Origin of the sequence: Cellulosimicrobium sp. TH-20 (assembly GCF_002105775.1) — a bacterium.
Classification (GTDB): Bacteria; Actinomycetota; Actinomycetes; order Actinomycetales; family Cellulomonadaceae; genus Cellulosimicrobium; species Cellulosimicrobium funkei.
In genome coordinates this window covers 3,665,730-3,723,400 of record NZ_CP020857.1, presented here as the reverse complement: position 1 = coordinate 3,723,400, position 57,671 = coordinate 3,665,730, and the positions used below count along the sequence as shown (strand labels likewise).

Below are 57,671 nucleotides of genomic sequence, written 5' to 3'. Positions count from 1 at the left end.
GAACCCGACGTCGACCGCGCCCCACGCGGTCACCTGCGAGCTGGACCCGGTGTAGGTGGCGGTGACGGGCACGATCCAGTACTCGACGCCGTCGGGCGGCGGGGCGTTGACGTCGTCGTGCGCGAGCACGTCCGCGGTCGCCTCGTACGGCTCCTCGAGGAGGACCTCCCACTCCTCGCCGCCGATCGTGTACCCGTCGAACAGCCACGGGTCGTCGCGGGTGCCCGTGCCCTCCCAGTCGCCCTCGGGCCAGTCCTCGTCCGACCAGCCGTCGCCCGGCCACTCGTCGCCGTACGCGTCGTCGGTCGGGGCCGTGACCCACGCGGCGATCCGGGCGCCGGCGTCGGTCGCGACGCCCGCGGCGTACCCCGTCCCGCCCCCGACCACGAGGCACACGACCCCGACGAGCAGCCCGACGGCCGTCCGAGACAGACCGCCACGCCCCGGTGCCGCGCGCGGCGGGGCCGGCTGCGGGACGTGGGGGTGCGGCGGTCCCGGGTGCGGTGCGAGGGGCTGCGGGGCGCCCGCGTACGGAGGGCCGGGGTGCGCTGCGGACGGCGGCGCCGCGTACGGGTTCGGGTGCGCGGCCGGGCCGGGGGAGGAGGGCGGCGGGCCGGGAGGGGGCGTCGGCGAGGACGGCGGCGTCACAGGGGTGCTCATGGTGCTCCGGTGTCGTGCGGGCGGGCGCCCGGACGACAGGTGCCACCGTGCGTGGCCGGATGCTCCCACACTGCGGTCTCCGCCGTCGAGGGCGATGGCACGCGCCCGTGAGCACGGCCTCGGTGCCGCCGCCGGGTGGGGCGACGGCACCGGGGCCGTGGAGGGCGGGAGACCGCGCTACGGCTGGTCCACCTCGGAACCCACGAGGAACTGCGAGTACGCCCCGATGGTGAGGAACGTCGGGAAGTCCTCGGCGAGCGCGACGGCGCGGAACACGTGCGCGGCGTCGTCGATCCGGTTCCCCGGGGTGCGCGGCAGGTCGTCGACGATCTCCGCGAGCAGCGCCTCGACGCGCTCGCGCGTGATCGGCACGCCGTTCTCGGTGCGCGTGCCGGACGCGATCCACTGCCACACCTGCGACCGCGAGATCTCGGCCGTCGCGGCGTCCTCCATGAGGTGGTCGATCGCGGCGGCCCCGACGCCGCGCAGCCACGACTCGAGGTACCGCACCCCGACGGAGACGTTCGAGCGCAGCCCCGCAGCGGTGACGGTGGCCCCGGCCCGGCGGGCCGACCCGATGTCGAGCAGCTCGTGCTGGCCCACCCGGACGTCGTCGCGCTGCCGCGAGACCTGGTTCGGCGCGTCCCCCAGCACCGCATCGAACTCGGTGCGCGCGACCTCGATGAGGTCGGGGTGCGCGACCCACGTGCCGTCGAACCCGTCCGTCGCCTCCCGGCGCTTGTCCGCGCGCACCTGCTCGAACGCGCGCTCGGTGACGTCCGGCCGACGGCGGTCCGGGATGAACGCGCTCATGCCGCCGATCGCGTGCGCGCCGCGCCGGTGGCACGTCTGCACGAGCAGCTCGGTGTACGCGCGCATGAAGGGCGCGGTCATGGTGACCTGCGCGCGGTCGGGCAGCACGTACGAGTCGCCGCGCGTGCGGAACGCCTTGATCACGGAGAACAGGTAGTCCCAGCGCCCGGCGTTCAGCCCGGCGCAGTGGTCGCGCAGCTCGTGGAGGATCTCCTCCATCTCGAACGCCGCGGGCAGCGTCTCGATGAGCACCGTGGCGCGGATCGTGCCCTGCGGCAGGCCGAGGTAGTCCTGGGCGAGCACGAACACGTCGTTCCACAGCCGGGCCTCGCGGTGCCCCTCGAGCTTGGGCAGGTAGAAGTACGGGCCTCGCCCGCGCGCCACGAGCTCGTGCGCGTTGTGGAACAGGTACAGCCCGAAGTCGACGAGCGACGCCGACGCCGAGACGCTCACGCCCGCCCGGTCGACGTACCGCATGTGCTTCTCGATGAGGTGCCACCCGCGCGGGCGGAACACGATCGTCGGGAGGTCGGTGAGCGTCGTCGAGCGCAGGCGGTACTCCTTGCGGTGCTCGCCCGAGCCGGTCGTGTGCGTCAGCGTCCCGCGGATCGCGTCGTGCAGCGCGAGCTGGCCCTCGATCACGTTGCGCCACGTGGGGCTCGACGCGTCCTCGGCGTCTGCGAGCCAGACCTTGGCGCCGGAGTTGAGGGCGTTGATCGTCATCTTGGGGTCGGTCGGGCCGGTGATCTCGACGCGGCGGTCCTCGAGTCCCGGCGCGCCGGCCGAGCCCGCGACGCGCCACGACGGGTCGTCGCGCACGGGCCGCGTCGAGGCGCGGAAGTCGGGGTCGATGCCGTCCGCGACGTCCTGGCGGCGCTGCTGGCGGTCCATGAGCAGCTCGTGGCGGCGCGCCACGAACCGGTCGTGCAGCAGCGTGAGGAAGTCGAGCGCCTCGGGCGTGAGGATCTCGCGGTAGCGCTCGCCCAGCGTGCCGGTGACGCGCAGGGTCCCGGTGACCCGCGGGCTGCTCGCGGGGGCAGGGGACGACGGGGGAGAGGTGGTCGTGGTCAGCGTGGTCATGGCGTGCTCCGAAGGTCGATGTCGCGAGGTAGAGCTCTGGCAGGCCGAGGTAGGGCTTGGGTCCCGCGAGGTAGAGGCGTGGTCATGACCAGGCCTCTACCTCGCGGGACCGCTCCTCTACCTCGCGAAGGGCTTAGTGGAACTGGGCGGTCTCGGTGGACCCGGCGAGCGCGAGGGTGGCGGCGTCGGGGTTGAGAGCCGTGGCGACCCGGTCGAAGTAGCCGGTGCCGACCTCCCGCTGGTGGCGGGTGGCGGTGTAGCCGTCGGCCTCGGAGGCGAACTCGGCCTCCTGCAGCTCGACGTAGGCGGACATCGCGCGCTCGTTGTAGCCGCGCGCGAGCTCGAACATGGAGTGCGAGACGGCGTGGAAGCCGGCCAGCGTGATGAACTGGAACGCGTAGCCCATCGCGGCGAGCTCCTTCTGGAAGCTCGCGATCTGGGCGTCGTCGAGGTGCTTCTTCCAGTTGAACGACGGCGAGCAGTTGTAGGCGAGCTTCTTGCCCGGGTGCTGCGCGTGGACCGCCTCGGCGAACGTCCGCGCGAGCTCGAGGTCGGGCTCGCCCGTCTCGACCCAGATGAGGTCGGAGTACGGCGCGTACGCGAGGCCGCGCGCGACGACCGCGTCGAAGCCGGGGCGCACCCGGTAGAAGCCCTCGGACGTGCGCTCGCCGGTGAGGAACGGCTGGTCGCGCTCGTCGACGTCGGACGTGAGGAGGTCCGCGGCGAGCGCGTCCGTGCGGGCGATGACGATCGACGGCACGCCCGCGACGTCGGCCGCGAGACGCGCGGCGTTGAGCGTGCGGATGTGCTGGCTCGTGGGCACGAGCACCTTGCCGCCGAGGTGGCCGCACTTCTTCTCGGACGCGAGCTGGTCCTCCCAGTGCACGCCCGCCGCGCCCGCGGCGATCATCGAGTGCATGAGCTCGTAGGCGTTGAGCGGGCCGCCGAACCCGGCCTCGGCGTCGGCGACGATCGGGGCGAGCCAGTCGCGGTCGGGCGCCTGCCCGTCCGACGCCGCGCGCTCCGCCGTCTCGATCTGGTCGGCGCGCAGGAGCGCGTTGTTGATGCGGCGCACGACGGCGGGCACGGAGTTGGCGGGGTAGAGCGACTGGTCGGGGTACGTCTGTCCGGACAGGTTGGCGTCGGCCGCGACCTGCCACCCGGACAGGTAGATCGCCTTGAGGCCCGCCCGCACCTGCTGCACGGCCTGGTTGCCGGTGAACGCGCCGAGCGCGGCGACCCACTCCTCGGTGTGGATGAGGTCCCACAGCGTCTCGGCGCCGCGGCGGGCGAGCGTGTGCTCCTCGCGCACGGAGCCACGCAGCGCGACCACGTCCTCGGCGGTGTAGTCGCGCTGCAGGCCGGCCCAGCGCGGGTCGGTCGCCCACTGCTCGGCGAGCTCGGCGGCGCTCTGCGTCTGGTCGCCCGGACGGGCGGACGGGCGCGAGGCGTCGCCCGGGGTCGGGGCGGAGCCGGGGCCGGTGACCGTCGCCGTCGTCGCGACGGCGCCGAGCGGGCGGGCGCCGCCCGCGTACTCGGACGGGGAGCGGCGGCTGACGATGGTGGGCCTGTTCACGGGTGCCTCCTGGTGGTGCGCCGGCCCGCGTGGTGCGGGCCGGCCGGGCCGGTCGGTGGACCTCGGCGAGGTCCGTGCTTCGACCTTCCTCCCGCCTGCAAGCCCTTCTCAAGCCAGATCGGACGAAAGAAACGCGGTTCTTCTCTTGTGCGCAAGGAGTGGCGCGTGTCACTCTCAGTCATGGCTATCCCGACGACGCGACCGGCCGGAATCGCGGAACATGCGGAAATCCCGCTCGAGAGCGAGCCCGACGCCCTGACGATCGGCCGCAGGATCCGGCACCTGCGCACCGCGCGCGGCATGACCCTCGACGAGCTCGGCGCCGCGATCGGCCGCGCGCCGTCGCAGGTGTCGCTCCTCGAGAACGGCAAGCGCGAGCCGAAGTTCGGCCAGCTCCAGGCGGTGGCGCGCGCGCTCGGCGCGAGCCTCGACGACCTGCTCTCGCCGGAGGCGCCCTCGCGCCGGGACGCGCTCGAGATCGAGCTGGAGCGCGCCCAGCGCGGCCCGCTCTTCGACGCGCTCGGGCTGCGGCCCGTGCGGGTGGGCAAGTCGCTGCCCACCGACGCGCTCGAGACCATCGTCGCCCTCGAGCGCGAGCTCCAGCGCCTGCACACCGAGCGCGCCGCCACGCCCGAGGAGGCGCGCCGCGCGAACGCGGAGCTGCGCGCGACCATGCGCGCGCAGGACAACTACTTCCCCGAGCTCGAGGACGCGGCGGCCGGGCTGCTCGACGGCGTCGGGCACGCGGGCGGGCCGATGCCCCAGCGCGTCGCGGCCGACCTCGCCGCCCACCTAGGCTTCACGCTGCACTACGTCGGCGACCTGCCGCACTCCACCCGGTCCGTGCTCGACCTGCGCCACCGCCGCGTGTACCTGCCGAGCAACGGGATGCGCGGGCGGTCCAACGCGACGTCGGCGCTGCTCCAGGCGCTCGCGCCGCACGTGCTCGGGCACGCGGAGCCGCGCGACTACCGCGAGTTCCTCCGCCAGCGCGTCGAGGCCAACTACCTCGCCGCGGCGCTCCTGCTCCCGGAGCGGCACGCGGTCAAGGCACTGCGCGCCGCGAAGGACGCGCGCGAGATCTCCATCGAGGACCTCCGGGACGCGTTCGCGGTGTCGTACGAGACCGCCGCGCACCGGTTCACCAATCTCGCGACGAAGCACCTCGGCATCCCGGTGCACTTCATGAAGGTGCACGAGTCCGGGGTGATCCACAAGGCCTACGAGAACGACGGCGTGCGCTTCCCTGCCGACCCGCTCGGCGCGGTCGAGGGGCAGTACGTGTGCCGGAGCTGGACCGCGCGCACCGTGTTCGCCGTCGAGGACCGGCTCAGCCCGTTCAGCCAGTACACGGACACCCCGAGCGGCACCTACTGGTGCACGTCGCGCGTGCAGGCGTCGGCCGACGGCGAGTTCTCCGTGAGCGTCGGCGTCCCGTTCGCGCACGTCAAGTGGTTCCTCGGGCGCGACACGACCGAGCGGCTCGTGTCCCGCTGCCCCGACGGCGCGTGCTGCCGCCGCCCGCCCGACGACCTCGCCGACCGCTGGGCCGGCCACGCCTGGCCGAGCGCCCGCCCGCACGCGTCGATGCTCGCGGCGATGCCGACCGGCGCGTTCCCCGGCGTCGACCAGACCGAGGTCTTCTCGTTCCTCGAGGCCCACGCGCCGGGTTAGCCGGCCCGTGCCTGCGCGCGCTCCGCCCGGTGCGCGCCGTCCGTGCGAGCCGGGTCGGCGGACGCCGGTCGGCCGTCAGCCGATCGAGCCGCCCTCGACGGGCGCGACCATCGCGTCCTTGAGGCGCGCGGTGTCGGCGTCGGTCCAGCCGTCGGGCGCGTGCAGCGCGGCGAAGCCGTCGGCGTACTCGAGCTGGTAGACGTGCCCGTGGCCGGGCGGGATGTCGGACGCGGCCGCGACGAAGAGGTCGCCCGTGAGCTGCCAGAACGTGACGAACGGGTACCAGCGCACGTCGCCGAGCACGTCGGGCCCGCGTGGCTCGCGGAGCCAGTCGGGCTCGGACCACAGGGTCTCCGGGCCCCACCAGGTGACGCCGTCGGACGCGTGCTGGAGGTACACGACGCGCGGCTCGTCCCAGCGCGGGCCGGGGCCCCAGAGGTCGGCGACGCCGGTCGCGACCGGGTCGCCCCAGCGGACCTGGCGGCCGTCGTCCACCACGGGTGCGTACTCGAGCGACCCGGGGTCCCGCGCGTCGGTGAGCTCGCGCCACATCGGCGTGAACCCGGGCGTCCCGGTGAACATCGCGCCGTCGGAGCGAGCCTCGACGTCCTGCACGCCGCTGAACGCGCCCTGCATCCCGAACGACCCGAGCGAGATGCCGAACGCGAGCAGGCGCGGGCGGTCGCCCTCGGGCAGGTCCGACCACCGCGCCCACACCGCCTCGAACAGCGCCTTGCCCGCGGCGGGCGGGGTCGAGCGGTCGCCGACGAAGCTGATCCAGCTCGGCAGGTAGGAGTACTGCATGCTGGCGATCGCGGTGTCGCCGCCGTGCATGAGCTCGAGCGCCTCGACCATGGCGGGGTCCACCCAGCCGGTCCCGGTCGTGGTCGCGACGACGAGGACGGACCGGTCCCACGCGTCCGTCCGGTCGAGCTCGTCGACGACGCGGGCCGCCGTGGCGTCGAGGTCGCCCTCGGGGTCGAGGCCCGCGTACGCGTGGATCGGCTCGCGCACGTCCGCGGGGTCGACGACGTCGCCCGCCGCGGCGAACGCGCGCAGCTCGTCGAGGGTCGGGCCGGAGACGACGAACTTGCGCCCCTCCGCGCCGAGCGAGTCCCAGGGCTCGAGGGAGTCGGGGGAGCCGGACCGTTCGGGGAGCGTCGGGGGCGTGAGCCGAGGGCTGATCTCGGCGTTCGCCGCCGCGTAGACCGAGTTCAGCGCGCTGAGCGTGCCTGACCAGATGACGCCGTTGAACAGCAGGACCACGACGACGGCGACCGCGACGCCGCTGACGAACCGCGCCACGGGGGCAGGCACGACCTTGCCGACGAGGACGCTCAGCCATCGGGCGACGCGGCGCAGGCCGCGGCCCGCCTGGAGCACGAGCAGCGCGACGGCGAGCGCCGCGAGCAGCGTGACGACCTCGCGTCCGGGGACATCCTCCGACATGCCGAACAGGTGCCGCAGCTCGATCTGGCGCCGCGCCCCGAGGATCAGCGCCAGCGGCACGAGCACGACGGTCGCCCCGGCGAGCACCCACCACGCGATCCGGCTCGCGCGCGCGGTCCACCGGATCCGCAGCCCGACCTTCACGGCGAACCACTCGACGAGCGCGCCGACGGCGTACCCGCCGACGGCGCTCACGCCCGAGATCACGGCCTGGTAGTACCAGGCGCGCGGGATGAGCGACGGCGTGAACGACAGGCAGAACCAGGCGAGCGCGACCACGAGCCCGGTGGCGGAGAACCGCCGGAGCCACCGCCCCCACGCGCCGTGCCGGGGGCGCTCCTCGTCGACGGGCTCGGGGGCGCGGGTCTCCGTCGTGGTGGGCTGCACCTCGCGATCGTAGGCGCGGCGCCCCGAGCCGTCCCCTCGAACGGCCGGGGCGCCGTCGGCCCACCGGACCCGGGCGAGCCCTACGCCTCGAGCAGCAGCGCCTCGCCCTGGCCCCCGCCGCCGCACAGCCCGACGGCGACGCGCCCGCCCCCGCGGCGCGCGAGCTCGTGCGCCGCGTGCACGGCGAGGCGGGCGCCGGACGCGCCGATGGGGTGCCCGAGCGAGATGCCGCCGCCGTGCACGTTGACGACGTCGGGCGAGACCCCGAGCACGCGCGTGGAGACCGCGACGACGGTCGCGAAGGCCTCGTTGATCTCGACGAGGTCGAGGTCGTCGACCGTCCACCCGGCCCGGTCGAGGGCCTGCCGGATCGCGCGCGCCGGCTGGGAGTGCAGCGACGTGTCGGGGCCGGCGACCTGCCCCCACGCCCGCACGGTCGCGAGCACCGGCGTGCCCGCGGACTCGGCCCGGGCGCGGGTCGTGAGCACGAGCGCGGCGGCGCCGTCGGAGATCTGCGACGCGTTGCCCGCGGTGATGGTGCCCTCGGGGTCGAACGCGGGCCGCAGGCGCGCGAGGCCTTCGACCGTCGTGTCGGGGCGCACGCCCTCGTCGTCGCGCACCTCGACCGGCTCGCCCCGGCGCTGCGGGACGCTCACGGGGGCGAGCTCGGCGTCGAACAGGCCGTCCTTCGCCGCGGCCGCGGCGCGCTGGTGCGAGGCCGCCGCGACGGCGTCCTGCTCCTCGCGGGGGACGAACACGTCGCCCACGTTGGTGCGCTCGGTCGAGACGCCCATGGAGGTGTGGTCGAACGCGTCGGTGAGCCCGTCGCGCGCGACGGCGTCGACGAGCGTCGCGTCCCCGAACGCGAACCCGGCGCGCGACCCGGGGAGCAGGTGCGGCGCGTTGGTCATGGACTCCTGGCCGCCGACGAGCACGACCTCCGCCTCGCCGGAGCGGATCATCCGGGTGCCGTCGATGACGGCGGTGAGCCCCGAGAGGCACACCTTGTTCACCGTCACGGCGGGCACGTCCCAGCCCACGCCCGCGGCGGCGGCCGTCTGGCGCGCGGGGTTCTGGCCCGCCCCGGCCTGGAGCACCTGGCCGAGCACGACGGCGTCGACGGCGTCCGCGCCGAGGCCCGAGCGCTCGATCGCGGCGCGCGCGGCGACCGCGCCGAGCTCGACCGCCGTCAGCGCGGCGAGGGAGCCCTTGAGGCGGCCCTGCGGCGTGCGGGCGGCGGCGACGACCACGACGTCGTCGGGGGAGTGCGGGGTGGTGGTGCTCACGGCTGGACCTCCAGGGGTGCGGACGGCGGTGTCTGCGCGGGCGCCGGGGGTGTGGCGCCCGCTCGTGCGGCGGCGGCGTCGACGTCGGCAACGGCAGTGTCGACCAGCCCGAGCAGGAGCCCGAGGAACACGTCCGGCTCCTCGAGGTGGGGGCTGTGCCCGATGCCGGGCCGCACCTCCTCACGGTACCGCCCGCCCGCGGCCGCGTAGGCGTCGAGGACGGCCCGGGTCTGCGCGACCATCGGCTGCGGCGGGTGCGTCTCGACCCCGGGCCAGCCAGGGACGGCGCCGAGCGCGCCGAGCTGCGCGAGGTCGAACAGCGACGTGTCCGAGACGATCGCGTCGGCGTCGCCGCGCACCCACAGCACGGGCGCGGTGGCGCTGGACGTCGCGAAGCCGGACAGGTCGCAGTACTTCGCGCTGATCGCGTTGTTCATGCCGCGCGTCCCGGGCGCCACGCCGGGCCACGTGCCCGACACCGTCCGGTCGCCCGGGTAGCTGTCGTCGCCCGTGCGCGTGGAGAGCACGGAGTCGAGCAGGAGCTCCTCGAGCGCGCCGAGCGGCTCGCCGAGCGCGGCCGGGTCGGCGACGTAGAAGCGGCGCAGCACGTCGCGGGGCGACCCGGCGTCCTCGCTGCGATCGCCGGCGGCGAGCGCCGCGACGAACGCCGGGTTCGCCGTGCCGCCGCCCGAGCCTGCGAAGTCGGGGGAGAGCGGCGTCCCGGCGACGTCGCGCGTGCCGCCGAACCCGTACGGCGACATGGGCGCCTCGAGGAGGATCGCGTCGAACAGGTCGGGCCGGTCGGTCGCGAGCTGCAGCACGACGCCCGCCCCCGCCGAGTGCGCGACGGCGACGAGCGGGCGCGCGAGGTCGAGCGCGTCGAGGACGGCCGCGACGTCGTCGGCGAAGTCCCGCACGCCCCGGGTCGCGTCGACGGGCCGGGGCTCGGCGTCGCCGTACCCGCGCAGGTCGACGGCGACGCCGCGCACGTCGGCGGGGAGCGCGCGCAGCAGCGGGTCGAAGAACGCCGACGACGAGCAGTTGCCGTGCACGAGCAGGACCGTCGCGCGGGCCGCACCCTCGGCGGCGACCTCGCGCACGTGCTCCCGACCGCGCGGGGTCGGGACGTCGCGGCGCAGCACGTCGCGCGTCACGACGGCGTCCCCGCGGCCTGCGTGGACGGTCCCGGGCCGGCGTCGGCGACGTCGAGCGGGGCGTCGTCGAGCGCGACGGCGAGGTCGGGCTCGGTCGCGGCGCGCACGTCGTCGACGTTCACGCCGGGCGCGGTCTCGCGCAGCACGAGCCCGTCGGGCGTCACGTCGATCACCGCGAGGTCGGTGATGACCCGGTGCACGACCCCGCGTCCCGTGAGGGGCAGCGAGCACGAGCGCAGGATCTTGGGCGACCCGTCGCGCGCCACGTGCTCCATGAGCACGATCACGCGGCCCGCCCCGTGCACGAGGTCCATCGCGCCGCCGGGGCCCTTGACCATCTTGCCGGGGATCATCCAGTTGGCGAGGTCGCCCGTCTCGGAGACCTGCATGCCGCCGAGGATCGCGGCGTCGATCTTGCCGCCGCGGATCATGCCGAAGCTCAGCGCGGAGTCGAAGAACGCGGCGCCCGGCAGGACGGTGACGGTCTCCTTGCCGGCGTTGATGAGGTCGGGGTCGACGGCGTCTTCGGTCGGGTACGGCCCGACGCCGAGGATCCCGTTCTCGGACTGGAGCACGAGGTGCTTGTCCGCGGGCACGTAGTTGGGCACGAGCGTCGGCAGGCCGATGCCGAGGTTGACGTACCAGCCGTCCTGGAGCTCGCGCGCGGCGCGCGCGGCCATCTCGTCGCGGGTGAGCGGCACGGCTCAGCCCTCCTTCACGGTGGTCGCGGTGCCCGACGGCGCGGGCGCGGGCTGGTCGGTCGGGGCGGCCGAGCGCACGGTGCGGCGCTCGATGCGCTTGGGCACGTCCGGGCCCACCTCGACGACGCGGTGCACGAACACGCCGGGCAGGTGCACGGCGTCGGGGTCGATCTCGCCGGGCTCGACGAGCTCCTCGACCTGCGCGACGCACACGCGGCCCGCCATCGCGGCCAGCGGGGAGAAGTTGCGGGCCGACCGGTGGAACACGAGGTTGCCGTGCCGGTCGCCGCGCAGCGCGTGCACGAGCGCGAAGTCCGTGGTGATCGCGTCCTCGAGCACGAACTCTGCCTCGTCGGCGAACGCACCGTCGCGACCGCGCGGCCCGACGCCGAACGTGCGCACCTCCTTGGGCGCGCTGGCCTGCGCGACGCCGCCCGCGCCGTCGTACCGCTGGGGGAGGCCGCCCTCGGCGACCTGCGTGCCGACGCCCGTGCGCGTCCAGAACCCGGCGATGCCCGCGCCGCCGGCGCGCAGCTTCTCGGCGAGCGTGCCCTGCGGGGTGAGCTCGAGCTCAAGCTCGCCCGAGAGGAACTGGCGCTCGAACTCCTTGTTCTCCCCGACGTACGAGCTCGTCATCTTCCGGATGCGGCCGGCGCCGAGCAGGACCCCGAGGCCCCAGTCGTCGACGCCGCAGTTGTTGCTCACGACCCACAGGTCGCGCGTGCCCTGGGCGAGCAGCGCCTCGATGAGCGCGATGGGGTTGCCGCACAGGCCGAACCCGCCGACGGCGAGCGACGCGCCGTCGGGCACGTCCGCGACGGCCTCGGCCGCGGACGCGACCACCTTGTCCAGCCCGGTCCCTCGTGGGGACGCGATCGTGGGGCTCATGCCGTGACCTCCTCGTCACTCGCCGGTCCGGGTCCGTCGCTCGTGACGGCGGCCAGGGCCCGCAGGGTCTCGCCCGCGACGGCCTCGACGCCGGGCGGGCTCATGATGATCGTGTAGTGATTGATACCCGCTACGTCGCGGGTGCGCAGCCCCGGCAGCCGCACGCGCCACACGGCGAGGTGCTCGGGGGAGTAGAGGGCCTCGGGCTCGTCGAGCAGGCCGCGGGGCGCGCGCAGCAGTACGAGGGGCACGTCGAGCGGGTGGTCGCCCGCGAGCGCGTCCGCGAGCGGCCCGCCCTCGTAGAGCTCGAGCGAGTCGGCGGAGACCGCCGTGCCCGACGACGCCGGGCGCAGCGCGGGCGCCTCGCCGACGAGGTCGTAGTCGACGTACCCCGCGACGACGTCGGCCCACGGCTCGTCCCACGCGCTCGCGAAGGCGGGGTGCGCGCGCCAGAAGCCGCGGTACTCCTCGTGGTCGGCGAACGTGCGCTCGAGGCGCTCGACGGCCGGGCCGAGCAGGGCGCGCAGGACCTCGTCGTGCGTCGCGTCCGGCGCGAGCCCGGTCGGCGGCGGGAGCGGGATGCCGCCGTCGACGAGCACGAGCCGGGAGACGCGGCCGGGGTGGCGGTGCGCGAGCACGACGGACACGAACGCGCCCATGGAGTGGCCGAGCGCGACGACGCGGTCGATCCCCAGCGCGTCGAGGACCGTCGCGAGGTCGTCCGCGTGCGCGCCCATGCCGTACGGGCCGGGCAGGCCGTTGCTGCGCCCGCGCCCCCGCAGGTCGGGCGCGACGACGCGCACGCCCGGCAGCGCCGCGACGACGGCCGGCCACGCGCGGTGCGACGCCGTGATGCCGTGCACGGCGAGGACGGTCGGGACGGCGTCGTGCGCGGGGGGCGCGCCGCCGTCGGGCCGGGCGCCCGGCTCGGGTGCGGGCGGGCCGACCGGGTCCCACACGCCGACGCGCAGGCGCCCGCCCGCGACGGGCACGTCGAGCGTCGCGTAGGTGTGGGTCGCGGCGGTGACGTCGTCCGGCGCGGTCGTGGCCGCGGTCACCGGGCGCTCCAGCCGCCGTCGATCGTCCACGACGCGCCCGAGACCATCGACGCGTCCGGGCCGGTCAGCCAGCCGACGAGCGACGCGACCTCCTCCGGCTCGACGAGCCGCTTCACCGCGGACTCCGCGAGGAGCACGGTCGCGAGCACCTCGGCCTCGGGGACGCCGTGCACGCGCGCCTGGTCCGCGATCTGCTTCTCGACGAGCGGCGTGCGAACGTAGCCGGGGTTGACGCACACGCTCGTCACCCCGTGCGGGCCGCCCTCGAGGGCCGTCACCTTGGACAGGCCCTCGAGCCCGTGCTTCGCGGACACGTACGCCGACTTGAACGGCGACGCCACGAGGCCGTGCACGGACGACACGTTGACGACGCGCCCGAACCCGCGCGCGTACATCCTCGGGAGCGCGGCCCGGACCAGCAGGAACGGCGCCTCGAGCATGATCGCGTGCAGCAGGCGGAAGTCGTCCGGGCGGAAGTCCTCGATGGGGCTCACGCGCTGGACGCCCGCGTTGTTGACGAGGACGTCGACGTCGAGCGTGAGGTCGTCGAGCGCGCGCGTGTCGGCGAGGTCGACGACCCACGCCTCGCCGCCGAGCTCGTCCGCGAGGCGCTGTGCGCCGTCGGGGTCGACGTCGGCGACGGTCACGTGCGCGCCGCGCGCGGCGAGCTCGCGCGCGCACGCGGCGCCGATGCCGCTCGCGCCGCCCGTGACGAGCGCGCGCCGCCCGGCGAGGGTCGGGGCGGTGCCGGGGACGGTGGCGGGGACGGTCATCGCGCGTCTCCTTCGGTGTCGGTCGAGGTGGCGGGCCCGGTCGCGGTCGGTGCGGTCCGCGGCGCGGCGAGCGCGCGCTCGATGAACTGCATGGTCTGCTCGAACACGTGCGGGGGGACCTCGGCGGCCGCGGTGTCGTACGACGGCGGCTCTGCGCCCTCGTCCCAGCGCCCGCCCCACAGGACCCAGCGCATCCCGACGATCTCGCCGATGCCCATGAGCGCCCACGCGGCGACCTCCGGGTCGACGTCGTGGCCGACCTCGCCGTTCGCGCGCGCCTTGTCGAGCCCGGTCATGTAGCCCTCGACGATGCGCGCGTAATGGCGGCGCAGCGCCCCGGGCGAGACGAACTCGGCCTGCCGCACGATCCGGTAGAGCGCCGGGTGCTCGGCGGTGAAGCGGAAGAACGCCTCGAAGCCCGCGCGCTCGGCGGCCAGGCGCGTCGTCGCCTGCGAGCTCGCCTCGATCATCGCGTGCCGCACGCGGCGGTTGAGGTCGTCGACGAGCTCGTCGAACACGTCGATCTTCGACTCGAAGTACAGGTAGAACGTGCCCTGCCCGACGCCCGCGGACTCGGTGATCTTCACGATCGACGCGTCGTGGTACCCGACCTCGGCGAACACCTGCTCGGCCGCGGCGAGGATCTTCGCCCGGGTGCGGTTGCCGCGGGCGGTGCGGGGCTGGGTGCTCATGAGTCCTCCGGGACGGTCACGCGCTCGGCGAGCGAGCGGCGCGACACCTTGTGCAGCGACGTGCGGGGCAGGGACGGGACGAGGTCGAAGCGGCGCGGGACCTTGAAGTGCGCGAGCTCGCGGCGGCAGAACGCCTCCAGCTCCTCGGCGTCGGTGGGGTGGCCGGCGCGCGGGACGACGAACGCGGCCCCGACCTCGCCCCACCGGTCGTCGGGGACGCCCACGACGGCGACGTCCGCCACCGCGGGGTGGCGGCGGAGCACGGCCTCCACCTCGGACGGCGTGACGTTCTCGCCGCCGACGATGAAGACGTCCTTGAGGCGGTCGACCACGCGGTAGCACCCGTCGGCGTCGCGCTCGACGAGGTCGCCGGTGCGCAGCCAGCCGTCGCGCAGGACCGCGGCCGTGGCGGCTTCGTCGCGGAAGTACCCGGCGAACACCCCCGGCCCGCGGACCAGCAGCTCGCCCGCCGCGGGCCCGTCGAGGTGGCGGCCCGTCACCGGGTCGGCGACGGCGACCTCGACGTGCGGGTACGGCGTGCCGGCCGAGCCGCTGCGCTCGCGGGCCTGGTCGTCGGGCAGGCACAGCACGTTGGGGCCCGCCTCCGTGAGCCCGTAGCCCTGCGAGAGGGCGACGCCGCGGCGGTGCCACGTGCGCAGCAGCGGCTCCGGCATGGGCGCGCCGCCCACGACGGCGTGCCGCAGCGACGACAGGTCGGCGTCCGCGAAGCCGGGGTGCTCCGCGAGGAGCAGATAGTTCGTCGGGACGCCCATCATCGTCGTGACACGGCGCTCGGCGACGAGCTGGAGCACGCGCTCGGGCTCGAACGTGCGCTCCAGGACGACCGTCGCGCCGGTCCACCACGCGAGCAGCGGCTGGATGTTCCACCCGCCCGCGTGGAACTGCGGCAGCACGCTCAGCACGACGTCGTGGCTCGTCAGCTCGACCGTGCGCGAGAGCGACAGGTTCGTCCAGAAGCAGTTCGCGTGCGTGAGCAGCGCGCCCTTGGGCGTGCCCTGCGTGCCGGACGTGAACACGAGGAGGAGCGGGTCGTCGTCGCGCACGGGCCGGCGCTCCGGCGCGGGACCCTGCCGCGACGGCGGCGGGACGTGCGCCTCGACGCCGCTGCGCCCGAGCTCCGCCCGCCGGGGCGGGCGGCCGAGCCGCTCCGCGTCGAGCCGGCGCAGCGGGTCGAGCCGGTCGAACGCCGCGTCCGCGAGGCCGGAGAACTCCTGCTCCACGAGCACGAGCGCCGGGTCGGCCTGCTCGACCTGGGCGGCGAGCTCGCCGGGCGACAGCCGCCACGACAGCGGCGCGAGCACCAGCCCGGCCTGCGCGCACGCGAAGAACAGCACGACCTGGTCGGCGCTGTTGCCCGTGACGGTCGCGACGCGGTCCCCGACGCCGTAGCCCGCCTCGCGGAACGCCGCCGCCAGGGCGCTCGCGCGCTCGTGCAGGTCGCGATAGCGCAGGGTCACGCCGCGGTCGTCGACGGCGACGCGGTCGGGCGTCGCGAGCGCGCGGTCGCGCGTCCAGCGCCCGAGGGTGTGCAGGCCGTCCTGGGCGCCCGGGTGCTGCGTCGTCATGCCACCTCCTCCAGGCGCTCGCGGGCCTCCTCCCGATCCTCCCGCGGGCGGCGGCGCGCGGCGAGGCGCGACGCGGCCCCGGCGATGCCGCCGGGCAGGAACATCACGACGAGGATGAAGAGGGTCCCGAGCAGGAACAGCGGCTCGCTGAGCGGCACGCGCAGCACGGCCGGCAGGTCCGCGACCGCCGCGGAGCTCGCGAGCGTCCCGAGCCGCTGGTCGAGGATCGTGTAGAGGACGCCGCCGACGATCGCGCCCCACCGGGACCCGACGCCGCCGAGCACGACCATGACGAGGAGCGTGAGCGTGAAGTCGGCCGACGTCGCGCGCGGCACGGCCCCCGACTGGAGCAGCAGGTACGCCATGCCGACGACGGTCGCGAGCGTCGCCGCGAGGACGAACACGAGGAGCTTGACGAGGTAGGGGCGCCCGCCGATGACGCGCACGCGCATCTCGTTCTCGCGCGTCGCCGCCGCGACGTGCCCCGCGCGCGACCGCTCGACCCACAGCACCACGAGGTAGACCACGACGAGCACGGCGAGCGCGAGCCAGTAGAGGTTGCGCGTGTTGAGCACGCCCACGAACGCGTCGGGGACGTTCCGGGTCGCGAGCGCGAGGCCCTCCTCGCCGCCGGTCGCGCCGCCGGGGTTGCGGCGCACGAGCACGTTGCCCGCCTGGGCGAACGCGAGGGTGACCATGGCGAACGAGATGCCCGTGACCCGCAGCGAGATGGCCCCGACGACGTGCGCGAGCACGATCCCGCCGACGAGCACGAGCGCCGCGGCGGGCAGGAGCGGGATCTCGGTCGTGTCGAGCACGATCGCGAGCCCGTACAGCCCCGCCGCGAAGTACAGCGCGTGCCCGAAGCTCAGCAGGCCCGCGACGCCGAACAGCAGGTGGTAGCTCAGCGCGAGGGCGCCGATGAGCCAGCACATCGCCATCATCTGGAGCGCGCCGGGCGTGTACGTCGGTCCGGGCAGCACGCCCGGCACGTGGATCGCGAGCAGCGGGAGGCACGCGAGCACCGCGACGAGCGCGACGCCCGCGAGCGTGCGGACCAGCGTGCCCGACGGCGCCCGGCGGGCGGGTCGGTCGGCGCGCGGTGCGTCGTCGGCGGGTGCGGCCGGGGTCGGGGGAGCGGTCTGGGTGGTCATGCGGCTGCCCTCCCGAGGAGGCCGGTGGGACGGACGAGGAGCACGAGCGCGAGCAGGAGCACGACGAGCAGGTCGCCGTAGCCGAGGTAGTAGTTCGCGAACTGCTGGAGGACCGCGACGAGCACGGACGCGACCGCCGCGCCGGTCAGGGAGCCGAGCCCGCCGATGACGGTGACGATGAACGCGAAGATGAGCAGCGACCCGCCGAGGTGCGGGGAGACGTACCCGAAGTACTGCGAGGCGAGGACCCCGCCGAGCCCTGCGGCGGCGCCGCCGACCGCGAAGACGAGCGTGAACGCCTTGCGCACGTCGATGCCGAGCGCGGTGACCATGGACCGGTTCTCGACGCCCGCGCGGATGATGAGCCCGTAGCGGGTGCGCTGGAGGAACAGCACGATCGCGCCGAGCACGAGCGCCGCGGCGCCGATCGCGACGAACCGGTCGTTGGGCACCGGCGCGCCCGCCAGGTCGGTCGTGCCCTTGAGCCACGCCGGGCCGGAGATGAACTCGGGGTCCGAGCCCCACATGCCCTCGAACAGCGCGACCGACGCGAGCGAGAGCCCGACGGTGACGAGCACCTGCTCGATGTGCCGCTCGTAGAGCGGGCGGATGAGCAGGAGCTCGGTGAGCGCCGCGGCCCCCGCCCCGACGACGGCCCCGGCGAGCAGCGAGAGCGCGAAGACGCCCCACGAGTCCGCGCCGAGCGAGCGCGCGACGAACCAGCCGCCGAACGCGCCGAGCGTGAGGAACGAACCGTGCGCGAAGTTGAGGACGCCCATGAGCCCGTAGATGAGCGACAGGCCCGACGCGACGAGGAAGTACAGCGCCCCGAGGCCGAGCCCCGTGACGAGGAGGAGGACGATCGTGCTCACCGGGCCACCGCCCCTTCGGTTCCGTGGTGGTCGACCTCGGCGTGCACGCCGAGGAGCTGCTGGACGCGGTCGGGGTCGTCGAGAAGCTCGCGCGCGGGACCGGTGTGCACGACGCGGCCCGCGTCGATCACGACGACGCGCTCGGCGAGCCGCTCGATGACCTCGAGGTTCTGCTCGACGAGCAGGATCGGGACCGTGCGGGCCGCCTCCGCGAGCGCGTCCGACACCTCCCCGACGATCCGGGGCGCGAGGCCCTTGGTGGGCTCGTCGACGAGGAGCAGGCGGTTGGCGTTGAGCAGGGCGCGCGCGAGCGACACCATCTGCTGCTGACCGCCCGAGAGGGTGCCCGCGCGCTGGGCGGCGCGCTGCACGAGGTCCGGGAAGAGCTCGGCGACGAGCTCGCGCCGCGGGTGGGCGTCGCGCTCGGCGAGGCGCAGGTTCTCCGCGACCGTGAGCCCGGCGAACACCTCCCGGTCCTCGGGCACGTACCCGACGCCGCGCCGCACGATCCGGTCCGTGCGCTCGCCGTCGACGCGCTCGCCCGCGAGCAGCACCTCGCCCCGGCGTTCGATCAGGCCGAGCACGGCCTTGAGGGTCGACGTCTTGCCGACACCGTTGCGGCCGAGCACCGCCGTGACCCCGGTGGCCGGGACGGAGAAGGTCACGTCCTCGACGACCTGCTGGCCCGCGATGCGCGCGGACAGCCCGCGCACCTCGAGGACGGGCACGTCGCTCCCGACCGCGGGCTGGGCGGTGCTCCTGCTGCTGCCGCTCATGCTGCCTCTCCTGCCGTGACGCCGAGGTAGGCGCTCTGCACCGTCGGGTCCGCCATGACGGCGTCGGGGGTGTCGCACGCGAGCAGCTCGCCGTGGTGCATGACGGCGACGCGGTCCACGAGCCCCAGCACGACGTCCATGTGGTGCTCGACCATGAGCACCGTGCAGCCGGTCGCGTGCAGGTCGCGGATGACCTCGACGAGGCCGGGCACGTCGGCCGACGACACGCCCGCCATGGGCTCGTCGAGCAGCACGACGCGCGGCTCGGTCGCGAGGAGCACCGCGATCTCGAGCTTGCGCTTGTCGCCGTGCGACAGGTCGCCCGCGGCGACCTCGGCGCGGCGCACGAGCCCGACGGTCTCCAGGTGCCGGTCCGCCTCCCGCGTCGCGGCGTCGCCACGACGCGGGAAGCGCAGCACCGACAGGGCGCCGCCGAGGCGCCCCTGCGCGGCGAGCCGCACGTTCTCCCGGACGCTCAGGCGCGGGAACAGGCTCGACGTCTGGAACGTGCGGCCCAGGCCCGCGCGGGCGCGCGCGGCCACCGAGGTGGTCGTCACGTCCGCGCCCTCGAGGAGCACCGCCCCGCTTGTCGGGCGGTGGATCCCCGAGACCAGGTTGAAGAGCGTCGTCTTGCCCGCGCCGTTCGGCCCGATCACGCCGAGCATCTCGCCCTGCCCGACGGCGAGGCTCACGCCCCGCAGGATCCGCGCGCCGCCGATCTGGAGCCCGAGGTCGCGGACCTCGAGCGCGGGGAGGGTGTGCGGCTCGCCCACGTCAGCCCGCCTCGGCCGGCGCGACGTCGTCGCCCGGCACCTCGGCGACGAGCTCGGGAGCCCAGCCGTCGCCCTCGGCCACGAGCTTCACCTGGTACATCGGCTGGACGAGCGCGTGGTCGGACGCGCGGACCGTCGTCGTGCCCTTGGGGCCGTCGAAGCTCCAGCCCTCGAGCGCGTCGACCATGGCGTCGACGTCGTCGCCGCCCTCGGCGATCGCGTGGACGATCATCTGCGCGGCGACGAAGCCGTCGGGCGTGAAGAGGTCGGCCTGCTTCCCGGCCTCCTCGACGGACGCGAGCATCGCGGCCTCGACCTCGGTGCCCGCGGCGCCGGGGAAGTAGTGGTTGAGGAAGTCGACCTTGCTCGCCGCGGCGCCGTACGCGCCGTAGGTCGCGACGTCGCCGAGCCCGGTGACGACCGTGGTCGCGTCGAGGACGCCCTGCTGGTCGAGGCCCTGCCACATCGCGCCCGACGTCGCCCCGGCCCACGCGACGAACACGAGGTCGGGCGCGGCGTCGACGATCTGGTGCGCGAACGGCGTGAACTCCGTCGCGTCCTCCGGCACGAGCACGCTCGTCACCTCGGCGCCCTGCGCGCCGAGGACGGCCTCGACCGCGGCGAGGTTGCCCTGGCCGAACGCGTTGTCCTGGGCGAACACGACGACCTTCGCACCGTCCGGGTCCACGAACGTGCCGGCGGTCGCCACGTCCTGGAGCGACTGGCGCCCCGAGCGGAACGTGTAGTCGTTGATGCCCGTGAGCGCGTCGACCGCGGCGGGCCCGGAGATGTAGAGCACCTTGTTCTGCTCGGCCTGCTCGGCGAGCTTGAGCGCCACGCCGGACACGACCGTCCCGCCGAGGATCTGGTAGCCCTTGCCGATGAGGTCCTTGGCCTGCCCGACCGCCTTGTCGGGGTCGCCGCCGTCGTCGTGGAACGTCACGTTGACGGGGCGGCCGTCGACCTCGCCCGTGCCGTCGGTCGCGTAGTCGAGACCGGCCTGGAAGCCCTCGTAGTAGGCCTCGCCGTAGGCCGCGAGCGGCCCGGTCTTGGAGTAGATGATGCCGACGTCGACCGGGTCGGCGCTCGTGCTGGTCTCGCCTCCGGTGCTGCCGCCGCCGCTCGCGTCGGTCGGCGCGCAGGCGGCGAGCGCGAGGCTCGCGGCCGCGAGCGCGGCGACGGCGAGCGCCGGCCGCTGGGACTTCTTCGTCCGCATGACTTCGCCCTTCGTTGGGTGGTCCTGAGGGGGAGCGCCGCTCGAACATGAGAGGCGATTCAGGTTGCGGGAATCATGGATCCCCGGGCGGCGCGGTGTCAACCCGCGGCGGGCGGGACCGTCGCGCGCCCGGTGCTGCGAGCCCGCCGGGCGGGGTGGCGTGATGTTGACAGGTGATTCAGGTCACACGTAACGTCCGGCTCGCCCGGGTCCGGCGCGCGACGGTGCGCGCCACGGTGCGCGAAGCGCCGACGGCGACCCGACCTCGACGTGGAGGTTCAGATGGTCAGGCACTCCCTCAGACAGCGCGCTCGCTCCCGTCGGAGCGCCGTCGCGCTCGCCCTCGGCGCGGCGCTCGCGGTCGTGCTCGCCCCGCTCGTCACCGCACCGGCCACGGCCGCCGGGTCGTGGTCCCAGCGCACCGCCGGCGGGATGACGGTCGAGCTCTACCGGCCGTCGACGGCGCCCGCGCTCCCCGGCGGTCGAGCGCTCATGATCTCCCTGCACGGGTGCGTCCAGACGTCGCAGGTGCTCAAGACCGGCGGCAACTGGACCGCGACCGCCGACGAGCACGGCATGGTCGTCGCGGTCCCCGCCGCGCCGAACGGCGGCGTCCTGCTCGGCTGCTGGGACTACTACGACACGAACCACAGCCGCACGAACCCCGCGCGGCACGACGACAACCTGCTCGACCTCGTCTCGACCCTGCTGGCAGACGCCTCGCTCGGCATCGACCCGGACCAGGTCTACGTGAGCGGCCTGTCGTCCGGCGGCGGCCAGGCGATGGTCATGGGCTGCCTCGCGCCCGACGTGTTCGCGGGCGTGGGGATCGCGGCGGGGCCGACGGTCGGGACGACGTCGGGCCAGATCGGGAGCGTCGCGACGACGCTCGCGCAGGCGCGCTCGACGTGCCGGACCTTCGCGGGGACGCACGCGGCGGACTTCGGCTCGCAGGTGACGTCCGTCGTCTTCGGCAGCGCCGACACGACGGTCGCGACCGGGTACGGGACGCTCAACGCCCAGGTCATGGCCGACCTCTACGGGGCCGGGACCACGTCGTCGTTCTCGCTCGCCGGGCTCGCGGGCACGAACCGAGCGGGCACGGGGACGCTCTGGTCCGACGCCGCCGGCCCGCGCGTCTCGCTGGTCCAGAACACCGGGCTCGCGCACGCGTGGCCCGCGGGCGGAGGTCCCGGCGGGTCCTACGTGTCGACGAACAGCATCGACTACCCGGCCTACCTCACCGACTTCCTGTTCGCGAGCAACCGGCGCGTCGACCGCGACCCGGGCCCCGACCCGGACGTCACGGCGCCGACGGTCGCGATCACCGCGCCCGGCGCGGGCGCCGCCGTCTCGGGGACGATCCGCGTGGAGGCCTCGGCGTCCGACGACCGCGCGGTCGACCGCGTCGAGCTGAGCGTCGACGGCGCGGCGCTCGCGACGCTGCGCACCGCCCCGTACGGGTTCGACTGGGACACGACGGCGCTCGCGGCCGGCTCCCACGTGCTCAAGGCCCGCGCGGTCGACACGGCGGGGAACGCGTCGACCGCGCAGGTCACGGTGACGGTGCAGGCGCCGACCGGGCCGTGGTGCGGCACCGCGACGAACGCGCAGCACCGGGCCGCGGGGCGCGCGATCTCCTACGGCGTGAACCCCTACAACCCGTACTACGCGGTCGGCTCGCTCGCGTACCTCGGGCAGGGCGACGCGACGGTCACGACGCTGCGCGAGGCCGCGCCCGGCCGGTTCGAGGTCGCCGCCGCCTGCTGAGCAGGGCGGGCCCGCTCGGGCTAGTGCTCCAGGCGGTCCTTCGGGTCACCGATGAAGTCGGTGACGTCGTCCGGGAGGTCGTCGCGGTTCATGTCGTTCGAGCGGGCCCGGCGGGCGTCCCAGCGCAGCGCGAGCGCGGCCAGCACCGCCGCGATCGTGGACGCCGCGAGGATCGCGATCTTCGCGCCGTCGGTGTGCTCGGCGTCGGGGAACGACAGCTCCGCGATGAGGAGCGAGACGGTGAAGCCGATGCCCGCGAGGAACCCGACGGGCAGGAGGTCGCGCACCCCGATGCCGGCCGCGAGCCGCAGCGGCGTGAAGCGCGTGACGAGCGCCGTGACCCCGAGCACGCCCACGAGCTTGCCGACGACGAGGCCGAGGACGATGGCGAGCACGACGGGCTGCGTCAGCACCTCCCCGACGGGCGTCTCGCCGCCCACGATCGAGACGCCGGCCGCGAAGAACGCGAACACCGGCAGCGCGACACCCTGCGAGAGCGGGCGCACCGTGTGCTCGAAGCGCTGCGTGCGCGACTCGCGCTCCCCGTGCACCGCGAGCGCCGGGACGGTGAAGCCGAGCAGGACGCCGGCGATCGTGGCGTGGACGCCCGACTCGTGCATGAACGCCCAGGCGACCACCGCGACGGGCAGCAGGAGCCACCAGCGGGTGCGGCGAGCGCGCACGAGGACGGCGTAGAGCGCGACGGCGAGCAGCGCGAGCCCGAGGTAGCCCCACCGCAGCTCCGCCGTGTAGAAGATCGCGATGACGACGATCGCGAGCAGGTCGTCGACGACCGCGAGCGTGAGCAGGAACGTGCGGATCGCGACGGGGAGCCCACGGCCGAAGACGGCGAGCACGCCGAGCGCGAACGCGATGTCCGTCGCCGTGGGGATCGCCCACCCGTGCAGCGCGCCCGGGTCGCCCGTGGTCAGCAGGACGGCGACGAAGATCAGGGCCGGCACCGTCATGCCGCCCATCGCCGCGAGCACCGGGACGCCCGCCTGCCTCGGGTTGCGCAGGCTGCCCGCGACGAACTCCTGCTTGAGCTCGACGCCGACGACGAAGAAGAAGATCGCGAGCAGGCCGTCGGCCGCCCACGTCGACAGCGTCAGGTCGAGGTGCAGCGGGGAGGACGGGCCGACGACGGTGCTCGACAGCGTCAGGTAGGACTCGCGCCAGGGCGAGTTGGCCCAGACCAGCGCGAGCAGCGCCGCGCCGATGAGCAGGGCGCCGCCCGTCGTCTCGCGCCCGACCCAGCGGCGCAGGCGTGCACCGGGGGAGGGGCGGTCGGTCGGCGGGGTGGCCGAGGGGCCGGAGGGCAGGGCGGCGTGGGTCATCGTGCTCCCGGGGTCGCTGTCGTGTCGCACGGCCGCGTCGCGGACCGTGGCCGACCAGACTTCCCGGCACACCGCCCACGATCCTACGGGGCTGCGCACCCCTCGCGGTCGACGTGTCCGGCTCGCGGTCCAGTCTCCTGGCGCTCGTCCCGCCGCGCGCGTCAGGGCGGGGTGTCCTCGGCGAGCGCGAGGAGGCGCGTCGTCGTTCTCCAGTTCCGGCCCGTCACCGGGGTCCCGGCCGCCTTCGCGAGGACGGCCGCCGTCAGCCTCGACCGACCGACGCCGTCGGGGTAGGCGACGTAGAGGACGCCGTTCGCGACGACGGCGCGCTCGGTCGTCAGGCGCGGCCCGAGCGCGGCGGCGGCGTCCGGGTCGACGGGCTCCTCGCCCACGTGGACCAGCAGCCCGGCCGGGCGGTCGGCGGCGTCGTCGGGCAGCGGGTTCCCGCGCACGATCTTCCGGAGCCGCTCGGTCGTGAGCACCGCGACCGCGGCGTCGACGCCGAAGCGCTCGGCGACGCCGTCGTGCAGGAGGCGCGCGACGTCCGCGGGCGATGACGCACCGGACGACCCCGGCCCGACGACGAGGTTCCCGCTGTTCACGACCGTGCGGGCGTGCGCGAGCCCCAGCTCGCCCGCGAGGTCCCGCAGCGCGGTCGACGGGACCTTCCGCCCGCCCACGTTCACGGCGAACAGCAGGCAGGCGTACGCCGTCACGACGACGTCCCCGGACGGCGGCGGGACCACGGCGCGGCCTCCTCGAGGCGCGCCGCGAGGGTCAGCAGCAGGGCGTCGTCCCCGTGGTCCGCGCCGAGCATGACCCCGACGGGGACGGTCGCGGACGACCCGTCGGGGTCGGTGACGCGCGCCTCGCCGAGCGGGAGGGAGACGGCGGGCCGCCCCGTGAGGTTCCAGACGCTCGTCCAGGGCGTGAACGCCGTCTGCGCGGCGAAGTCGGCGGCCGGGTCGTCGTCGACGCGCTGGCTGCCGACGAGCGCGGGCGGCTGCGCGAGCGTGGGGGAGAGCACGACGTCGACGCCCGACCACGCGGCGGCGACCTCGCGCGTGAGCTGCTGCACCCCCGCGAGCGCCGTCGCGTACGCGAGCCCGCTCACCGCGCGCCCGCGCTCGCGCAGCCACCGCGTGAGCGGCACGAGCAGGTGCTCGCGCTCCGGCGGGACGGGCGCCTGGAGCGCCCCGACGGACCACAGCGCCGCGAACGCGTCCCAGCGCTCGGCCCCGAACGGGGGCGGGATCTCGACGACGTCGTGCCCGAGCCGGACGAGGAGCTCCGCCGCCGCGCGGGCGGCGTCGGCGCACGCCGGGTGCACGGGGGCGTCGGCGGCGATCACGGGCTCCAGCAGCAGCCCGACGCGGAGCCGCCGCCCGTCCGGCGGGGCGCCGAGCCGCGCGGTGAAGGTGTCGCCGGGCCAGGGGCGCGCGAGCACGTCGAGGAACGCGGCGGTGTCGCGGACCGACCGGGTGAGGACGCCGTGCGTCGCGAGCCCCGCGCCGTCGACCCCGTACGGGCCCGGGCTCACGAGCCCGCGCGACGGCTTGAGCCCGACGAGCCCGCACGCGCTCGCGGGGATGCGCAGCGAGCCGCCGCCGTCGCTCCCGTGCGCGACGGGGACGACGCGCGCCGCGACCGCGGCGGCCGCACCCCCGCTCGACCCGCCCGCGGACCGCGCGAGGTCCCACGGGGTGCGGGCGGTCGGGCCGACGTCGGGCTCCGTGTAGCAGGGGAGGCCGAGCTCCGGGGTCGAGGTCTTGCCGACCATCACCGTGCCGGCGCGCCGCAGGAGCGTCACGACGCCGTCGTCGTACGGGGCGGGGAACGGGTCGATCGCGGCCGAGCCCGCGCGCATCGGCACGCCCTCGACCATCGTGAGGTCCTTGACGGGGCAGGGGACGCCGAGGAACGGCGGGAGGGCGTCGTGGGGACCGGCCCGGCCGTCGCGCCGCGCCGCCACGAGCGCGTCCTGCGCGGCGAGGGCCTGCGTGCGCGCGAGGTCCGGGGTGAGCACGGTGAAGGCGCCGACGGCGGCACCGACCCCGGCGGCGGCGTCGAGCGTCGCGTCGAGGACCTCGACGGGGGAGACGTCGCCGGCGCGCAGGGCGCCGGCGAGCGCGGTCGCGTCCAGGTCCAGGAGCTCGGGGGCGCTCATGACTCGCGAACCTACGCGCGCCGTCGCGCCCGCGCGACCCCGCCCCCCGCGACCCCCCCGCGCGCGCGACCTCCGCGACGCCGCGCGTGCCGGCCTCGGCGGTCGACACCGGCCGAGCGCAGGCGTATATTCCAACCGGAATATTCCAGCCGGACGCGAGCTCCCCACCCGCCGGCCTGCTACCCCGCCACCCCGTCCCGGAGACCACCGTGACCTCCCCGCGCCTCAGCCCCACGGCGACCCTCGTGCTCGCCGTGCTGCTCGAGCAGCCCATGCACCCGTACGAGATGCTCGTGCGCCTGCGCAAGCGGCGCGACGACCGCCTCGTGCGGCTCAACCCCGGCGCCGTCTACCACGCGGTGGACCGCCTCGAGCGCGACGGCCTCGTCGAGCGCGCGGGCGTCGACCGGGACGGCAACCGGCCCGAGCGGACGCTCTACGCCATCACCCCGGCGGGCGTGGCCGCGCACGACGCCCGCACGCGCGACCTCGTCCGCGAGACGCCGCGCGAGTACCCCGCCTTCCCGGTCGGGCTCGCGCTCGTGCACGACCTCCCGCGCGAGGACGCCCTCGCGCTGCTCCGCGAGCGTCGCGCGGCGCTCGCGGCCGCGATCGACGGGGTACGTGAGCGCCTCGACGACGTGGTCGCACGCGGCCTGCCCCGCCGCTACCTGCTCGACGCCCACTTCGAGCTCCACCAGACCCGGGCCGAGATCGCCTGGCTCGACGCGACCGTCGCGGACGTCACGTCCGGCGCGCTGAGCTGGACCGAGGAGCCCGGGCCCGCGTTCCGCCACTCCCGCACGACCTCACCTCAGGAGTCCTCGTGACCACTCCCGCCCCGGGCACCGGCCCGGCCCCGGCACCCGCCGAGGCCGGCGCGCGCGTCGTGCCCCTCGTCGACCTGCACGGCCGCAGCGCCTGGAGCATCCTGCCGCCGCTCATCCTCGGCTTCTTCATGATCATGGTCGACACCACGATCGTGAACATCGCGGTCCCCACGCTCCAGCGCGAGCTCGACGCCTCGCTGGTCGCGGTCGGCTGGGTCAACAGCGCCTACCTGCTCTCGTACGCGGTGCTGCTCCTGCTCGCGGGTCGCCTGGGCGACCGGTACGGGCCCAAGCCGGTGTTCGTCGTCGGCCTGGCGGTGTTCACGCTCGCGTCCGCGTGGTGCGGGCTGTCGGGCTCGATCGGGATGCTCATCGCCGCGCGCGTCGTCCAGGGCGTCGGCGCGGCGCTCATGACGCCGCAGACGATGGCCATGATCACGCGCGTGTTCCCGCCGCGGCAGCGCGGCGCGGCCATGGGGCTGTGGGGCGCGACGGCGGGCGTCGCGACGATCGCCGGCCCGCTGCTCGGCGGGCTGTTCGTCGAGTCGTGGGGCTGGGAGTGGATCTTCTTCGTCAACGTCCCGGTCGGGGTCGTCGCGCTGTGGCTCGCCCTGGTGCGGCTCCCGCGGCTCGCGACGAACAAGCGCTCGTTCGACGTGGTCGGCGTCGTGCTGTCCGTCGTCGGGCTCTTCGCGGTCGTCTTCGGGCTCCAGGAGGGCCAGACGTACGACTGGGGCACGATCACCGGGCCGGTCACGGTGTGGGGCGTGATCGGCGTCGGCCTGCTCGTGCTGGCCGCGTTCGTGCTGTGGCAGCGCCGGCTCGGCGACGACGCGCTGCTGCCGCTGCGGCTCTTCCGCTCGCGCAACTTCTCGCTCGCGAACGTCGCGGGCATGTCCGTGTCCTTCGCGATGATCGGCATCTTCTTCCCGCTGACGATCTTCCTCCAGTCGATCCTCGGCCTGTCGCCGCTGCACGCCGCGCTGGTCAACCTGCCGGGCTCGCTCGTGTCGGGGATCGTCGCGCCGCTCGCCGGCCGCCTGTCCGATCGCGTGCCCGCGAAGTGGGTCGTCGCGACGGGGTTCGGCGTCCTCGCGGTCGCGATCGGCTGGCTCGCGGCGGTCGTCGGGCCGGGCGTGTCGGTGGTGACGATCGTGCTCCCCATGACGCTGTTCGGCATCGGCACCGGGTGCGTCTTCTCGCCGCTCGCGAACCTCGCGACGTCGGGCCTCGACCACCGCACCGCCGGGGCGGGCGCGGGCGCCTTCAACACGACGCGCCAGGTGGGCGGCGTGATCGGGTCGGCGGCGATCGTCGCGACGCTCACCGCGCGCCTCGCGGTGACCCTCCCGGCGGCCGCGCGGGACGCGGCGGCCTCGCTCCCCGAGCAGTTCCGCCAGCAGTTCGTCGACGGGTTCGCGAACGCGGGGTCGCTCCAGGGGGGCCAGGGCGGGTCGTTCGACCTCCCGCCGGGCGTGCCCGACGACGTCGCGCGCCAGGTCACGGACGCCGCGACCACCGCGTTCCACCAGGGCTTCGCGACCGCCGTCGGGCAGACGCTCGCGGTCACGGCCGTGGTGCTCGTGCTCGGGTTCGTCGCCGCGATCGCGATGGCGCCGAAGCACGTCGAGCACTGACCTGTCCGGGATCGACCCGACCGTCACGACGCCGGCCCCCGGAGGGCCGGTCTCGGACGCTCGGGTCGATCTCGCGCGGCCCGCGGGTGCGGCCTCCGCGTGAACGGTGGGTTAAACCTCGCGCGGAGGCGTGTCGGGGGTGGTGACCCGAATCACACGGGCGTAGTTTCGAGGAGACGGACGGCACCTTCGCCGTCCTCCGGGAGGCCAGCCGATGGGGTTCACGCTCCGCTCAGGAGGGCCGGCACCGGCGCTGCTGAGCCGTGGCACCCACGGCCCGACGGCCGGTCGCCCGCCTCGCCCAGAGAGAGAACGGCGCGCGTGCGCCGGAGGGGAGCCCTCGTGGTCCATTCCTCACCCACCCCCGGTACCTCACCCACACCGCAGGACGACGCACCGGACGGCGCGCGCCGCACGTTCGTCGTCGACACGTCGGTCCTGCTGAGCGACCCGCGCGCCATCGGGCGGTTCGCCGAGCACGACGTGGTCCTCCCGGTCGTCGTCATCACCGAGCTGGAGGCCAAGCGCCACCACGCCGAGCTCGGGTACTTCGCGCGCAGCGCGCTGCGCATGCTCGACGACCTGCGGGTCAAGCACGGCCGGCTCGACGCCCCGATCCCGGTCGGCGACGGCGGCGGGACGCTGCGCGTGGAGCTCAACCACACCGACCCGGGCGTGCTGCCGGCCGGGTTCCGGCTGGGGGACAACGACACCCGGATCCTCTCCGTCGCCGCGAACCTCGCGGCGGAGGGCCACGACGTCACGGTGGTGTCCAAGGACCTGCCGATGCGGGTCAAGGCGTCGGCCGTGGGCCTGCGCGCCGAGGAGTACCGGCACGAGCTCGCCGTGGACTCGGGCTGGACGGGGATGGGCGAGATCTCGTTCACCGACGCGGAGGCGGCGGCGCTCTGGGAGCACGAGTCGGTCGAGCTCACGAGCCTGGACCCGGAGGTCGTGGAGGCGGCCGGCCCCCTGCACTGCCACACCGGTCTCGTCGTGCACTCGCCGCGAGGGTCCGCCCTCGGGCGCGTCACCGCGGACAAGCACGTCCAGCTCGTGCGGGGCGACCGGGAGGTGTTCGGGCTGCACGGGCGCTCCGCGGAGCAGCGCGTCGCGATCGACCTGCTGCTCGACGAGAGCGTCGGGATCGTCTCGCTCGGCGGGCGGGCCGGGACGGGCAAGTCGGCGCTCGCGCTGTGCGCGGGGCTGGAGGCCGTCATGGAGCGCCGGCAGCACCGCAAGGTCATGGTGTTCCGGCCGCTGTACGCCGTCGGCGGGCAGGAGCTCGGGTACCTGCCCGGCTCCGAGGCCGAGAAGATGAACCCGTGGGCCCAGGCCGTCTACGACACCCTCGGCGCGCTCGTCTCGCCGCAGGTGCTCGACGAGGTCATCGACCGCGAGATGCTCGAGGTGCTCCCGCTCACGCACATCCGCGGGCGCTCGCTGCACGACGCGTTCGTCATCGTCGACGAGGCGCAGTCGCTCGAGCGCAACGTCCTGCTCACGGTGCTGTCCCGCATCGGGCAGTCGTCGCGCGTCGTCCTCACGCACGACGTCGCGCAGCGCGACAACCTGCGCGTGGGCCGGCACGACGGCGTCGCCGCGGTCATTGAGGCGCTCAAGGGCCACCCGCTGTTCGCGCACGTCACGCTCACGCGCTCCGAGCGGTCGCCCGTGGCGGCGCTCGTCACGGAGATGCTGGAGTCGATCGAGGTCTGACCCGCCGCCGAGGTAGAGGTCTGGTCATGACCAGGCCTCTACCTCGCGGTGCCAGGCCTCTACCTCGGCGGACCGGGGGTCTCGCTCGCGCGGCGGCGGGTCCGCGGGTGGACGAGGACCACCGCGAGGACGCCGACGACGGCGCCCAGGACCGTGTCGAGCGCGCGGTCGAGCGCGAGCGCCGACGGGTCGGCGGGGTGCGCGAGCGAGGTCATGAGCAGCGCCATGGGCGTGATGGTGAGCATCGCGAGCCCGTAGTGGCGCCCCACGATCGTCTCGGTGGCGGTCTGGAGCACGACGACGACGGCGGCCGTCCCCCAGAACCCGAGCGGCGCGGCGAGCAGCGGCCAGGCGAGGAGCGCGCCCGCGACCGTGCCGGCCCCGCGCTGCAGCGCCCGCACGACGGCGTGGCGCGTCGACTCGCCCTGGAGCACCGCGGTCGAGCCCATGGTCGCCCACGCCGCGTGCCCGAGGCCGGCGACGGCGGCGACCGCACCGGCGACGAGCCCGGCGACGCCGACGCGCACGGTCGGGAGCCGCCAGGGTCCTGCGACCCGGGACCGCGCCTGGGCGCGCAGTGTCGTGCGGACCGCCGGGCCGGTGTCCCCGCGCGGCACGCCGCTCGCGTCGAGCGCCTCCTCGACGGCGTCGAGCTCTGCGGCGAGCGCGGGGACGGCGGGCCGCGTCCGCCACCAGGAGGCGTCGTCCGCGAGGACGTCGCGCGCCCGGGCGACGGCACCCCGGGCAGCGTGCGCGGCGTGCCGCGCGGCCCCAGGTCGTTCGGCGGCGCGCACGGCGTCGGCGGCGCGGCGGACGGCGAGGCGCGCGGGCGCCGTCGGGCGGACGAGCACGCCGGCCGTGCACACGAGCCCCGCGAGGAGCGCGCCGAACGCCGCCGCGAGCGCGCGCGGCCCGATGTCGGCGAGCGTCGGTGCGCCCGCGAGGCCCGCGCCCGCGGCGAAGACGACGATCGTCGCGCCGGGCGGGCCCGTGCGGACGAGGAGGCAGAAGGCCGTGGCCCCGGCGGCGAGGAGCGCGACGGCGGCGGTCGTGACGAGCGCGGGCGTGCCCGCTGCGGCGAGGAGCGTGAAGGCCGCGATCGTGCCGGTCATGAGCGCGCCGACGGTCGCGAGGAGCGTGGCCCGACGCCGGTACGGGTCGTACCGGCCGTAGAGCGACGTGAGCGCGCCGAGGGACGCGAACGCCGCAAGGCCGGGGCGCCCGAGCAGGCCCGGGACGGCGATCGCGAGCGCGACCGCGGCGCCGCAGCGCAGCGCGGCGGCGAGCGTCGCGTCGGCGGGGCTCACGCGCAGGGCGGCGCGGAGGTGGGCGGGGTCGAGGACGTCCTGGGCGGTGGCGCGCACGGGCGCGAGCGCCGGGCGGGCGGGGGAGGAGAGGGGCATCGACGGACCAGCCTAGCGATGATTCCCAGATGTTTCACCAGTGAAAGAGTGTGAGACGCGCCCTATCCTGGGTCCGTGGACTACGTCGACCGCGTGCGCGCGGAGTGGGCTGAGCAGCGCCCGGACCTCGACACCGCGACGTCGGCGGTCGGGGCGCGGCTGCGTCGCGTCGCGGCGCTGCTCGAGGCGGCGCTGGAGCGCTCCGCGGCGCGGCACGACGTCTCGCGCGCGGAGTTCGACGTGCTCGCGGCGCTGCGCCGCGCCGGGCGGCCGCTGCGCGCGGGCGAGGTCACGACGATGACCGGCGCCCCCGGCGCGTCGATCACCAAGCGCCTCGACCGGCTCGAGCGCGCCGGTCTCGTCGAGCGCACCGTCGCCGAGCGCGACCGGCGCGGCGTCCTCGTCGCGCTCACCGACGCCGGGACGACGCTCGTCGACGAGGTCTTCCCGCAGCAGCTCGACCGGGAGCGCGCGGCGCTCGTCGATCTCGACGAGGCCGAGCGCGCCGAGCTCGCGCGCCTGCTCGCCGTCGTGCTGCGCCGCCTCGACCCCGTCGACTACTGACGTCCTCCCGCACGACCCGGGGACGACGGAGGCCGGGCGGAGCGGGACGACCCGCTCCGCCCGGCCTCCGTGGACCCGGGTCGCGGACGCTCAGGCCTGCGGCGGGCGCGTCATCGACAGGACGTCGAGCGCCTCGTCGAGCTGCGCCTCGGTGACCTCGCCGCGCTCGACGAAGCCCAGGTCGATCACGGCCTGGCGGACGGTGAGGCCCTCCTTGACGGAGTGCTTCGCGACCTTCGCCGCCGCCTCGTAGCCGATGACGCGGTTGAGCGGCGTGACGATCGACGGCGACGACTCGGCCAGCGCGAGGGCGCGCTCGACGTTCGCCGTGATGCCCGCGACGGTCTTGTCCGCGAGGACGCGCGACGCGTTCGCGAGGAGGCGGATCGACTCGAGGACGCCCTGCGCGATGACGGGGATCTGCACGTTGAGCTCGAACGAGCCCGACGCGCCGGCCCACGCGACGGTCGCGTCGTTGCCGATCACGCGCGCGGCGACCATGAGCACGGCCTCGGGCACGACGGGGTTGACCTTGCCGGGCATGATCGAGCTGCCCGGCTGCAGGTCCGGGATGAAGATCTCGCCGAGGCCCGTGTTCGGGCCCGAGCCCATCCAGCGCAGGTCGTTGCAGATCTTGGTGAGCGAGACGGCGATCGTGCGCAGCGCGCCCGAGAGCTCGACGAGGCCGTCGCGCGAGGACTGCGCCTCGAAGTGGTCGCGCGCCTCCGTGAGGGGCAGACCCGTGTCCTCGACCAGCAGCGCGATGACGCGCTGGGGGAACCCGGCGGGCGTGTTGATGCCGGTGCCGACGGCGGTGCCGCCGAGCGGGACCTCCGCGGCGCGGGGGAGCGCCGACTCCAGGCGCTCGACGCCGTAGCGGATCGCGGCGGCGTACCCGCCGAACTCCTGGCCGAGCGTCACGGGCGTGGCGTCCATGAGGTGCGTGCGGCCCGACTTCACGACCGTCGCGAACTCGGCGGACTTCGCCTCGAGCGCCTCGGCGAGGTGGCCCAGCGCGGGCACCAGGTCGCGCACGACCCCGGCCGTCGCGGCGACGTGCACCGACGTGGGGAACACGTCGTTCGACGACTGCGACGCGTTGACGTGGTCGTTCGGGTGCACGTCGCGCCCGAGCGAGCGCGTCGCGAGCGTCGCGAGGACCTCGTTCGTGTTCATGTTCGACGACGTCCCGGACCCCGTCTGGTAGACGTCCACCGGGAAGTGCGCGTCGTGCGCGCCCGACGCGACCTCGTCGGCCGCGGCGACGATGGCGGCCGCGACGTCCTCGTCGAGCACGCCGAGCTCCGCGTTCGCGCGGGCCGCGGCCTTCTTCACGCGGGCGAGCGCCTCGATGTGGCCGCGCTCGAGCGGGGTGCCCGAGATGGGGAAGTTCTCCACCGCGCGCTGCGTCTGCGCGCGGTAGAGGGCCTGCGCGGGCACGCGCACCTCGCCCATGGTGTCGTGCTCGATGCGGTACTCGGTCGTCGGTGCGGCCGCGCCGGCGGCGGCGCCGGGAGCCTCGGGAGATGCAGTCATGGGGCCATCCTGCCGCACCGCGCGCCGGCCCCCGCAACCCGCGTGAGCGAGGTCACGCGGGCTGCGGGGAGGGTCGCGCGCAGGTCGGCGGGAGCCGCCCGGGACGAGCACGCCGGGCCCGCCGGGCCAGCCCTGGCCGTGGGGTCAGGCGTCGGCGCGGGGCTGCTCGCCGACGTCGCCCACGACGTCGACCAGGTGCGCACGCCCCTCGGCGAAGTCGTACTCGACGCCGACGATCGCGCAGCGGCCCTCGGCGACGGCGGCCGCGAGGCCCGCCGAGTAGGAGTGCAGCATGTCGACCGTGTTGCGCACGTGCTCGCGGCGCAGCACGGCGGGGTCGAGGTTCTCCAGCGTGCCGTTCCCGGCGCCGGTGATCTTCGCCACGGAGGGGATGACGCGGTCGACGACGGCCCGGACGAACCCGTTCGCCTGGGCGCCCGTCCGCAGCGTCTCGACCGCCGCGCCCACGGCGCCGCACGAGTCGTGCCCGAGCACCACGACGAGCGGCGCGGACAGCACCTCGACGCCGTACTCGATCGAGCCGAGCACCGTGGTGTCCACCACGTGCCCCGCGGTGCGGACGACGAACATGTCGCCCAGGCCCTGGTCGAAGATGATCTCCGCCGCGACGCGGGAGTCGGAGCAGCCGAACAGGACCGTGTGCGGGTGCTGCGCGGCCGACGTCTCGCGCCGCCTGTCCGCGCCCTGCGACGGGTGCAGCGGGGCGTCGGCGACGAAGCGGTCGTTCCCGGTCCGCAGCGTCGCCCACGCCTCGGCGGGGGTGAGCGAACGGACCGGCTGTGCGGGGGCGGGAGACGTCATGGCTCCCATCATCGCGCAGGTCGGGGCGTGCCCCGCGTGCCCGTTCGCATGGCGGGCGGCGCCCGGGGGCGGTATCCATGGAGGGTGACACCCCCGGTACTCGGGGAAGCGCGACCGAGGGGAGCTGACGTGCGCCGACGCACCCGAGCGCTCGCCGTCCTGGTCGCCGCGGGGCTCGTGGCGCCGCTCGCCGCGTGCGGCCCGGGCGACGACGGGACGCCGGAGCTCACGTGGTACATCAACCCGGACAACGGGGGCCAGGCCGACATCGCGGCGGCCTGCACCGAGGCCGCCGGGGGCGCGTACCGCATCACGACCGAGCTGCTGCCGCGCGACGCCGCGTCGCAGCGCGAGCAGCTCGCCCGCCGCCTCGCGGCGAAGGACTCGTCGATCGACATCATGAGCCTCGACCCGGTGTTCATCGCCGAGTTCGCCGAGGCGGACTTCCTGGCGCCCGTGCCCGACGACGTCGCGCAGGCGACGACGCAGGACGTGGTGCAGGGCGCGATCGACGCCTCGACGTGGAAGGACGAGCTGGTCGCCATCCCGTTCTGGGCGAACACGCAGCTCCTCTGGTACCGCAAGTCCGTGGCCGAGGCCGCCGGGCTCGACATGTCGCAGCCCGTCACGTGGGAGCAGATCATGCAGGCGGCCCAGGACCAGGACAAGCTCCTGGCCGTCCAGGGCGCCAAGGCCGAGTCGCTCACGGTGTGGATCAACGCGCTCGTCGAGGGCGCGGGCGGCCACATCATCGACAACCCCGAGGCCCCGGCCGACGAGGTGAAGCTCGGTCTGGACACGGACGCGGGCAAGGCCGCCGCAGAGATCATCGGGGGCATCGGCACCTCGGGCGTCGGTGGGCCGGGCCTGCCGAGCGAGGACGAGCCGGCGTCGCTCACCAAGTTCCAGGGGGACCGCGGGTCGTTCATGGTGAACTGGCCGTTCGTCTGGTCGTCCACCCAGAGCGCCGTCGAGGCCGGGTCGCTCGACCAGGCGCTCCTCGACGACATCGGCTGGGCGCTGTACCCGCGCACGACGGAGGGCGAGGACGCCCGTCCGCCCTACGGCGGCATCTCGCTCGGCATCGGCGCGTTCGGCAAGCACACCGACCTCGCCTACGAGGCGGCCCAGTGCATCGTGAGCCCCGAGAACCAGGCCGAGTACTTCGTCACCAACGGCAACCCGGCCGCGAGCATCAAGGCCTACGACGACCCGGACGTCCAGAAGGCGTTCCCGATGTACGACGTCATCCGCGACTCGCTCGACCAGGCGGCGCCGCGGCCCCAGACGCCGTTCTACAACGAGGTCTCCACGGGCCTCCAGCAGACGTGGTACCCGCCCGCGTCGGTCGACCCCGACACGACGCCGCAGGAGTCCACCGAGTTCATCACCGCCGTCCTGCGAGGGGAGCGACTCCTGTGAACGCCGGACCCCCGACCGAGCCCGCACCCCGCGGCCGGCACGCCACCACGCCGTCGACGGCGACCGACGACGCCCCGCCGCGCGGCGCGGCCGCTCCCCGGTCGGGGTCGCGCGGCGCGCCGGACGCCGCCGCCAAGGCCGCACGCAGCGACCGCTCGCGGGCCGAGGCCCGCCTCGGCTGGTACCTCGCCGGGCCGGCGTTCGTCGTCATGCTCGCCGTGACGCTGTACCCGATCCTCCAGGCCGTCTACGACTCGCTCTTCAACTACAAGCTCACCGCGCCGGACGACCGGTCGTTCGTCGGGCTCAACAACTACGTCGTGATCCTCACGGACTCCGTGTGGTGGCGGGACCTCGGGGTCACGCTCTTCATCACGGTCGTCACGGTCGTGATCGAGCTGATCCTGGGCTTCGCCCTCGCGCTCGTCATGCACCGCGCGATCAAGCGCCTGCGCGGGCTCCTGCGCACCGCGATCCTCGTGCCCTACGGCATCATCACGGTCGTCTCGGCGTTCGCGTGGTTCTACGCGTTCGACATCACGTCCGGGTACGTCAACCACTGGTTCGACTGGGTGCCGGGCGTCGGGCCCGACCTCAACTGGTTCGCGCAGCAGGGCACGAGCCTGTTCGTCATCATCGCGTCCGAGGTCTGGAAGACGACCCCGTTCATCTCGCTCCTGCTCCTCGCCGGCCTCGCGCAGGTGCCGGGCGACCTGGAGGAGGCCGCGAAGGTCGACGGCGCGACCGCGTGGCAGCGGTTCACCCGCGTCATCGTGCCGAACATGAAGGCCGCGATCATGGTGGCCGTCCTGTTCCGCGCGCTCGACGCGTTCCGCATCTTCGACAACGTCTTCATCATGACGAACGGCGCGAACGGCACCGAGGTGCTGTCGCTGCTGGCCTACCGCACGTCGATCGGCCAGCTCCAGATCGGCATGGGCTCGGCGATCTCGGTGCTGCTCTTCCTGTGCGTCGTGCTCATCTGCTTCATCGCGATCAAGCTCTTCAAGGTGGATCTCGCCGGCGCGAGGGGGGAGAAGTGATGGGCAGCGTCCTCAGCACCAAGGCCAAGATCTGGTGGGCCGTCATCACGGTCGTCGTGCTCGTCGGGGCGCTGTTCCCCGTGCTGTCGATCTTCATGACGAGCTTCAAGGGGCCCAGCGACATCAACTCCGGGACGTTCCTGCCGCCGCAGTGGAGCACCGCCAACTACGAGCAGATCCTCGCGTCCGGCGGGTCCGCGCAGGAGCTGTTCCTGTCCGCGCTGCGCAACTCGATCGGCATCTCGCTCATCGCGACGGTCATCGCCGTCGTGCTCGCCACGCTCTGCGCCTACGCGATCGCGCGCCTCGACTTCCCGGGCAAGCGCCTCATCCTCACCACGGCGCTCGGCGTGTCGATCTTCCCCGTCGTGTCGATCGTCACGCCGCTGTTCAACCTCTGGCGCAACATCGGCCTCTACGACACCTGGCTCGGCCTGATCATCCCGTACCTGTCGCTCACCCTCCCGATCTCCATCTGGACGCTCGCGGCGTTCTTCCGCCAGATCCCGTGGGAGCTCGAGCAGGCCGCGCAGGTCGACGGCGCGACGCCGTGGCAGGCGTTCCGCAAGGCGATCGTCCCGCTCGCCGCGCCGGGCGTGTTCACCACCGCGCTCATCGCGTTCTTCATCGCGTGGAACGACTTCGTCTACGGCATCTCGCTCACGTCGACGAGCGCGGCCCGACCGGTCCCGGCGGCGCTCGCGTTCTTCACCGGGGCGTCGTACTTCGAGGAGCCGACGGGCGCGATCTCCGCGGCCGCGGTCGTCGTGACCATCCCCGTGGTCATCCTCGTCGTGCTGTTCCAGCGCCAGATCGTCTCGGGCCTGACCCAGGGGGCGGTGAAGGGATGAGCACCGCGTCCCCGGCCCGCCCCGTCCACCACCGCACGCCCTCCCGGTCCGCCGGGCACCGTGCCGCACGCCGAACCCGAGGAGAGAGCTGATGGCGTCGATCACCCTCAAGGACATCGTCAAGCGCTACGGCGACGGCTTCCTCGCCGTGGACAACGTCAACCTCGACATCGCGGACGGCGAGTTCGTCATCCTCGTCGGGCCGTCCGGCTCGGGGAAGTCGACGGTCCTGCGCATGATCGTGGGGCTCGAGGACATCACGGCGGGCGAGCTCGAGATCGACGGCGTGCGCGTCAACGAGAAGGCGCCGCGCGAGCGCGACCTCGCGATGGTGTTCCAGAACTACGCGCTCTACCCGCACCTCACGGTCGCGGAGAACATCGCGTTCCCGCTGCGCCTCGCGAAGGGCAAGCACAGCGAGGAGGAGATCCGGGAGAAGGTCGAGCGCGCGGCCGACATGCTCGACCTGCGCGAGCACCTCGACCGCAAGCCCGCGAACCTCTCGGGCGGTCAGCGGCAGCGCGTCGCGATGGGCCGGGCGATCGTGCGCGACGCGAAGGCGTTCCTGTTCGACGAGCCGCTGTCGAACCTCGACGCCAAGCTGCGCGGGCAGACCCGCACCGAGATCGCGCGCCTGCAGCGCCGGCTCGGCACGACGACCGTCTACGTCACCCACGACCAGACCGAGGCCATGACGCTCGGTGACCGCGTCGCCGTCCTGCGCCGCGGCGTGCTCCAGCAGGTCGCGAGCCCGCGCGGCCTCTACGAGCAGCCGGTCAACCTGTTCGTCGCGGGCTTCATCGGCACGCCGCCCATGAACTTCCTGCCCGGCGAGGTCTCGGGCGGGAAGATCACGCTGCCGTTCGGCGAGTTCGACATGCCGGAGAGCATCGCGACGGCCGTCGGCGACCGGGGCCTGGTGATCGTCGGCCTGCGGCCCGAGCACTTCGAGGACGCGCGGCTCGTCGACCCGGCGAAGAAGGACCGGGGCCACACGTTCGAGGCGCAGATCGACGTCACCGAGTGGCTCGGCGCGGAGCTCTACGCCTACGTCCCGTTCGAGATGCACGAGTCCGTGAAGGGGCAGCTCGACGAGCTGGACCGCGAGCTCGACGGCGAGGGCGTGCGCACGCAGTTCGTCGTGGCGCTCGACTCGGCGTCGCGTGCGCGCGACGGCGACGTGACCGACCTGTGGTTCGACCCGACGAAGATGATGATCTTCGACCCGGAGACGAGCGAGAACCTCACGCGCGACACCGCGGAGGCCGAGCGCATCGAGCAGGAGAACGTCGAGGACCGCAAGCGCTCCCTGGAGCGGGCGCAGAAGCAGGACGCGCAGGTCTGACGCAGGTCTCGGCCGCCCGGGCTCGTGCCCGGGCGGCCGACTTGTGCTCAGGCCCGTGGCCGGGCTCTGGGCGGGCTCGTGCCCGGGCTCGTGGGCGCGGCCTCGGAGCCGTGGTCGGGCTCAGCCGAGGGCGAGCTCCGCGCGTCGCGGCGGGTTGGCCCCGGCGCGCGAGACGGTGACGGCGGCGACCGCGACGCAGCGGCGCAGCACGTCGCCGAGCACGGTGGCGTCGATCGCACGCAGCGCCTCGCGCCGGTCCGCGCCGAGCAGGCCGGCCTCCCACAGCCCGTCGAGGAGCGCGCCCATGAACGAGTCGCCCGCGCCGACGGTGTCGACGACCTCGACGCGTGGGGCCGTGACGCGCTGCTCGCCCGCCGCGGTGACGGCGACCGCGCCCTCGCCGCCGAACGTCACGACGACGAGCGCCGGGCCGAGCGCGAGCCACTTGCGCGCGACGGCGACCGGGTTCGCGCCCGGCACGAGCCACGCCACGTCCTCGTCGCTCACCTTGACCACGTCGGCGAGCGCGACGAGCGCCTCGATGCGGGTGCGCGCGTCGGCGGGGTCGCCCATGAGGGCGGGCCGGGCGTTGGGGTCGTACGTGATCGCCGCGGTGTCGCGCGCCGCGGCGACGAGCGCGCGGACGTCGGACGCGCCGGGCTCCAGCACCGCGGCGATGGAGCCCGTGTGCACGGCGAGCGTGCCGGCGTCGGGAGCCGTGCCCGCGGGGACGCGCCACTCCAGGTCGAACTCGTACGTGGCCGCCCCGTGCGCGTCGAGGTGCGCGGTGGCGACGCTCGTCGTGGGGGCGTCGGTGCTGCCGGGCGTGAGGGTCACGGCGGAGTCGTCGAGCCATGCCCGCACCGCCTCGCCGTGCGCGTCCTGCCCGAGCCACGTGGCGAGCCGGGCGTCCCGCCCGAGCCGCCCGAGCGTGAGCGCGACGTTCGCGAGGCTGCCCCCGGGGTGCTCCGCGACGCTGCCGTCCGCGCGGTGCACGACGTCGACGAGCGCCTCGCCGACGACGAGGACGTGCTCGGTGGGCGCCGCGGCGGCGGGCTGGGCGGGGTCCGTGCTCGTGCTCATGCGTCGTCTCCGGTCGGGTCGTCGGGGTCGGTCGTGCCGCGTGCCGTCGCGTCGTCCTGCGAGCGCGCGGCGTCGAGGCGGGCGCGCGCGCCGTCGAGCCACTCCTGGCAGCGCGCGGCGAGCGCCTCGCCGCGCTCCCAGAGCGCGAGCGAGTCCTCGAGCGGCTCGCCCCCGGCCTCCAGCCGGGCGACGACCTGCACGAGCTCGTCGCGCGCCTGCTCGTAGGAGAGCGTCGACACGTCGGACGTGACAGCGTTGTCAAAGGAAGTCACTGCAGTATTCAACCCCATCTGTGCGTCGTGGCCCGACCGGTCGTCCGGCGGGCGGTCCAGAACCGGCGCGGGCGAGTCACGACGCCTCCCGGCCGGGAGCGGGTCCGTCGTCGTGCGTGCCGGTGACCGCCACGTCCAGCGCGCCGCGCGCGAGACGCACGCGCACCGCGTCGCCCGTCGCGACGTCGGCGGGGGAGCGGACCACGTGCCCGTCGGCCCGCTGCACGACGGCGTACCCCCGCTCGAGCGTCGAGGCCGGGGACAGGGCCCGCACCTGAGCCTCGAGCCGGCCGACCTCGCCCGCCGCGCGCACGAGCCGCGCGTCGAGCGCCCGGCGTGCCCGGTCCCGCAGCGCCCCGACCCGATCCTGCCGGTCGGTGAGCATCCGCCCGGGGTCGGCGAGCACGGGCCGGGACCGCAGCGCGTCGAGCCCTGCCTGCTCGCGGGACACGCGCCCCGCGATCGCGCTGCGCAGGCGCTGACGGCCCTGCGCGACGCGGGCGCGCTCCTCCGTCACGTCGGGCACCACCCGCTTGGCCGCCGCCGTCGGGGTCGAGGCGCGGTAGTCCGCGACCAGGTCGAGCAGCGGGCAGTCGGTCTCGTGGCCGATCGCGCTCACGAGCGGCGTGCGGCATGCCGCCGCGACGCGCACCAGCGCCTCGTTCGAGAAGGGCAGGAGGTCCTCGACGGCGCCCCCGCCGCGCGCGACGACGATGACCTCCACCTCCGGGTCGGCGTCGAGCGCACGGATCGCGTCACCCACCTGCTGCACCGCGTGGGCGCCCTGGACGGCCACCTCGCGGATCTCGAACCGGACCTGGGGCCAGCGGGCGCGCGCGTTGACCACGACGTCGTGCTCCGCCTTGGACTCGCGCCCGCACACCAGCCCGACGACGGCCGGGAGGAACGGCAGCGGCCGCTTGCGGTCGGCGTCGAACAGGCCCTCCGCCGCGAGCACGCGCTTGAGGTGCTCGATCCGCGCGAGCAGCTCGCCCACGCCGACGGGACGGATCTCGCGCGCCTGGAGCTGGAGCGTGCCGCGCCGCGTCCAGAACACCGGCTTCGCGTGCACGACGACGTGCGCGCCCTCCTCCACCGGCGTGCCCTGGAGCACGCGGGACGCGGCCGACACCGGGAGCGACATGTCGAGGTCCGTGTCGCGCAGCGTGAGGAACGCCGTCGACGTGCCCGGGCGCCGGTTGAGCTGGACGACCTGGCCCTCGACCCAGACCGGCGCCATCCGCTCGACGTACTGCTCGATCTTGCGCGACAGGAGCCGGACCGGCCACGGGTGCTCCGCGCTCGTCTCGAGCGCGCGCGCCGGCAGGGGGCCGCGGGCCGCCGGACCGGCGGGCGCGGCACCCGGACGCGGGGCGTCGTCGGGCAGCGGGAGGGAGGCGGTCACGGGACCAGCCTGCCGCACCCCACCCACGCCCACCCAACGCACCGCGGTACCGAGCGCGCCGGCCGGCGCGCCGGTCGAGCGCTCAGGGCGCGAGCAGGTCGACGGTGACGAGGCGGTAGCCCTGCGCGCGCAGGTCGTCGACGATCCCGGGCACGGCGTCGACGGTCGAGGCGTGGATGTCGTGCATGAGCACCACGCTGCCCGGTTGCGCGCCCTCCACCGCGCGGCGTCGCGTCTCCGCGGCGTCGCGCGTCTTCCAGTCGAGCGTGTCGAGGTTCCACAGCACCACCTGGAGCCCGGAGCGGAGCGCGACCGACCGCACGCGGTCGTCGACGTCCCCGTACGGGGGCCGCAGGAGCGTCGGGGTGACCCCCGCGGCGCTCTCGATCGCCGCCTGGGTGCGCGCGAGCTCGTCGCGGACGGCGTCGTCGTCGAGCGTCGTGAGCTGCGGGTGGTCCCAGGTGTGGTTCGCGAGCAGGTGGCCGGCGGCCGCCGTGTCGCGCACGACGTCGGGCCGCTTCTCCACGTTGCTCCCGACGAGGAAGAACGTGGCCGAGACGTGCTTCTCCGCGAGCACCTGCAGGAGCCGCTCGGTGTCGGGCCCGGGCCCGTCGTCGAACGTGAGCGCCACGCACCGCTCGACCGCGCAGTCCACGCCCGTCGCCCGCGCCTGGTCGCGCCGCTGGGCGAGCTGGAGCGCCAGCCGGTCCGACCAGACGGCCTCCGTCGCCGCGAGCACCGCGTCGCGCAGCGCCACGGTCTCGGCGACCGGGGCGCCGCCCGGGCCGGCGTCCAGCGTCGTCGTCGCCTGCGTCAGCAGCCCGTCGAGCGTCGTGCGCGTGCCCTCGTCCGTGACGAGGCCGGCCGACTCCGTGAGGACGGGCCGGCCCTCGGTCGCCGCCGCCTCGAGACCGTCGTACGCCCACTGCCGCTGCGCGGTCGCGACGGGCTCCGCCGCCTCGACGACGGCGGTGGCGGCCTCGTCCAGGGCGTCCGCCGCGGGCTCGGAGCCGGTCACGACCTCGACGTGGACGGCGGGGCGCGAGCCCGGGTGCAGCGGGTTCGGGCGGGACAGGGCGTCCACGGTGCGGTCCTCCTCCGGGTAGGTCACCGGGGTCGTGCGGAGCGTGGTGGCCTCCTGGAGCGCGGCGGCCAGGGGCTCGCGGACCGCCGGGTCGTCCACCTGGCCCTCGCTCGCGGCGAGCAGCGCCGCGCTCGCGACCTCCGCCGCGGTCGTCGGGACGAGCCGCGTGAGGTACGCCGCCTCGGCCCGCGCGCGCCCGTCCGTCGCGTCCTGCGTCACGCGCGCGACCTCGGCGTCGTAGCGCTCGACGGCGGCGACCCACGCGCGGTGCTCCAGCGTCCCGACGACCACGACCGCCGCCGCGACGACGACGAGCAGCAGCGGGACGAGCCACCACCACACGCGGCGGCGTCGTCGGTGCGCGTCGGGCACGGGTGACGTCGTGCCGCCCGGGTCGTCGCTCATGCCCTCGATCTTGGGGGGCGGCGGGACGGACGTCGACCCGGCGCGCCCGGCGGGCGGGTGCGACACGCGTGCCGCACGCCGCGCCTGCGGAGGGTCTGTGTGCGCCTCGCGCGCGGGACGTGACGACGTCGGGGCCGGGCCGTGGGTGAGCGGGCTCACCGGGGTCGGGCGACCGCCGCTCGCCTAGACTCGGGAGCGTGAGCGTCCTCCCCGCCGGCTCGTCCGCGTCCCCGACCGACCGCCCCGTCGCGACCCCTGCCGTCGACGGGACCCGCAAGCGCGTCCTGCTGGCGGCGCCGCGCGGCTACTGCGCGGGCGTCGACCGCGCCGTCGTCGCGGTCGAGAAGGCGCTCGAGCACTACGGCGCGCCGGTCTACGTGCGCAAGGAGATCGTGCACAACAAGTTCGTCGTCGAGACGCTCAGCGAGCGCGGCGCGATCTTCGTCGACGAGACCGACGAGGTGCCCGAGGGCGCGCGCGTCGTGTTCTCCGCCCACGGCGTGTCACCCGCCGTGAAGGCGGCCGCGGCCGCGCGCAACCTCGACACGATCGACGCCACGTGCCCGCTCGTGACGAAGGTGCACAAGGAGGCCGTGCGCTTCGCGAAGGACGACTACGACATCCTGCTCATCGGCCACACGGGCCACGAGGAGGTCGAGGGCACCGCGGGGGAGGCCCCCGACCACGTGCAGGTCGTCGACTCGCCCGACCACGTGGACGACGTCGTGGTCCGCGACCCGGACAAGGTCGTGTGGATCTCCCAGACGACGCTCTCCGTCGACGAGACGATGGAGACGGTCCGCAGGCTGCGGGAGAAGTTCCCGACCCTCCAGGACCCGCCGAGCGACGACATCTGCTACGCGACGCAGAACCGCCAGGTCGCGGTCAAGAAGCTTGCTCCCGACGCGGACGTGGTCATCGTGGTCGGCTCGGCGAACTCGTCCAACTCCGTGCGCCTCGTCGAGGTCGCGCTCCAGGCGGGGGCCGGGGCGTCGTACCGCGTCGACCACGCGAAGGAGATCGACCCGGCCTGGCTCGACGGCGCGACGACCGTGGGCGTGACCTCGGGCGCGTCCGTGCCGGAGATCCTCGTGGACGACGTGCTCGCCTACCTCGCGGAGCGCGGGTTCGGCGCGGTCGAGGAGGTCCGCACGGCGACGGAGGACCTCATGTTCTCGCTGCCGCGCGAGCTGCGCGCCGACCTCAAGGGCTCGACGGCCGACGGCGGGCGCCCCACCCGCGGCGGCCGCACCTCGCTCTCCGTCCAGCCCGTCTGACGCCCGCGCCGGAGCCTTCCGCGGCCGTCGGCCCCGGGGGAGCGTTCAGGCGCTCGCCCCGCCGGCCGACGGCTCCCGCCGAGGCTCGTCGCGGTCGTCGGGGCGCTCGTCGATCGCGACCACGGACTCGTTGACGGACGCGAGCAGCTCGGGCGCACTCACCGCGCTGAGCTGCGGGTTCACCGTCGGGGGCGTCGTCAGCTCGTCGTCGACCACGTGCAGGTCCGCGAACCGGCGCGCGCTGACGAGCACGCGCGTCTCGAGCGAGCCGACCGTCCGGTTGTAGGAGTCCGCGGCGCTCTGGAGCTGGCGCCCGAGCTTCGCCAGGTGCGACCCCATGACCGCGAGCCGCCCGTGGAGCTCCTTGCCGAGCGTGAGGACCTGCTGCGCGTTCGTGGCCAGGGCGTCCTGCCGCCACGCGTAGGCGATCGTCCGCAGCATCGCGACCATCGTCATGGGCGTCGCGATGACGACGTTTTTGGACACCGCGTGCTCGAGGAGCGACGGGTCCTGCTCGACCGCGGCCGAGAGGAACGACTCCGCCGGGACGAACATGACGACGAACTCCGGTGCCGGGCCGAACTGGTCCCAGTAGCGCTTGGCGCCGAGGTCGTCGACGTGCTTGCGCATGTGGCGGGCGTGGGCGGCCAGGCGGTCCGCGCGCACGGCCGGATCGGTGGCGCCCTGCGCGTCGAGGTAGCCGAGGAACGCGACCTTCGCGTCGACCACGACCTGCTTGCCGCCCGCGAGCCGCACGACCATGTCCGGGCGCAGCGCGCCGTCGTCGGTCGCGACCTGGTCCTGCTCGACGAAGTCGACGTGGGGGAGCATGCCCGCCGCCTCGACGACGCGGCGGAGCTGGAGCTCGCCCCACGCGCCCCGCACCTGCGACGAGCGCAGGGCCGTCACGAGCTGCGACGTCTCGGCGCGCAGCAGCTCGGACGCGTCGCGCACCCCGCGCACCTGCTCCGCGAGGCTCCCGTGCGCGGCGAGGCGGGCCCGCTCGGCCTCGGCGACCTCCGCGCGCACCTTCTCCAGCGCCCCGGCGAGCGGCTCGACCAGGTGGCGCACGGCCTCCTCGCGGCGCGCGAGCTCGGCCGCCCCCTGCTCCTGGCTGCGCCGCATGCGCTCCTCCGCCTGCACGAGGAACTGCTCCGTGCCCGCGGCGAGCACCTTGCGCGAGAGCGCCTCGAACTGGGCCTCGAGCCGCCGGTGGTCGCCCTGGACCTCCGCGACGCGGCGCTCGGCCGCGGCCCGCAGCTCCGCGAGCTGCTGCTCGTGGGTGGCCCGGGCGAGGTCGAGCCGCTCGTCCGCGCTGCGCTGGGCCGCGCCGAGCTGGCGCGCGAAGCCCTCGCGCTCCGCCTCGAGCCGTTCGGCGAGGCCCGCGCCGCGCGCCGCGTCCTGCTGCGCCTGGCCCAGGAGCTGGGTGAGACGGCGGACCTCCGCGCCCGCGGCGTCGGGCGAGGCGCGCCGCACCGCGAGCACGAGCGCGGCGCCGACCACCAGCCCCAGCACGAGTCCGACGGCGAAGAGCAACCATCCCGAGGAGTCCATGGCCGCACCCTCCCACGGGGCACCGACAGCACGGCCGGTCGGCGCGCGGGCGGGCGCCGTCGCGCAGGTCGTGACAAAAGGCACCGCCCCGCGGCCGAGGGCTCGGCTACCTTGGCGCCATGGTCGATCCCCACCCCGCCCCACCTGTCGCGCCCGTCCCCGGCAGCGTGCCGGGCGCCGCGCCCGACCCCCGGCCCACGGCTCCGCCGGGACAGCCCGCGCCCCCGGACCCCACCGCCGCGCTGTCCCTGCGCGCCCTGTGGAAGCGCTTCGGGGAGAAGATCGCGGTCGCCGGCATCGACCTGGACGTGCCGGCGGGCTCGTTCTACGGGCTCGTGGGCCCCAACGGCGCCGGCAAGACGACGACGCTCTCCATGGCGACGGGCCTCCTGCGGCCCGACGCCGGCTCCGCGCACGTCCACGGGACGGACCTGTGGGCCGACCCGGTCGCGGGCAAGCGCCAGCTCGGCGTCCTGCCCGACGGCGTCCGGCTCTTCGACCGCCTCACCGGCGCCCAGCTCGTGACCTACGCGGGCCTGCTGCGCGGCATGGACCGCGACACGGTGGCGGAGCGCACCACGGAGCTGCTCGCGGCCCTCGACCTCGCGAAGGACGCCAACACGTTCGTCGTCGACTACTCCGCGGGCATGACGAAGAAGATCGCGCTCGCGACCGCGCTCATCCACGCGCCGCGCACGCTCGTGCTCGACGAGCCGTTCGAGGCCGTCGACCCGGTCTCCGCGGCCAACATCCGCGACATTCTCGCCGGCTACGTCGCCAGCGGCGGGACGGTCGTGGTGTCGTCGCACGTCATGGACCTCGTCCAGCGCATGTGCGACCACGTGGCGGTCGTCGCGGGCGGGCACGTCCTCGCGGCCGGCACCGTGGACGCGGTGCGCGGCGACCAGAGCCTGGAAGACCGGTTCGTCGAGCTCGTGGGCGGTCGGCAGAGCACGGAGGGCCTCGCGTGGTTGCGCAGTTCGTAAGGCTCAAGCTCACGCTCATGGGGAACTCGTTCCGCCGGAGCGTGTGGCAGACCATCGGCTTCGTCGTCGGGGTCCTCTACGGGCTGTTCGTCGTCGGGATGCTCGTCGTCGGGATGGTCGTCCTCGGCACCGAGGACGCCGCACTCGCGGGCTCGATCACGATCCTCGCCGGGGCGCTCGCCGTCCTCGGGTGGTGGGTGATCCCGCTCTTCGCGTTCGGCGTGGACGCGACCCTCGACCCGCAGCGCTTCGTGCTGTTCGGCATCCCGCAGCGCCGGCTGCTCGCCGGCCTCGCCGTCGCGGGCGTCGTCTCGATCCCGGGCATCGTCACGGCCCTCGCGGCGCTCGGCGCGTCGTTCGCGTGGTGGCGCACGCCCCTCGCGGTCCTCGCCGCGCTCGTGGGAGCCGTGGTCGCGGTCGCGCTGTGCGTCGTCGGCTCGCGCGCGACGACGACCGCGCTGGCGCCCCTGCTCGAGTCGCGGCGCTACCGCGAGGTCGTGACGATCGCCGCGTTCGTGCCGCTCGTCCTCATCGGGCCCGCGTTCGCGTGGCTGGGGTCCCAGCTGGGCGGGGGCCCGGTCGACGGCGACGCGGTGCGCGGCATGGTGACGCGCCTCGCCGACGTCGCGGCCTGGACGCCGTTCGGCGCGCCGTGGGGCCTCGGCGCCGCGGTGCACGACGGCGCGTGGGGCCTCGCGCTCGCGCGGCTCGTCGTCGCGCTGGCGACCCTCGCGGTCGCGTGGGTCGTGTGGGACAAGGCGCTCGCGCGCGCCCTCGTCACGCCGCCCACCTCCGGCGGGGGCGGCCGCGCCAAGGGCCTCGGCTTCTTCTCGCGCTTCCCGGCGACGCCCACGGGCGCCGTCGCCGCGCGCACGGCCACCTACTGGCTGCGCGACCCGCGCTACTCCGGGTCGATCGCGGTCGTGCCGCTCATCCCCGTCGTGCTGCTCGTCGTCGGCGGCGGCACCGGCTCGGAGATCTTCCTCGCGCTCGCGCCCTTCACGGCGTGGATCCTCGGCTTCTCCATCTCGGCCGACATCGCCTACGACCACACCGCGTTCGCGCTCCACGTGTCGTCGGGCGTCCCCGGGCGGGCGGACCGCTGGGGCCGGGCGCTCCCCGTGCTCGTCGCCGGCGGCGCCGTGTCCTTCCTGTTCGCGGTGGTCTCCGTCGCGGTGGCCGGGCGCTGGGACGCGCTGCCCGCGCTGCTCGGCCTCACCGCGGGCGTGCTGCTCACCTCGACCGGCATCTCCAGCGCGACGTCGGCGCGCCTGCTCTACCCGGTGCCCAAGCCGGGCGACAGCCCGTTCAAGCAGCCGCAGGGCGCCGCGATGGCGACCCTCGTCGCCCAGACGGTCGCGATGCTCCTCGTCCTGGCGCTGTCCCTCCCGTTCCTCGTCCCGGGCGTCATCGCGATCGTCGCCGACCTGCCCGTGCTCGGGTGGGTCACCCTCGCGGTGGGCGTGGTCGTGGGTGCCGTGGTGCTCGTGCTCGGGGTGCGGTGGGGTGCCCGCACGTACGACCGCCGGGCACCCGAGCTGCTCCAGCGCGTGCTGTCGTACGCCTGACGCGCGGGCCGGGACCGCGCGCCGCGGTCCCGGCCCGTAGACTCGGCCGACGTGGCACTCACTATCGGCATCGTCGGCCTGCCCAACGTCGGCAAGTCCACCCTCTTCAACGCCCTGACGCGCAACCAGGTCCTCGCCGCGAACTACCCGTTCGCGACGATCGACCCGAACGTCGGCGTCGTGTCCCTCCCGGACCCGCGCCTCGACAAGCTCGCCGAGATCTTCGGCAGCCAGCGCGTCCTGCCCGCCACGGTGTCGTTCGTCGACATCGCGGGCATCGTCAAGGGCGCGAGCGAGGGGGAGGGGCTCGGCAACAAGTTCCTCGCGAACATCCGCGAGGCCGACGCCATCTGCCAGGTGACGCGCGCGTTCTCCGACCCGGACGTGGTCCGCGTCGAGGGCTCGACGGACGCCGAGGGCGACATCGAGACCATCAGCACCGAGCTGATCCTCGCCGACCTCCAGACGCTCGAGAAGACGGTCCCGCGCCTCGAGAAGGAGGTCCGGATCAAGAAGGGCGACGCCGCCCTCCTCGACGCGGCCCAGAAGGCCCAGGCGGTCCTCGAGGCCGGCACGACCCTCTTCCAGGGCGCGGCCGCCGCGGGTCTCGACCTCGCGGACGTCGCGAGCCTGCAGCTCCTCACGGCGAAGCCGTTCATCTACGTCTTCAACACCGACGACGCGGGCCTCGCCGACGAGGACCTCCAGGCGCGCCTGCGCGCGCTCGTCGCGCCCGCCCAGGCGATCTTCCTCGACGCCAAGTTCGAGTCCGAGCTCGTCGAGCTCGAGCCCGACGAGGCGAAGGAGATGCTCGCGGAGTCGGGCCAGACCGAGGCCGGCCTCGACCAGCTCGCGCGCGTCGGCTTCGACACGCTCGGCCTGCAGACGTACCTCACCGCCGGGCCCAAGGAGGCCCGCGCGTGGACCATCCGCAAGGGGTGGACGGCGCCCCAGGCGGCCGGGGTCATCCACACCGACTTCGAGCGCGGCTTCATCAAGGCGGAGGTCGTCTCGTTCGAGGACCTCGTCGAGACCGGCTCCGTCGCTGCGGCGCGCGCCGCGGGCAAGGCGCGCGTCGAGGGCAAGGACTACGTCATGGCCGACGGCGACGTGGTGGAGTTCCGCTTCAACGTCTGAGACGCAGGTCACAGCCCTGGACGCCCGCCGCATCGTGAGACGCGGCGGGCGTCCACGCGTCCGGGGCCGGAGGTTTCGCGCGTGTTTCCCGGCCGTCGCGGCCCGGAAACGCGCCCGTACCGGCCAGTATCAACTCGGTAACGATCACCTGCCGCAACCGGGCAAGGGGGAGATCCTTCGCAACTTGCTGGGTAGCGTGGCCTCAAACCGTGGTGGGCATGCCCGTCCACGCGCGCCGACCCCCGGGCGAGCGCGCGAGCGACGGGGCGGCCGAGGGGCGATCGACGCCCGCTCGTCCGCGCCCACCATCCCTTGGAGGAGGAACATTGAAGATCAGGCGCACGAGTGCCGCCCTGGCCGTGACGGTCACGGGGGCGCTGCTGTTCTCGGCGTGCAGCGGCACGTCGGGTGAGGGCGAGACCGACGGCGGCGACGACGCGGGCATCAACACCGCGACCGCCGTCACCGTCGCGTGGGAGGCTCCGCTCAACGAGCTCAACCTGAGCTCCCAGAACGGCAACGCGACGCAGAACGCCGTCATCAACTACATGCTCAACTCGGGCTTCAGCTACTACGACGCCGACCTGAACATCGTCAAGGACGAGTCGTTCGGCACGTACGAGAAGCTCTCGGACGACCCGCTGACGGTGAAGTACACGTTCGGTGACGACACCAAGTGGTCGGACGGCACGCCGGTCGACGCGACGGAGATCCTGCTGGACTGGGCCGGTCAGTCCGGCAAGTTCAACACGGTCGAGGCCCAGACGGACGAAGAGGGCAACGTCACGAACCAGGCCGAGGTGGACGCCGGTGTCTACTTCGACGGCTCGGACCCGGGCGTCGCGCTCATCTCGCAGAACCCCGAGATCTCGGACGACAACAAGTCGATCACCGTCGTGTACGACAAGCCGTTCGGTGACTGGGAGCTCAGCTGGACGAACGAGTTCGTCCCGGCGCACGTCGTGGGCCAGAAGGCGCTCGAGATCGAGGACCCGGAGGAGGCCAAGGCCGCCGTCCGCGACGCGATCCTCAACAACGACACCGCGGCGCTGGCGAAGATCTCGAAGTTCTGGAACGAGGGCTTCGAGTTCACCTCGCTGCCGGACGACCCGTCGCTCTACGTCTCCAACGGCGCCTACACGCTGGAGGAGTACAAGGAGAACCAGTACCTCACGCTCAAGGCGAACCCGGACTTCAAGGGCAAGAACAAGGGCTCGGTCGAGACGATCACGGTCCGGTACATCGACGACCCGATGGCCCAGGTCCAGGCGCTCGAGAACGGTGAGGTCGACCTGATCGGCCCGCAGGCCTCCGCGGACGTCCGCACGGCGCTCGAGGGCCTCGACGGCGTCGAGACCCACTCGGGCATCGAGGGCACGTACGAGCACGTCGACCTGGTCTTCCAGAACGGTGGTCCGTTCGACGCCAACACCTACGGTGGCGACGCCGAGAAGGCCAAGGCCGTGCGCCAGGCGTTCCTGCTGACGATCCCGCGCCAGACGATCGTCGACAACCTCATCAAGCCGCTGAACCCGGACGCCGAGGTGCGCAACTCGAACATCCTGCTCCCGGGGTCGCCGAACTACGACCAGATGGTCGCCGAGAACGGCTCCGACTTCTACCCGCCGGCGGGTGACATCGAGAAGGCGAAGCAGCTGCTCGCCGACGCCGGCGTCGCCACCCCGGTCAAGGTGCGCTTCGCGTACAACAACGAGAACACGCGTCGCGTGAACGAGCTCGCGCTCATCACCGACACCGCGGCGCAGGCCGGCTTCGAGATCGTCGACACGGGCCGCCCGGCCGCCGAGTGGGGCACGCTCCTCGCCACCGGCCAGGACCAGTACGACGCGTCGCTCTTCGGCTGGCAGTCGACCTCGACCGCGGTCACCGAGTCGGACGCGAACTTCCGCTGGGCGCCGAACCCGGGCGTCAACAACTACGGCAAGTACGACAACCCTGCCGTGGACGCCGCGCTCGACAAGCTCCAGGTCTCGACGGACCCGGAGGAGCAGTTCCAGCTCCAGCTCGAGGTCGAGAAGAACCTCTGGGCCGACGGCTTCGGCGTGACGATCTTCCAGTTCCCCGCCATCCAGGGCTGGGACGAGAACCTGAAGGGCGTCGAGTCGATCACGATCAGCCCGACGATCTTCCACGGGTTCTGGAACTGGACGTTCGAGGGCTGAGTGCCCTGAGTCCGTGACGCGCCCTGCCGCCGCCCCGTGCGGCGGCAGGGTCGTCCAGGTGTGAGACCGGGGGTCCCGGCGGCTTTCCGCCCGGGGCCCCCGGTCCTCGCGTGCACCCGCCCCGACGCCCAGACCCGCGGCGTCCCGGGCCCTCGGTTCACGACCACGCGAGACCCGCGCGTAGAATCGACCGGCCCCTGACCCGGGGTCCCTACCGACCAGCGAGGTAAGACCTCCGATGTTCTCCTTCATCTCGCGGCGTGTGCTGGCAGGGTTGGCGACCCTCCTCGTGTCCACGTTCGCGATGTACCTGCTCGTCGACGCCGCGATCCGGCCGTACATCTTCGCGGATCTCGAGTCGAGCACGAAGCCCAACAAGGCCCAGCTGATCGCCCAGCGCACCGCCGACCTCGATCTCGACACCCCGTCGGTGATCCGCTACTTCAAGTGGCTCGGCGACTTCGTGACCGGTGACCTCGGCACGGCCTGGCAGAGTGGCCAGTCCGTCTCGACCCTGCTCCAGGGCGCGGTCATCTCGACGATCCAGCTCGTCGCCGCCGCGACCGTCCTTGCCGTGGTCTTCGGCGTCATGGTCGGCATCGTCAGCGCGCTGCGGCAGTACAGCACCTTCGACTACCTGACGATCTTCGTCTCGTTCGTGCTCTACTCGCTCCCGGCCTTCTGGGTCGCCGTCCTGCTCAAGCAGTGGGGCGCGATCGGCTTCAACGACTTCCTCCGCGACCCGAACCTCTCGATCCTCGTGATCGTGGGCATCGGCGCGATCTCCGGCCTGCTGTGGTCCCTCGCCTTCGGCGGGACCGCGCGGCGGCGGCTCACGGTCTTCGGCCTGGGCTTCGCGGCGAGCGCGCTCGCGCTGCTCTACCTGCAGCTCTCCGGCTGGTGGGAGAAGCCGAACCTCGGGCCGGTCATCATCGTCGTTACGGGCGCCGCGCTGGCCTTCGCCATCACCGCGCTCGTCTCGGGCCTGAAGAACCGCCGCGCCCTGTACGCGTCGCTCACCACGGTCCTGATCGGGGTCGTCGTCTACTTCCCGATCCAGTCGGTCCTCAAGCAGGTCGACAACTGGTGGATCGTGCTGGTGCTCGCCGTGGTCACCGTCGGCGTCGGCATCGGGGTCGGGTACGCGTGGGGCGGTCCCGACAAGGGCGTGTCCGCGCGTGCTGCGGCCATCACCGCGTTCCTCGTCGGGTCCATGGTCTTCGTCGACAAGGTGATGTCGGTCTGGCCCGCGTACTTCGGCGCACCGGCGATCAACGGCCGGCCCATCCCGACGATCGGCAACAGCACGCCGAACCTCGGCGGCAACTTCTGGGTGCAGGTCCTCGACCAGTACACCCACCTGCTGCTCCCGACGATCGCGCTCGTGCTCATCCAGTTCGCCGGGTACACCCGCTACTCGCGCGCGAGCATGCTCGAGGTGATGAGCCAGGACTACATCCGCACGGCGCGGGCGAAGGGTCTGCCGGAGCGGACCGTCGTCATGCGCCACGGGTTCCGCAACACGCTGATCCCGCTCGCGACGATCGTCCCGATCGACGTCATCACGCTCCTGGGCGGCGCGATCATCACCGAGAAGGTGTTCGCCCGGCCCGGCATGGGCCTGCTCTTCCTCAACGCGCTGCAACGCGGCGAGATCGACCCCGTCATGGCGTACCTCGTCATCGTCGCGGCCCTCGCCATCATCGCCAACATCGTGGCTGACCTCATCTACGCAGCCCTCGACCCGCGGATCCGGGTGAACGCATGACCAACACACCGAACGACGCGTCGCAGAGCGGCGCGGTCGAGAACCAGATCGAGCTGCGCGAGGTCGAGGGCCTGTCCCAGGGCCAGATCGTCCGCCGTCGCTTCTTCCACCACAAGGGCGCCGTGGTCGCGCTCGTCGTGCTGATCGGCATCGTCGCGCTCGCGATCACCTCGATCGGCATCGGCGGCTGGCAGGGCTGGTACGCCTACAAGCCGTCCGGGCAGGGGTCCACGTACCCCCTGGTCAACGGCGGTGCACCGTCCGAGGCGCACATCTTCGGCCAGGACGAGGCAGGTCGTGACGTGTTCGCCCGCGTCATGCAGGGCACCCAGACCTCGTTGCTCGTCGTGCTCTCCGTCGGCGTCATCGCGACGATCGCGGGCGTCCTCGTCGGGGCGCTCTCCGGGTACTACCGCGGTCGTACCGACTCGTGGCTGATGCGGTTCACGGACCTCATCATCACGATGCCGGTCATCGTCATCGGTGCGGTGCTGGCCCTGCTCTCGGGCGGCAGCAACGCGCTCATCCTCGGGGCGTTCCTCGGGCTCGTGCTGTGGCCGCCGCTCGCGCGCCTCGTGCGCGGCGAGTTCCTCTCGCTGCGCGAGCGCGAGTTCGTCGACGCCGCCCGGGTCGCGGGCGCGAGCGACCGGCGGATCATCTTCAAGCACATGCTGCCGAACGCGGTCGGCGTGATCATCGTCAACGTCACGCTGCTCATGAGCTCGGCGATCCTGCTGGAGACCGCGCTGAGCTACCTCGGCGTCGGCATCCAGGCGCCGGCGACCTCGCTCGGCAAGCTCATCAGCGACTACCAGGAGGCGTTCGCGACGCGTCCGTGGCTGTTCTGGTGGCCGGGTCTGTTCATCGTCGCCATCGCGCTGTGCGTCAACTTCATCGGTGACGGCCTGCGCGACGCGTTCGACCCCCGTCAGAAGCGCATCCCCTCGGAGCGCAAGATGGCCCGTGCGAAGCGCGTCGCCCGCCCGACGGCCGCCACGGCGCCGAGCGCGACCGGCGAGGCCGGGGCCAGCTGATGACCGCCGTCGTCGCCGCCCGCCCGGGAGGTCGTGGACCTCTCGGGCGGCGCGGCGCGCCGCGGTCAGGCGGTGAGCGCCACGACCGTCCCCACCGCGAGCGCGCCCAGCACGGCGAGCTGCACGACGTGCCACGTCGTGCGGGCGCCGGGGGCGCCCTGGACCGCCCGGTCGAGGTGGCCGGCCGCCGTGAGCATCGCGTGGCGCTGTGTCACGGCGTCGGCCACGGCCTCGGCGCTCGCGCCGGTGACCACCTGCTCCTGGCCGACGGCGCGCCGTCGCGAGCTGCGCAGCCAGCGGGCCGTGCCGCTCGAGCGGGGCGCGGACCACGCGGTCACGCGTCCGCCGGCGTAGCGCACCTCGAGCGAGTAGCGGGTGTCGACGCCCTCGTACGCCGTCCACGGCACGTGCACGGTGCGCGTGACGTTGCGGACCTCGACCCCGCCGTCGGACACCTCGACGGCGGGACGCCAGAACAGCATCCAGACGAGGTACGTCACGAGCGCGGCGGGCACCAGTGCGCCGACGACCGCGCCGACGTCCCCCGTCAGGGCCGTGCTCACGCCCAGGGCGACGGCGACGACGCCCGTCGCCACCGTGAGAACTCGGCCGTACGTCGAACGGAAGACCAGCGTGGGACCCATGCGCCCATGCTCGCAGAGTCGCGGCGCCACGAGCGCCGGCTCCGGCAGGAAGGACACTGATCAGCGTGGCCATCGAGACGTCTCCCGCGGCCCCGGCCGCGCGCCAGGGCAGCCCCGTGCTGACCGTGCGCAACCTCGGCGTGGACTTCTACGTCGACAAGGCCTGGTACCCCGCGGCCGCGGACGTGAGCTACGACCTCCACTCCGGTGAGGTCCTCGCGATCGTCGGCGAGTCCGGCTCGGGCAAGTCCCAGTCGTCGCTCGCGCTGCTGGGCCTGCTCCCGCCGAACGGCCGCGCCAGCGGCTCGGCCAAGCTCGGCGACCGCGAGCTCATCGGCATGTCGCACGGCTCGCTGCGGCATGTCCGCGGCAAGGAGATCTCCATGATCTTCCAGGAGCCGATGACGGCGCTGAACCCCGTCTACACGGTGGGCTTCCAGATCGTGGAGACCATCCGGACGCACTTCAACGTCGGTCCCGCCGACGCGAAGAAGCGTGCGATCGAGCTCCTGCGGCTCGTCGAGATCCCCGAGCCCGAGCGCCGGTTCGACGCGTACCCGCACCAGCTCTCCGGCGGTCAGCGCCAGCGCGCGATGATCGCGCAGGCCCTCGCGTGCGACCCGAAGCTCCTCGTTGCCGACGAGCCCACCACGGCGCTCGACGTCACTGTCCAGGCGGAGATCCTCAAGCTCCTGCGCGACCTGCGCTACCGCGTCGACGCGGCGATCATCCTCATCACGCACGACATGGGCGTGGTCGCCGACATGGCGGACTCGATCATGGTCATGAAGGACGGCCAGGTCGTCGAGCGCGGCACGTCGGCCGAGATCTTCGGCAACCCGCAGCACCCGTACACGGTGCGCCTTCTCGAGGCCGTGCCGCACCTCGGCTCCAAGCGCGGCACGACGACCGCCACGGACCGCGTGCCGGCGGGCGCCCCGGTCCCGGAGCGGCCGCTCGTGCTCGACGCGCAGGACATGGTCATCGAGTACCCGGGCCGCGGCCGGCAGGCGGCGTTCCGGGCGGTCGACGAGGTCTCGCTCCAGATCCACCAGGGCGAGGTCGTCGGCTTGGTCGGCGAGTCCGGCTCCGGCAAGACGACGATCGGCCGCGCGGCCGTGGGTCTGCTGCCCGTCACGGGCGGCTCGCTGAAGATCGTCGGGACGGACATGGTGGGCGCCCGGCCCAAGGACCTCAAGCCGCTGCGCACCGAGGTCGGCATCGTCTTCCAGGACCCGGGGTCGTCGCTCAACCCGCGCCTGCCCATCGGCGAGTCGATCGGCGAGCCGCTCATGCTGCACAAGGGCGTCAAGGGCAAGGAGCTCAGCCGTGAGGTCGAGCGCCTGCTCGACCAGGTCGAGCTTCCCCGGGCGATGCGCAACCGCTACCCGCACGAGCTCTCCGGCGGTCAGCGCCAGCGCGTCGGCATCGCGCGGGCGCTCTCGCTCGAGCCGAAGCTGCTCGTCGCGGACGAGCCGACGTCGGCCCTCGACGTGTCGGTCCAGGCGAGGGTCCTCGACCTGTTCACCGACCTGCAGCGCGAGCACGGGTTCGCGTGCCTGTTCATCTCGCACGACCTCGCGGTCGTGGAGCTGCTGTCCGACCGCATCGCCGTGATGCACAAGGGCAAGCTCGTCGAGGTGGGCGACACGTCGCAGATCGTGCACGAGCCGAAGCACGCGTACACGCAGCGCCTGCTCGCCGCCGTCCCCGTCCCGGACCCGGCCGCGCAGCGCGAGCGCCGCGCCGCGCGCGACGCCCTCCTCGAGGCCGCCGCCCGCGACATCGCGAACGACGAGGTGTCCTCGCTGGCGGACGAGGAGCGCGCGCTCGCAGCGGCGCGCGAGGACGTGGACCACGAGCGCAGCGCCCCGCCCACCGCGGGCGCCGGCTTCTGACCGCACGCTCCACGGCTCGCTGAGCCCTCACGACGCCCCGGGGGCGGCCGCGCACGCGGCCGCCCCCGGGGCGTTCCCGCTGCCAGGACCGGCGTTGTTGCTGCCGGGGCGGGCGTTCCGGTTGCCGGGGCCCGCGCGTCCGACAAGCCTTGAGACCATGAACGCCCCGCACCACGAGACGCCCCGCGAGCCAGCACGTGACGAGGAGGCCGCGCCAGCGCCCGACGGGGGAGGGGCCGACGCGCCCCGCGACGGGGGCGCCGCGACGACCGGCGCCGCGACGACCGACGCCGCGACGGCCGATGCCGTGGCGACGGACGCCGTCGGGCCGGGCACCGGCTCCGCGCCGGTCGTGTCCT

The 57,671-nt window shown here is 74.3% G+C and carries 48 protein-coding genes (2 of these 48 cut by a window edge); 19 read left to right on the top strand and 29 right to left on the bottom strand.

Annotated features, from left to right (window positions below; genetic code table 11):
• The 3 genes from B8281_RS16630 to aceA form a co-directional block, all read right to left on the bottom strand.
• Nucleotides 1–660, bottom strand: the 5' portion of a protein-coding gene (locus B8281_RS16630) for a hypothetical protein (protein ID WP_137280196.1). 204 nt of this gene lie to the left of the window's left edge; only the first 660 of its 864 coding nucleotides appear in the window; the start codon lies at nt 658–660; its stop codon lies off the left edge, out of view.
• 177 nt (nt 661–837) lie between these two features.
• Nucleotides 838–2,553 (bottom strand): malate synthase A, encoded by a 1,716-nt coding sequence (aceB, locus tag B8281_RS16625; RefSeq protein ID WP_034653672.1) that lies wholly within the window; start codon nt 2,551–2,553, stop codon nt 838–840.
• Between the two features lie 133 nt (nt 2,554–2,686).
• Nucleotides 2,687–4,129: an isocitrate lyase gene (gene aceA / locus B8281_RS16620; RefSeq protein WP_232322602.1), complete on the bottom strand. Its 1,443-nt coding sequence runs from the start codon at nt 4,127–4,129 to the stop codon at nt 2,687–2,689.
• A 180-nt stretch (nt 4,130–4,309) separates the two neighbouring features.
• On the opposite strand from aceA, the gene B8281_RS16615 reads away from it, so the two are divergent.
• The gene (locus tag B8281_RS16615; RefSeq protein ID WP_061266961.1) at nt 4,310–5,803 is read left to right on the top strand and encodes a helix-turn-helix transcriptional regulator; all 1,494 of its coding nucleotides are present in this window, start codon (nt 4,310–4,312) and stop codon (nt 5,801–5,803) included.
• Nucleotides 5,804–5,878: 75 nt separating this feature from the next.
• On the opposite strand, the gene B8281_RS16610 is transcribed toward B8281_RS16615, so the two are convergent.
• The 14 genes from B8281_RS16610 to B8281_RS16545 form a co-directional block, all read right to left on the bottom strand.
• A complete protein-coding gene (locus B8281_RS16610) occupies nt 5,879–7,639 on the bottom strand; it encodes an alpha/beta-hydrolase family protein (RefSeq protein WP_198163087.1) in 1,761 nt (586 codons plus the stop codon).
• Between the two features lie 80 nt (nt 7,640–7,719).
• A complete protein-coding gene (locus B8281_RS16605; protein ID WP_085388294.1) occupies nt 7,720–8,925 on the bottom strand; it encodes an acetyl-CoA C-acetyltransferase in 1,206 nt (401 codons plus the stop codon).
• Nucleotides 8,922–10,079, bottom strand: a complete 1,158-nt coding sequence (locus B8281_RS16600; protein WP_085388293.1) for an alpha/beta fold hydrolase — start codon at nt 10,077–10,079, stop codon at nt 8,922–8,924. The genes B8281_RS16605 and B8281_RS16600 overlap by 4 nt, the downstream gene beginning before the upstream one ends.
• The gene (locus tag B8281_RS16595) at nt 10,076–10,780 is read right to left on the bottom strand and encodes a CoA transferase subunit B (protein WP_085388292.1); all 705 of its coding nucleotides are present in this window, start codon (nt 10,778–10,780) and stop codon (nt 10,076–10,078) included. Before B8281_RS16595 ends, B8281_RS16600 begins: the two co-directional genes overlap by 4 nt.
• A gap of 3 nt (nt 10,781–10,783) precedes the next feature.
• Nucleotides 10,784–11,668, bottom strand: a complete 885-nt coding sequence (locus B8281_RS16590; RefSeq protein ID WP_051028159.1) for a CoA transferase subunit A — start codon at nt 11,666–11,668, stop codon at nt 10,784–10,786.
• A complete protein-coding gene (locus B8281_RS16585) occupies nt 11,665–12,726 on the bottom strand; it encodes an alpha/beta hydrolase (protein WP_085388291.1) in 1,062 nt (353 codons plus the stop codon). The genes B8281_RS16590 and B8281_RS16585 overlap by 4 nt, the downstream gene beginning before the upstream one ends.
• On the bottom strand, nt 12,723–13,499 hold the full coding sequence (locus B8281_RS16580; protein ID WP_085388290.1) for a 3-hydroxybutyrate dehydrogenase: 777 nt from the start codon (nt 13,497–13,499) through the stop codon (nt 12,723–12,725). Before B8281_RS16580 ends, B8281_RS16585 begins: the two co-directional genes overlap by 4 nt.
• Entirely contained in the window at nt 13,496–14,191 is a 696-nt protein-coding gene (locus B8281_RS16575; protein ID WP_051028213.1) for a TetR/AcrR family transcriptional regulator, read from the bottom strand. The genes B8281_RS16580 and B8281_RS16575 overlap by 4 nt, the downstream gene beginning before the upstream one ends.
• The gene (locus B8281_RS16570) at nt 14,188–15,777 is read right to left on the bottom strand and encodes a class I adenylate-forming enzyme family protein (RefSeq protein WP_085388289.1); all 1,590 of its coding nucleotides are present in this window, start codon (nt 15,775–15,777) and stop codon (nt 14,188–14,190) included. The genes B8281_RS16575 and B8281_RS16570 overlap by 4 nt, the downstream gene beginning before the upstream one ends.
• A complete protein-coding gene (locus B8281_RS16565; RefSeq protein ID WP_085388288.1) occupies nt 15,774–16,931 on the bottom strand; it encodes a branched-chain amino acid ABC transporter permease in 1,158 nt (385 codons plus the stop codon). Before B8281_RS16565 ends, B8281_RS16570 begins: the two co-directional genes overlap by 4 nt.
• Nucleotides 16,928–17,803, bottom strand: coding sequence for a branched-chain amino acid ABC transporter permease (locus B8281_RS16560; protein ID WP_076405207.1), 876 nt, complete (start codon nt 17,801–17,803; stop codon nt 16,928–16,930). The genes B8281_RS16565 and B8281_RS16560 overlap by 4 nt, the downstream gene beginning before the upstream one ends.
• Nucleotides 17,800–18,579, bottom strand: a complete 780-nt coding sequence (locus tag B8281_RS16555) for an ABC transporter ATP-binding protein (RefSeq protein ID WP_021482277.1) — start codon at nt 18,577–18,579, stop codon at nt 17,800–17,802. The genes B8281_RS16560 and B8281_RS16555 overlap by 4 nt, the downstream gene beginning before the upstream one ends.
• A complete protein-coding gene (locus B8281_RS16550; RefSeq protein WP_085388287.1) occupies nt 18,576–19,352 on the bottom strand; it encodes an ABC transporter ATP-binding protein in 777 nt (258 codons plus the stop codon). The genes B8281_RS16555 and B8281_RS16550 overlap by 4 nt, the downstream gene beginning before the upstream one ends.
• Before the next feature lies 1 nt (nt 19,353).
• Entirely contained in the window at nt 19,354–20,568 is a 1,215-nt protein-coding gene (locus B8281_RS16545; protein ID WP_085388286.1) for a substrate-binding domain-containing protein, read from the bottom strand.
• A gap of 282 nt (nt 20,569–20,850) precedes the next feature.
• Between B8281_RS16545 and B8281_RS16540 the strand changes: the two genes are divergently transcribed.
• Nucleotides 20,851–22,338, top strand: a complete 1,488-nt coding sequence (locus tag B8281_RS16540) for a PHB depolymerase family esterase (RefSeq protein WP_085388285.1) — start codon at nt 20,851–20,853, stop codon at nt 22,336–22,338.
• Between the two features lie 20 nt (nt 22,339–22,358).
• Here B8281_RS16540 and nhaA read toward each other — a convergent pair whose 3' ends face one another.
• The 3 genes from nhaA to B8281_RS16525 form a co-directional block, all read right to left on the bottom strand.
• A complete protein-coding gene (nhaA, locus tag B8281_RS16535; protein WP_085388284.1) occupies nt 22,359–23,675 on the bottom strand; it encodes a Na+/H+ antiporter NhaA in 1,317 nt (438 codons plus the stop codon).
• Nucleotides 23,676–23,836: 161 nt separating this feature from the next.
• Nucleotides 23,837–24,421: a DUF1697 domain-containing protein gene (locus tag B8281_RS16530; protein WP_085388283.1), complete on the bottom strand. Its 585-nt coding sequence runs from the start codon at nt 24,419–24,421 to the stop codon at nt 23,837–23,839.
• Nucleotides 24,388–25,842 carry an amidase gene (locus B8281_RS16525; RefSeq protein WP_085388282.1) on the bottom strand — a complete coding sequence of 485 codons (1,455 nt, stop codon included), beginning with the start codon at nt 25,840–25,842 and terminating at the stop codon, nt 24,388–24,390. The genes B8281_RS16530 and B8281_RS16525 overlap by 34 nt, the downstream gene beginning before the upstream one ends.
• A 209-nt stretch (nt 25,843–26,051) precedes the next feature.
• Here B8281_RS16525 and B8281_RS16520 point away from each other — a divergent pair, with 209 nt between their 5' ends.
• The 3 genes from B8281_RS16520 to B8281_RS16510 all read left to right on the top strand — a co-directional run bounded on the left by B8281_RS16520 (nt 26,052) and on the right by B8281_RS16510 (nt 30,028).
• On the top strand, nt 26,052–26,672 hold the full coding sequence (locus tag B8281_RS16520; protein ID WP_051028208.1) for a PadR family transcriptional regulator: 621 nt from the start codon (nt 26,052–26,054) through the stop codon (nt 26,670–26,672).
• A complete protein-coding gene (locus tag B8281_RS16515) occupies nt 26,669–28,309 on the top strand; it encodes a DHA2 family efflux MFS transporter permease subunit (protein ID WP_157446662.1) in 1,641 nt (546 codons plus the stop codon). Before B8281_RS16520 ends, B8281_RS16515 begins: the two co-directional genes overlap by 4 nt.
• A 342-nt stretch (nt 28,310–28,651) precedes the next feature.
• Nucleotides 28,652–30,028: a PhoH family protein gene (locus B8281_RS16510; protein WP_085388281.1), complete on the top strand. Its 1,377-nt coding sequence runs from the start codon at nt 28,652–28,654 to the stop codon at nt 30,026–30,028.
• 59 nt (nt 30,029–30,087) lie between these two features.
• On the opposite strand, the gene B8281_RS16505 is transcribed toward B8281_RS16510, so the two are convergent.
• Complete coding sequence (locus tag B8281_RS16505) at nt 30,088–31,431, bottom strand: FUSC family protein (protein WP_085388280.1); 1,344 nt, start codon at nt 31,429–31,431, stop codon at nt 30,088–30,090.
• A gap of 75 nt (nt 31,432–31,506) precedes the next feature.
• Between B8281_RS16505 and B8281_RS16500 the strand changes: the two genes are divergently transcribed.
• A complete protein-coding gene (locus B8281_RS16500; protein ID WP_085388279.1) occupies nt 31,507–31,995 on the top strand; it encodes a MarR family winged helix-turn-helix transcriptional regulator in 489 nt (162 codons plus the stop codon).
• Nucleotides 31,996–32,085: 90 nt separating this feature from the next.
• Here B8281_RS16500 and B8281_RS16495 read toward each other — a convergent pair whose 3' ends face one another.
• The gene (locus B8281_RS16495; protein ID WP_085388278.1) at nt 32,086–33,531 is read right to left on the bottom strand and encodes a class II fumarate hydratase; all 1,446 of its coding nucleotides are present in this window, start codon (nt 33,529–33,531) and stop codon (nt 32,086–32,088) included.
• Between the two features lie 144 nt (nt 33,532–33,675).
• Nucleotides 33,676–34,353, bottom strand: coding sequence for a carbonic anhydrase (locus B8281_RS16490; RefSeq protein WP_043659766.1), 678 nt, complete (start codon nt 34,351–34,353; stop codon nt 33,676–33,678).
• Nucleotides 34,354–34,482: 129 nt separating this feature from the next.
• Here B8281_RS16490 and B8281_RS16485 point away from each other — a divergent pair, with 129 nt between their 5' ends.
• From B8281_RS16485 to B8281_RS16470, 4 genes are all read left to right on the top strand, one after another.
• Complete coding sequence (locus tag B8281_RS16485; protein ID WP_043659768.1) at nt 34,483–35,775, top strand: extracellular solute-binding protein; 1,293 nt, start codon at nt 34,483–34,485, stop codon at nt 35,773–35,775.
• Nucleotides 35,772–36,818: a carbohydrate ABC transporter permease gene (locus B8281_RS16480; protein WP_085388276.1), complete on the top strand. Its 1,047-nt coding sequence runs from the start codon at nt 35,772–35,774 to the stop codon at nt 36,816–36,818. Before B8281_RS16485 ends, B8281_RS16480 begins: the two co-directional genes overlap by 4 nt.
• The gene (locus B8281_RS16475) at nt 36,818–37,669 is read left to right on the top strand and encodes a carbohydrate ABC transporter permease (protein WP_034651432.1); all 852 of its coding nucleotides are present in this window, start codon (nt 36,818–36,820) and stop codon (nt 37,667–37,669) included. Before B8281_RS16480 ends, B8281_RS16475 begins: the two co-directional genes overlap by 1 nt.
• A 91-nt stretch (nt 37,670–37,760) precedes the next feature.
• A complete protein-coding gene (locus tag B8281_RS16470) occupies nt 37,761–39,014 on the top strand; it encodes an ABC transporter ATP-binding protein (RefSeq protein ID WP_021482413.1) in 1,254 nt (417 codons plus the stop codon).
• A gap of 120 nt (nt 39,015–39,134) precedes the next feature.
• On the opposite strand, the gene B8281_RS16465 is transcribed toward B8281_RS16470, so the two are convergent.
• The 4 genes from B8281_RS16465 to B8281_RS16450 all read right to left on the bottom strand — a co-directional run bounded on the left by B8281_RS16465 (nt 39,135) and on the right by B8281_RS16450 (nt 43,263).
• Nucleotides 39,135–40,097, bottom strand: a complete 963-nt coding sequence (locus B8281_RS16465) for a carbohydrate kinase (RefSeq protein ID WP_085388275.1) — start codon at nt 40,095–40,097, stop codon at nt 39,135–39,137.
• Nucleotides 40,094–40,387, bottom strand: coding sequence for an exodeoxyribonuclease VII small subunit (locus B8281_RS16460; protein WP_051028398.1), 294 nt, complete (start codon nt 40,385–40,387; stop codon nt 40,094–40,096). The genes B8281_RS16465 and B8281_RS16460 overlap by 4 nt, the downstream gene beginning before the upstream one ends.
• A 58-nt stretch (nt 40,388–40,445) precedes the next feature.
• Nucleotides 40,446–41,774, bottom strand: a complete 1,329-nt coding sequence (gene xseA, locus B8281_RS16455; RefSeq protein ID WP_085388274.1) for an exodeoxyribonuclease VII large subunit — start codon at nt 41,772–41,774, stop codon at nt 40,446–40,448.
• A gap of 82 nt (nt 41,775–41,856) precedes the next feature.
• Complete coding sequence (locus B8281_RS16450; protein ID WP_157446661.1) at nt 41,857–43,263, bottom strand: polysaccharide deacetylase family protein; 1,407 nt, start codon at nt 43,261–43,263, stop codon at nt 41,857–41,859.
• Between the two features lie 284 nt (nt 43,264–43,547).
• Between B8281_RS16450 and B8281_RS16445 the strand changes: the two genes are divergently transcribed.
• Nucleotides 43,548–44,540, top strand: coding sequence for a 4-hydroxy-3-methylbut-2-enyl diphosphate reductase (locus tag B8281_RS16445; protein WP_034651469.1), 993 nt, complete (start codon nt 43,548–43,550; stop codon nt 44,538–44,540).
• Nucleotides 44,541–44,585: 45 nt separating this feature from the next.
• On the opposite strand, the gene rmuC is transcribed toward B8281_RS16445, so the two are convergent.
• Complete coding sequence (gene rmuC, locus B8281_RS16440; RefSeq protein ID WP_085388272.1) at nt 44,586–46,094, bottom strand: DNA recombination protein RmuC; 1,509 nt, start codon at nt 46,092–46,094, stop codon at nt 44,586–44,588.
• 119 nt (nt 46,095–46,213) lie between these two features.
• Here rmuC and B8281_RS16435 point away from each other — a divergent pair, with 119 nt between their 5' ends.
• From B8281_RS16435 to B8281_RS16410, 6 genes are all read left to right on the top strand, one after another.
• A complete protein-coding gene (locus B8281_RS16435; protein WP_085388271.1) occupies nt 46,214–47,080 on the top strand; it encodes an ABC transporter ATP-binding protein in 867 nt (288 codons plus the stop codon).
• The gene (locus tag B8281_RS16430; protein WP_085388270.1) at nt 47,062–48,648 is read left to right on the top strand and encodes a hypothetical protein; all 1,587 of its coding nucleotides are present in this window, start codon (nt 47,062–47,064) and stop codon (nt 48,646–48,648) included. The genes B8281_RS16435 and B8281_RS16430 overlap by 19 nt, the downstream gene beginning before the upstream one ends.
• A 51-nt stretch (nt 48,649–48,699) precedes the next feature.
• Nucleotides 48,700–49,785: a redox-regulated ATPase YchF gene (gene ychF, locus B8281_RS16425; protein WP_034651448.1), complete on the top strand. Its 1,086-nt coding sequence runs from the start codon at nt 48,700–48,702 to the stop codon at nt 49,783–49,785.
• Between the two features lie 326 nt (nt 49,786–50,111).
• Nucleotides 50,112–51,968: an ABC transporter family substrate-binding protein gene (locus B8281_RS16420; protein ID WP_085388269.1), complete on the top strand. Its 1,857-nt coding sequence runs from the start codon at nt 50,112–50,114 to the stop codon at nt 51,966–51,968.
• A 238-nt stretch (nt 51,969–52,206) separates the two neighbouring features.
• On the top strand, nt 52,207–53,736 hold the full coding sequence (locus B8281_RS16415; RefSeq protein WP_021482266.1) for an ABC transporter permease: 1,530 nt from the start codon (nt 52,207–52,209) through the stop codon (nt 53,734–53,736).
• Nucleotides 53,733–54,770, top strand: coding sequence for an ABC transporter permease (locus tag B8281_RS16410; RefSeq protein WP_085388268.1), 1,038 nt, complete (start codon nt 53,733–53,735; stop codon nt 54,768–54,770). The genes B8281_RS16415 and B8281_RS16410 overlap by 4 nt, the downstream gene beginning before the upstream one ends.
• Nucleotides 54,771–54,835: 65 nt before the next feature.
• Here B8281_RS16410 and B8281_RS16405 read toward each other — a convergent pair whose 3' ends face one another.
• The gene (locus B8281_RS16405) at nt 54,836–55,414 is read right to left on the bottom strand and encodes a PH domain-containing protein (protein ID WP_081599989.1); all 579 of its coding nucleotides are present in this window, start codon (nt 55,412–55,414) and stop codon (nt 54,836–54,838) included.
• Nucleotides 55,415–55,479: 65 nt separating this feature from the next.
• Here B8281_RS16405 and B8281_RS16400 point away from each other — a divergent pair, with 65 nt between their 5' ends.
• Together B8281_RS16400 and B8281_RS16395 are read left to right on the top strand one after the other, a co-directional pair.
• Nucleotides 55,480–57,312: an ABC transporter ATP-binding protein gene (locus tag B8281_RS16400; protein ID WP_034651454.1), complete on the top strand. Its 1,833-nt coding sequence runs from the start codon at nt 55,480–55,482 to the stop codon at nt 57,310–57,312.
• Nucleotides 57,313–57,469: 157 nt separating this feature from the next.
• Nucleotides 57,470–57,671, top strand: partial view of a BCCT family transporter gene (locus B8281_RS16395; RefSeq protein ID WP_085388267.1) — the beginning only. 1,691 nt of this gene lie beyond the right edge of the window; 202 of the gene's 1,893 nt are visible here — the first part of the coding sequence; it begins with the start codon at nt 57,470–57,472; its stop codon lies beyond the right edge, outside the window.

Bases quoted from the DNA above. Each gene is read 5' to 3' on its own strand.
- B8281_RS16415 (WP_021482266.1), top strand. From the start codon at position 52,207: ATGTTCTCCTTCATCTCGCGGCGTGTGCTGGCAGGGTTGGCGACCCTC.
- B8281_RS16525 (WP_085388282.1), bottom strand. From the start codon at position 25,842: ATGAGCGCCCCCGAGCTCCTGGACCTGGACGCGACCGCGCTCGCCGGC.
- B8281_RS16540 (WP_085388285.1), top strand. From the start codon at position 20,851: ATGGTCAGGCACTCCCTCAGACAGCGCGCTCGCTCCCGTCGGAGCGCC.
- B8281_RS16575 (WP_051028213.1), bottom strand. From the start codon at position 14,191: ATGAGCACCCAGCCCCGCACCGCCCGCGGCAACCGCACCCGGGCGAAG.
- B8281_RS16475 (WP_034651432.1), top strand. From the start codon at position 36,818: ATGGGCAGCGTCCTCAGCACCAAGGCCAAGATCTGGTGGGCCGTCATC.
- B8281_RS16405 (WP_081599989.1), bottom strand. From the start codon at position 55,414: ATGGGTCCCACGCTGGTCTTCCGTTCGACGTACGGCCGAGTTCTCACG.
- nhaA (WP_085388284.1), bottom strand. From the start codon at position 23,675: ATGACCCACGCCGCCCTGCCCTCCGGCCCCTCGGCCACCCCGCCGACC.
- B8281_RS16460 (WP_051028398.1), bottom strand. From the start codon at position 40,387: ATGGGGTTGAATACTGCAGTGACTTCCTTTGACAACGCTGTCACGTCC.
- B8281_RS16505 (WP_085388280.1), bottom strand. From the start codon at position 31,431: ATGCCCCTCTCCTCCCCCGCCCGCCCGGCGCTCGCGCCCGTGCGCGCC.
- rmuC (WP_085388272.1), bottom strand. From the start codon at position 46,094: ATGGACTCCTCGGGATGGTTGCTCTTCGCCGTCGGACTCGTGCTGGGG.
- aceB (WP_034653672.1), bottom strand. From the start codon at position 2,553: ATGACCACGCTGACCACGACCACCTCTCCCCCGTCGTCCCCTGCCCCC.
- B8281_RS16565 (WP_085388288.1), bottom strand. From the start codon at position 16,931: ATGACCACCCAGACCGCTCCCCCGACCCCGGCCGCACCCGCCGACGAC.
- B8281_RS16495 (WP_085388278.1), bottom strand. From the start codon at position 33,531: ATGACTGCATCTCCCGAGGCTCCCGGCGCCGCCGCCGGCGCGGCCGCA.
- B8281_RS16590 (WP_051028159.1), bottom strand. From the start codon at position 11,668: ATGAGCCCCACGATCGCGTCCCCACGAGGGACCGGGCTGGACAAGGTG.
- B8281_RS16570 (WP_085388289.1), bottom strand. From the start codon at position 15,777: ATGACGACGCAGCACCCGGGCGCCCAGGACGGCCTGCACACCCTCGGG.
- B8281_RS16545 (WP_085388286.1), bottom strand. From the start codon at position 20,568: ATGCGGACGAAGAAGTCCCAGCGGCCGGCGCTCGCCGTCGCCGCGCTC.
- B8281_RS16465 (WP_085388275.1), bottom strand. From the start codon at position 40,097: ATGAGCACGAGCACGGACCCCGCCCAGCCCGCCGCCGCGGCGCCCACC.
- B8281_RS16555 (WP_021482277.1), bottom strand. From the start codon at position 18,579: ATGAGCGGCAGCAGCAGGAGCACCGCCCAGCCCGCGGTCGGGAGCGAC.
- B8281_RS16615 (WP_061266961.1), top strand. From the start codon at position 4,310: ATGGCTATCCCGACGACGCGACCGGCCGGAATCGCGGAACATGCGGAA.
- B8281_RS16580 (WP_085388290.1), bottom strand. From the start codon at position 13,499: ATGACCGTCCCCGCCACCGTCCCCGGCACCGCCCCGACCCTCGCCGGG.
- B8281_RS16470 (WP_021482413.1), top strand. From the start codon at position 37,761: ATGGCGTCGATCACCCTCAAGGACATCGTCAAGCGCTACGGCGACGGC.
- B8281_RS16435 (WP_085388271.1), top strand. From the start codon at position 46,214: ATGGTCGATCCCCACCCCGCCCCACCTGTCGCGCCCGTCCCCGGCAGC.
- B8281_RS16410 (WP_085388268.1), top strand. From the start codon at position 53,733: ATGACCAACACACCGAACGACGCGTCGCAGAGCGGCGCGGTCGAGAAC.
- B8281_RS16490 (WP_043659766.1), bottom strand. From the start codon at position 34,353: ATGACGTCTCCCGCCCCCGCACAGCCGGTCCGTTCGCTCACCCCCGCC.
- B8281_RS16450 (WP_157446661.1), bottom strand. From the start codon at position 43,263: ATGAGCGACGACCCGGGCGGCACGACGTCACCCGTGCCCGACGCGCAC.